46 protein-coding genes and 1 riboswitch (2 of these 47 cut by a window edge) are annotated in these 57,671 nt (G+C 69.8%); of the genes, 12 read left to right on the top strand and 34 right to left on the bottom strand.

What is annotated here, in order from left to right:
* The 3 genes in view from AB0M51_RS05085 to AB0M51_RS05075 are tightly spaced (at most 43 nt apart) and all read left to right on the top strand, a layout consistent with a single transcriptional unit that may run on beyond the window.
* Positions 1-4,444 carry the 3' portion of an ATP-dependent helicase gene (locus AB0M51_RS05085; protein ID WP_363748502.1) on the top strand. The gene continues 179 nt to the left of window position 1, outside the view, so the window shows 4,444 of its 4,623 coding nt (coding positions 180-4,623); its start codon lies beyond the left edge, outside the window; its stop codon occupies positions 4,442-4,444.
* A gap of 4 nt (positions 4,445-4,448) precedes the next feature.
* Positions 4,449-5,234 carry a DNA-formamidopyrimidine glycosylase family protein gene (locus tag AB0M51_RS05080; protein WP_363748093.1) on the top strand — a complete coding sequence of 262 codons (786 nt, stop codon included), beginning with the start codon at positions 4,449-4,451 and terminating at the stop codon, positions 5,232-5,234.
* A 43-nt stretch (positions 5,235-5,277) separates the two neighbouring features.
* Entirely contained in the window at positions 5,278-5,802 is a 525-nt protein-coding gene (locus AB0M51_RS05075) for a DUF4262 domain-containing protein (protein WP_363748091.1), read from the top strand.
* 8 nt (positions 5,803-5,810) lie between these two features.
* Here AB0M51_RS05075 and AB0M51_RS05070 read toward each other — a convergent pair whose 3' ends face one another.
* Entirely contained in the window at positions 5,811-6,101 is a 291-nt protein-coding gene (locus AB0M51_RS05070) for a helix-turn-helix transcriptional regulator (RefSeq protein ID WP_325042108.1), read from the bottom strand.
* A 163-nt stretch (positions 6,102-6,264) separates the two neighbouring features.
* On the bottom strand, positions 6,265-6,756 hold the full coding sequence (locus AB0M51_RS05065) for a CinA family protein (protein ID WP_344200770.1): 492 nt from the start codon (positions 6,754-6,756) through the stop codon (positions 6,265-6,267).
* A gap of 182 nt (positions 6,757-6,938) precedes the next feature.
* Between AB0M51_RS05065 and AB0M51_RS05060 the strand changes: the two genes are divergently transcribed.
* The gene (locus tag AB0M51_RS05060) at positions 6,939-8,105 is read left to right on the top strand and encodes a DUF2332 domain-containing protein (RefSeq protein WP_363748088.1); all 1,167 of its coding nucleotides are present in this window, start codon (positions 6,939-6,941) and stop codon (positions 8,103-8,105) included.
* A gap of 409 nt (positions 8,106-8,514) precedes the next feature.
* Here AB0M51_RS05060 and pgsA read toward each other — a convergent pair whose 3' ends face one another.
* The 8 genes from pgsA to AB0M51_RS05020 all read right to left on the bottom strand — a co-directional run bounded on the left by pgsA (position 8,515) and on the right by AB0M51_RS05020 (position 18,539).
* Entirely contained in the window at positions 8,515-9,138 is a 624-nt protein-coding gene (pgsA, locus tag AB0M51_RS05055) for a CDP-diacylglycerol--glycerol-3-phosphate 3-phosphatidyltransferase (protein WP_344200775.1), read from the bottom strand.
* Complete coding sequence (locus AB0M51_RS05050; RefSeq protein WP_363748086.1) at positions 9,135-10,880, bottom strand: radical SAM protein; 1,746 nt, start codon at positions 10,878-10,880, stop codon at positions 9,135-9,137. Before AB0M51_RS05050 ends, pgsA begins: the two co-directional genes overlap by 4 nt.
* A gap of 64 nt (positions 10,881-10,944) precedes the next feature.
* On the bottom strand, positions 10,945-11,700 hold the full coding sequence (locus tag AB0M51_RS05045) for a RodZ domain-containing protein (protein WP_344200778.1): 756 nt from the start codon (positions 11,698-11,700) through the stop codon (positions 10,945-10,947).
* Between the two features lie 110 nt (positions 11,701-11,810).
* A complete protein-coding gene (locus AB0M51_RS05040; protein ID WP_344200781.1) occupies positions 11,811-12,377 on the bottom strand; it encodes a hypothetical protein in 567 nt (188 codons plus the stop codon).
* A 4-nt stretch (positions 12,378-12,381) separates the two neighbouring features.
* Complete coding sequence (locus AB0M51_RS05035) at positions 12,382-14,997, bottom strand: DNA translocase FtsK 4TM domain-containing protein (RefSeq protein WP_344200784.1); 2,616 nt, start codon at positions 14,995-14,997, stop codon at positions 12,382-12,384.
* A 51-nt stretch (positions 14,998-15,048) separates the two neighbouring features.
* Complete coding sequence (locus AB0M51_RS05030) at positions 15,049-15,837, bottom strand: DUF4184 family protein (protein ID WP_344200787.1); 789 nt, start codon at positions 15,835-15,837, stop codon at positions 15,049-15,051.
* Between the two features lie 18 nt (positions 15,838-15,855).
* Entirely contained in the window at positions 15,856-17,949 is a 2,094-nt protein-coding gene (locus AB0M51_RS05025) for a DUF6351 family protein (protein ID WP_344200789.1), read from the bottom strand.
* Positions 17,950-18,023: 74 nt separating this feature from the next.
* On the bottom strand, positions 18,024-18,539 hold the full coding sequence (locus AB0M51_RS05020) for a DinB family protein (RefSeq protein WP_344200792.1): 516 nt from the start codon (positions 18,537-18,539) through the stop codon (positions 18,024-18,026).
* A 96-nt stretch (positions 18,540-18,635) separates the two neighbouring features.
* Positions 18,636-18,749, top strand: a riboswitch (SAM riboswitch).
* A gap of 16 nt (positions 18,750-18,765) precedes the next feature.
* Between AB0M51_RS05020 and AB0M51_RS05015 the strand changes: the two genes are divergently transcribed.
* Positions 18,766-20,133: an aminotransferase class V-fold PLP-dependent enzyme gene (locus AB0M51_RS05015; RefSeq protein ID WP_344200794.1), complete on the top strand. Its 1,368-nt coding sequence runs from the start codon at positions 18,766-18,768 to the stop codon at positions 20,131-20,133.
* A gap of 10 nt (positions 20,134-20,143) precedes the next feature.
* Here the strand turns inward: AB0M51_RS05015 and AB0M51_RS05010 are convergent, their stop codons facing one another.
* On the bottom strand, positions 20,144-22,192 hold the full coding sequence (locus AB0M51_RS05010; protein WP_344200797.1) for a prolyl oligopeptidase family serine peptidase: 2,049 nt from the start codon (positions 22,190-22,192) through the stop codon (positions 20,144-20,146).
* Positions 22,193-22,206: 14 nt separating this feature from the next.
* Entirely contained in the window at positions 22,207-23,727 is a 1,521-nt protein-coding gene (locus tag AB0M51_RS05005; RefSeq protein ID WP_344200800.1) for an alkaline phosphatase D family protein, read from the bottom strand.
* 109 nt (positions 23,728-23,836) lie between these two features.
* Here AB0M51_RS05005 and AB0M51_RS05000 point away from each other — a divergent pair, with 109 nt between their 5' ends.
* Both AB0M51_RS05000 and AB0M51_RS04995 read left to right on the top strand, forming a co-directional pair.
* The gene (locus AB0M51_RS05000; RefSeq protein ID WP_344200802.1) at positions 23,837-24,901 is read left to right on the top strand and encodes an acyl-CoA desaturase; all 1,065 of its coding nucleotides are present in this window, start codon (positions 23,837-23,839) and stop codon (positions 24,899-24,901) included.
* A gap of 25 nt (positions 24,902-24,926) precedes the next feature.
* Entirely contained in the window at positions 24,927-25,778 is an 852-nt protein-coding gene (locus tag AB0M51_RS04995) for a hypothetical protein (RefSeq protein WP_344200805.1), read from the top strand.
* Here AB0M51_RS04995 and AB0M51_RS04990 read toward each other — a convergent pair.
* From AB0M51_RS04990 to dapA, 3 genes are all read right to left on the bottom strand, one after another.
* On the bottom strand, positions 25,732-26,763 hold the full coding sequence (locus AB0M51_RS04990) for a LacI family DNA-binding transcriptional regulator (protein WP_344200808.1): 1,032 nt from the start codon (positions 26,761-26,763) through the stop codon (positions 25,732-25,734). The two genes, AB0M51_RS04995 and AB0M51_RS04990, sit on opposite strands and share 47 nt — an antisense overlap.
* Positions 26,764-26,964: 201 nt before the next feature.
* The gene (locus tag AB0M51_RS04985) at positions 26,965-28,659 is read right to left on the bottom strand and encodes a ribonuclease J (protein WP_344200810.1); all 1,695 of its coding nucleotides are present in this window, start codon (positions 28,657-28,659) and stop codon (positions 26,965-26,967) included.
* Complete coding sequence (gene dapA, locus AB0M51_RS04980; RefSeq protein WP_344200813.1) at positions 28,656-29,570, bottom strand: 4-hydroxy-tetrahydrodipicolinate synthase; 915 nt, start codon at positions 29,568-29,570, stop codon at positions 28,656-28,658. Before dapA ends, AB0M51_RS04985 begins: the two co-directional genes overlap by 4 nt.
* 229 nt (positions 29,571-29,799) lie before the next feature.
* Here dapA and AB0M51_RS04975 point away from each other — a divergent pair, with 229 nt between their 5' ends.
* On the top strand, positions 29,800-30,306 hold the full coding sequence (locus tag AB0M51_RS04975; protein ID WP_344200815.1) for a hypothetical protein: 507 nt from the start codon (positions 29,800-29,802) through the stop codon (positions 30,304-30,306).
* On the opposite strand, the gene AB0M51_RS04970 is transcribed toward AB0M51_RS04975, so the two are convergent.
* Positions 30,297-31,106 carry a metal-dependent hydrolase gene (locus AB0M51_RS04970; RefSeq protein ID WP_363748500.1) on the bottom strand — a complete coding sequence of 270 codons (810 nt, stop codon included), beginning with the start codon at positions 31,104-31,106 and terminating at the stop codon, positions 30,297-30,299. The genes AB0M51_RS04975 and AB0M51_RS04970 overlap by 10 nt on opposite strands.
* 249 nt (positions 31,107-31,355) lie before the next feature.
* Between AB0M51_RS04970 and argG the strand changes: the two genes are divergently transcribed.
* The gene (gene argG / locus AB0M51_RS04965; RefSeq protein ID WP_344200820.1) at positions 31,356-32,789 is read left to right on the top strand and encodes an argininosuccinate synthase; all 1,434 of its coding nucleotides are present in this window, start codon (positions 31,356-31,358) and stop codon (positions 32,787-32,789) included.
* A gap of 93 nt (positions 32,790-32,882) precedes the next feature.
* Here argG and paaE read toward each other — a convergent pair whose 3' ends face one another.
* The 5 genes from paaE to paaA are packed head-to-tail and all read right to left on the bottom strand — an operon-like array spanning position 32,883 to position 36,404.
* Positions 32,883-33,968 (bottom strand): 1,2-phenylacetyl-CoA epoxidase subunit PaaE, encoded by a 1,086-nt coding sequence (gene paaE, locus AB0M51_RS04960; RefSeq protein ID WP_344200823.1) that lies wholly within the window; start codon positions 33,966-33,968, stop codon positions 32,883-32,885.
* Positions 33,969-33,995: 27 nt separating this feature from the next.
* Positions 33,996-34,481, bottom strand: a complete 486-nt coding sequence (gene paaD, locus AB0M51_RS04955; RefSeq protein WP_344200826.1) for a 1,2-phenylacetyl-CoA epoxidase subunit PaaD — start codon at positions 34,479-34,481, stop codon at positions 33,996-33,998.
* Complete coding sequence (gene paaC, locus AB0M51_RS04950; protein ID WP_344200828.1) at positions 34,475-35,209, bottom strand: 1,2-phenylacetyl-CoA epoxidase subunit PaaC; 735 nt, start codon at positions 35,207-35,209, stop codon at positions 34,475-34,477. Before paaC ends, paaD begins: the two co-directional genes overlap by 7 nt.
* On the bottom strand, positions 35,206-35,487 hold the full coding sequence (gene paaB / locus AB0M51_RS04945; RefSeq protein WP_344200831.1) for a 1,2-phenylacetyl-CoA epoxidase subunit PaaB: 282 nt from the start codon (positions 35,485-35,487) through the stop codon (positions 35,206-35,208). The genes paaC and paaB overlap by 4 nt, the downstream gene beginning before the upstream one ends.
* Positions 35,484-36,404: a 1,2-phenylacetyl-CoA epoxidase subunit PaaA gene (gene paaA, locus AB0M51_RS04940; RefSeq protein WP_344200833.1), complete on the bottom strand. Its 921-nt coding sequence runs from the start codon at positions 36,402-36,404 to the stop codon at positions 35,484-35,486. The genes paaB and paaA overlap by 4 nt, the downstream gene beginning before the upstream one ends.
* A 165-nt stretch (positions 36,405-36,569) precedes the next feature.
* On the opposite strand from paaA, the gene AB0M51_RS04935 reads away from it, so the two are divergent.
* The 3 genes from AB0M51_RS04935 to AB0M51_RS04925 all read left to right on the top strand — a co-directional run bounded on the left by AB0M51_RS04935 (position 36,570) and on the right by AB0M51_RS04925 (position 40,164).
* Positions 36,570-37,769, top strand: coding sequence for a DUF418 domain-containing protein (locus tag AB0M51_RS04935; protein WP_344200836.1), 1,200 nt, complete (start codon positions 36,570-36,572; stop codon positions 37,767-37,769).
* Positions 37,770-37,787: 18 nt separating this feature from the next.
* Positions 37,788-38,390, top strand: coding sequence for a GNAT family N-acetyltransferase (locus tag AB0M51_RS04930; protein ID WP_344200839.1), 603 nt, complete (start codon positions 37,788-37,790; stop codon positions 38,388-38,390).
* Between the two features lie 61 nt (positions 38,391-38,451).
* Entirely contained in the window at positions 38,452-40,164 is a 1,713-nt protein-coding gene (locus AB0M51_RS04925) for an alpha/beta hydrolase (RefSeq protein ID WP_363748075.1), read from the top strand.
* A gap of 412 nt (positions 40,165-40,576) precedes the next feature.
* On the opposite strand, the gene AB0M51_RS04920 is transcribed toward AB0M51_RS04925, so the two are convergent.
* From AB0M51_RS04920 to AB0M51_RS04860, 13 genes are all read right to left on the bottom strand, one after another.
* On the bottom strand, positions 40,577-43,042 hold the full coding sequence (locus tag AB0M51_RS04920; RefSeq protein WP_344200845.1) for a tetratricopeptide repeat protein: 2,466 nt from the start codon (positions 43,040-43,042) through the stop codon (positions 40,577-40,579).
* 95 nt (positions 43,043-43,137) lie between these two features.
* Complete coding sequence (locus AB0M51_RS04915) at positions 43,138-43,593, bottom strand: hypothetical protein (protein WP_344200848.1); 456 nt, start codon at positions 43,591-43,593, stop codon at positions 43,138-43,140.
* Position 43,594: 1 nt separating this feature from the next.
* Positions 43,595-44,341, bottom strand: a complete 747-nt coding sequence (dapB, locus tag AB0M51_RS04910; RefSeq protein ID WP_344200851.1) for a 4-hydroxy-tetrahydrodipicolinate reductase — start codon at positions 44,339-44,341, stop codon at positions 43,595-43,597.
* Positions 44,342-44,380: 39 nt separating this feature from the next.
* A complete protein-coding gene (locus tag AB0M51_RS04905; protein ID WP_344200854.1) occupies positions 44,381-46,177 on the bottom strand; it encodes a hypothetical protein in 1,797 nt (598 codons plus the stop codon).
* Between the two features lie 40 nt (positions 46,178-46,217).
* A complete protein-coding gene (locus AB0M51_RS04900) occupies positions 46,218-47,225 on the bottom strand; it encodes a dipeptide ABC transporter ATP-binding protein (protein ID WP_344200856.1) in 1,008 nt (335 codons plus the stop codon).
* On the bottom strand, positions 47,225-48,226 hold the full coding sequence (locus tag AB0M51_RS04895) for an ABC transporter ATP-binding protein (protein WP_344200858.1): 1,002 nt from the start codon (positions 48,224-48,226) through the stop codon (positions 47,225-47,227). Before AB0M51_RS04895 ends, AB0M51_RS04900 begins: the two co-directional genes overlap by 1 nt.
* On the bottom strand, positions 48,223-49,122 hold the full coding sequence (locus AB0M51_RS04890) for an ABC transporter permease (RefSeq protein ID WP_344200860.1): 900 nt from the start codon (positions 49,120-49,122) through the stop codon (positions 48,223-48,225). Before AB0M51_RS04890 ends, AB0M51_RS04895 begins: the two co-directional genes overlap by 4 nt.
* On the bottom strand, positions 49,115-50,041 hold the full coding sequence (locus AB0M51_RS04885) for an ABC transporter permease (protein WP_344200863.1): 927 nt from the start codon (positions 50,039-50,041) through the stop codon (positions 49,115-49,117). The genes AB0M51_RS04890 and AB0M51_RS04885 overlap by 8 nt, the downstream gene beginning before the upstream one ends.
* The gene (locus AB0M51_RS04880) at positions 50,038-51,618 is read right to left on the bottom strand and encodes an ABC transporter substrate-binding protein (protein WP_344200866.1); all 1,581 of its coding nucleotides are present in this window, start codon (positions 51,616-51,618) and stop codon (positions 50,038-50,040) included. The genes AB0M51_RS04885 and AB0M51_RS04880 overlap by 4 nt, the downstream gene beginning before the upstream one ends.
* Before the next feature lie 283 nt (positions 51,619-51,901).
* Positions 51,902-53,665, bottom strand: coding sequence for an ABC transporter ATP-binding protein (locus tag AB0M51_RS04875; RefSeq protein ID WP_344200870.1), 1,764 nt, complete (start codon positions 53,663-53,665; stop codon positions 51,902-51,904).
* A complete protein-coding gene (locus tag AB0M51_RS04870; RefSeq protein WP_344200873.1) occupies positions 53,662-55,431 on the bottom strand; it encodes an ABC transporter ATP-binding protein in 1,770 nt (589 codons plus the stop codon). The genes AB0M51_RS04875 and AB0M51_RS04870 overlap by 4 nt, the downstream gene beginning before the upstream one ends.
* Before the next feature lie 42 nt (positions 55,432-55,473).
* Complete coding sequence (locus AB0M51_RS04865; protein WP_344200876.1) at positions 55,474-57,162, bottom strand: ABC transporter ATP-binding protein; 1,689 nt, start codon at positions 57,160-57,162, stop codon at positions 55,474-55,476.
* A gap of 150 nt (positions 57,163-57,312) precedes the next feature.
* Positions 57,313-57,671, bottom strand: partial view of a helix-turn-helix domain-containing protein gene (locus AB0M51_RS04860; RefSeq protein ID WP_344200879.1) — the 3' portion only. It continues 259 nt past the right edge of the window; the window shows 359 of its 618 coding nt (coding positions 260-618); its start codon lies off the right edge, out of view — the gene reads right to left on this strand; the stop codon is at positions 57,313-57,315.

Genomic DNA, 57,671 nt, shown 5'->3' with positions numbered 1-57,671 from the left:
CCTGTGGGCGTTGGACCGACTGGCCACGACTCCCCCGCCGGACGATCCGAAGTTGCGCTGCCGGGTGCTCTACGTGTCGCCGCTGAAGGCGCTCGCCGTCGACGTCGAGCGCAACCTGCGCGCACCGCTGATCGGCATCCGTGAGACAGCTCGCCGGCTGGGCGAGGCGCCGGTCGAGGTCGAGGTCGCCGTGCGGTCCGGCGATACGCCGGCGGCCGAGCGGCGCCGCTTCGCGACGCGGCCTTCCGACGTACTGATCACCACTCCCGAGTCCTTGTTCCTCTTGCTGACCTCGCAAGGTCGCGAGTCGTTGCGTGGCGTGGAGACCGTCATCGTCGACGAGGTGCACGCGGTCGCCGGGACGAAACGCGGTGCGCACCTGGCGCTGACACTCGAGCGCCTCGACGAGCTGTTGCCGAAGCCGGCGCAGCGGATCGGACTGTCCGCGACCGTGCGTCCGGTCGAGGAGGTCGCGCGGTTCCTGGGTGGCGAGCGAGCGGTCACGGTCGTGCAGCCGAAGTTCACGAAGCAGTGGGAGCTGAGCGTCGTCGTTCCGGTCGAGGACATGGCCGAGCTGGCCGCGACCGAGGTGGAGACGTCCGGTTCGGCGGCCGGACCGCAGCAGCACGCCTCGATCTGGCCACATGTGGAGGAGCAGGTCTTCGACCTGATCAGTCAGCACAGCTCGACGATCGTCTTTGCGAACTCGCGCCGCCTGGCCGAGCGCCTGACCGCGAGGCTGAACGAGATCGCTGCCGAGCGCGCGGAGCTGGAGCTGCCGGAGCTGGGCTCGCCGGCTCAGCTGATGGCACAGTCCGGCGGATCGCTCGCGGCGCCTCCGCTGATCGCCCGCGCCCATCATGGTTCGGTCAGCAAGGAGCAACGTGCGCTGATCGAGGCAGACCTGAAGTCTGGCCGGCTGCCCTGCGTGGTCGCCACCAGCAGCCTCGAGCTCGGCATCGACATGGGCGCTGTAGATCTGGTGATCCAGGTCGAGGCGCCGCCGTCCGTCGCGAGCGGTCTGCAGCGTGTGGGGCGTGCGGGTCACCAGGTCGGCGCAGTGTCCCGGGGCGTGCTGTTCCCGAAGTTCCGCGGCGATCTGATCGACACAGCGGTCGTCGTGCAGCGGATGCGCGAGGGGCTGATCGAGAGCCTGCACATCCCGGCGAATCCACTGGACGTGCTCGCCCAGCAGATCGTGTCGATCGTGTCCCTCGACGCCGTCGACGTGGACGAGCTCTTCGCCTTGGTGCGTCGCTGCGCCCCGTTCGCCACGCTGCCGAGGTCGGCGTACGACGGGGTCCTCGACATGCTCTCCGGCCGTTATCCGTCGGACGAGTTCGCGGAGCTGCGGCCGCGGATCGTCTTCGACCGGGTGAGCGGCGAGATCTCGGGCCGACCTGGTGCCCAGCGGCTCGCGGTGACGAGCGGCGGGACGATTCCCGACCGCGGCCTGTTCGGGGTGTTCCTGGTCGGCGAGTCGACCAATCACCGAGTGGGCGAGCTGGACGAGGAGATGGTCTACGAGTCGCGGGTCGGCGACGTGTTCACGCTCGGTGCGTCGAGCTGGCGGATCGAGGACATCACCCACGACCGGGTGCTGGTCTCCCCCGCGCCAGGTCAGCCCGGCAGGCTGCCGTTCTGGAAAGGCGACGCGGTCGGGCGTCCGGCCGAGCTGGGTGCGGCGACCGGCGCGTTCGTCCGCAAGATGGCGTCGCTGCCGGGCGGGAAGGCGGTCGAGCGGGCGCGCACCGCGGGACTCGACGAGTACGCCGCCAACAACCTCGTCTCGTACCTGGCAGAGCAGCGCGACGCGACTGGGCGGGTGCCGGACGACGTGACGATCGTGGTGGAGCGGTTCCGCGACGAGCTCGGTGACTGGCGGGTCTGCGTGCATTCGCCGTACGGCGGTCAGGTGCACGGCCCGTGGGCGCTGGCAATCGCGGCGCGGCTCCGCGACCGGTACGGGATGGACGCGCAGTCGGTTTCGGGCGACGACGGGGTCGTGCTGCGGCTGCCGGAGACGGACGAGGCGCCACCGGGTGCGGAGCTCGTGCTGTTCGATCCTGCGGACATCGAGGACCTGGTGACTACCGAGGTCGGCGGGTCGGCGTTGTTCGCGGCCCGGTTCCGGGAGTGCGCGGCGCGGGCTCTGCTGCTGCCGCGGCGCAATCCGGGACGGCGGTCACCGTTGTGGCAGCAACGGCAACGTGCCTCGCAACTGTTGAGTGTGGCAAGTAAGTTCGGGTCGTTCCCGATCGTGCTGGAGACGCTGCGCGAGGTCTTGCAGGACGTGTACGACCTGCCCGCGTTGAAGGACCTGCTGACCGGGATCAGCGAGCGGCGGATCTCGGTCGTCGAGGTCGAGACGCCCGAGGCCTCACCGTTCGCGAAGTCCTTGCTGTTCGGCTATGTGGGCGCGTTCATGTACGAGGGCGACAGCCCACTCGCCGAGAAGCGCGCGGCCGCGCTCGCGCTGGACCAGAGCCTGCTGGCCGAGCTGCTCGGACGCACCGAGCTTCGCGAACTGCTCGACGCCGAAGTGGTGCTCCGCACCGAGGCCGAGCTCCAACGGCTGGCCGAGGATCGCCGGGCGCGGGACGCCGAGGGTCTGTTCGACGTGCTGCGGATCGTCGGGCCGCTGTCCTTGTCGGAGGCGACCCAGCGCTGCGTCGACGGTTCGGACACCGAGACCTGGCTGACGTCGCTCGCGGCGGCACGCCGCGTCGTACGGGTGCGGATCGCGGGCGAGCATCGCTGGGCAGTCGTCGAAGATGTCGCGCGACTGCGTGATGCTCTCGGTGTACCGCTGCCGCCGGGGGTTGCCGAGGCGCATGCCGAGCCGGTCGCGGATCCGCTGGGCGATCTGGTGTCGCGGTACGCGCGGACGCACGGGCCGTTCCGGGCGATCGATCTCGCGACACATCTCGGGATCGGTGTCGCGGTCGTGAGCGAGGCGCTGCGTCGTCTGGGCGCGGCCGGGCGCGTCGTCGAGGGCGAGTTCCTGCCGGGCGGGATCGCTCTCGAATGGTGTGACAGCGAGGTGCTTCGGCTCCTGCGGCGGCGCTCGCTCGCCGCGCTGCGGAAGGAGGTCGAGCCGGTCGATCCGTCCGCGCTGGCACGGTTCCTCCCTGCATGGCAAGGGATCACGAGCAGTCGCGGTCGCGGGTACGACGTACTCCTGGGCGCGATCGAGCAGCTCGCGGGCTGCGCCGTGCCGGCCTCGGCGCTGGAGTCGATCGTGCTGCCTTCGCGGGTGCCGGGGTATCAACCGTCGATGCTCGACGAGCTCACCGCGACCGGCGAGGTGGTGTGGGCCGGCTCGGGTTCGTTGCCTGGCACTGACGGGTGGGTGTCGCTGCATCTGGCGGACAACTGCGATCTGACGTTGCCGGATCCGGATCCCGCCTTCGAGTTGGGCGACACGCACCAGGCGGTGCTGGACACGTTGTCCGGTGGCGGCGCGTTCTTCTTCCGCCAGCTGAGCGACGTGATCGGGTCGAGCTCGGGCGTGGTCGACGACGAGACGCTGGTCAGCGTGCTGTGGGATCTCGTCTGGGCCGGTCATCTCACGAACGACACGCTGACGTCGGTGCGTTCACTCGTCAGCGGTGGCCGCGGCAGTCATCGAGCCCGCCGTACGACGCCCCGCGCCCGGCCGGGTCGTCCGATTCGGCCCGGACGGCCGTCGATGCCTTCACGCGGCGGACCGCCGACCGCGGGTGGCCGGTGGTCGTTGCTTCCGGCCCGTAGTTCGGACACGACCCGGCGGGCGCACGCCGCGGCCGAGACGTTGCTCGACCGGTACGGCATCGTGACGCGCGGATCGGTCATCACCGAGCGGACGCCTGGCGGGTTCGCTGCGGTGTACAAGGTGTTGAGCGCGTTCGAAGAGTCCGGGCGGTGCCGGCGCGGGTACTTCGTGGCGGGGTTGGGGGCGGCGCAGTTCGCACTGCCCGGCGCGGTCGATCGGCTGCGAGCGCTCGCCGAGCTTCCTGCCGCAGAACCCGAACGGACGCTCGGCCCGCCGGGCCCACGCGGGGCAGGTCGAAGGCGCGAGGACGACGGGCCGACCGTACGCGCCGTCGTGCTGGCTGCGTCTGATCCCGCCAACCCGTACGGCGCCGCACTGCCGTGGCCGGAGCGGGAGAATGCCGGTGGGCATCGTCCAGGCCGGAAGGCCGGCGCGCTGGTCGTGATGGTCGACGGCCAGCTGATCGTGTACGTCGAACGTGGCGGGCGGACCGTCCTGAGTTTCACCGAGGACGCTGATCTGCTGCAGCCTGCCGTCGACGCGCTGGCGTTGGCGATCCGGGACGGGCAGCTCGGCAAGCTGAGCGTTGAGACCGCCGACGGCGAACAGGTCCGGCACACGGCGTTCGGGGACGCGCTGGCCAAGGCCGGATTCCACGCGACCCCGCGCGGCCTGCGGCTCCGGGCGTGAAGAGATGCCCGAAGGAGACACCGTCTGGAGAGCCTGCAATCGGCTGAACCAGTCCCTCTCCGGGCAGGAGCTCGTCCGTACCGATTTCCGGGTGCCGTCCTTGGCGACAACCGATCTGACCGGGCGGACGGTGCTGGAGGTCGTTGCGCGTGGCAAGCACATTCTGATGCGGCTGTCCGGCGGGCTGACGCTGCACAGCCATTTCCGGATGGACGGCAGCTGGCATCTGTACCGCCCCGGTGAACGCTGGCGCGGCGGGCCGGCCCACGAGATCCGGGCCGTACTGGAGACAGCGAAGTGGACTGCCGTCGGTTACCGGTTGCCCGTACTCGACCTCGTCGCGACCGACGACGAGGACAGCATCGTCGGACACCTCGGCCCTGATCTGCTGTCTCCGTCGTTCGACCGGGCCGCGGCGATCGCCAACGTCGAGTCCGACCCTGACCGGACGATCAGCGAGGCGCTGCTCGACCAGCGCAACCTCGCCGGCATCGGCAACTTCTACCGGACCGAGGTCTGTTTCCTGCTCGGTCTGAACCCGTGGCGCCCTGTCTCGGACGTCGACGTACCGGCCGCGGTCGACCTCAGCCGGAAACTGCTGAAGGCCAACGTCCGGAACGGCGTCCAGGTGAGCACCGGGGTGGACCGCCCTGGTCAACGCACCTGGGTGTTCGAACGCACCGGTAAGGCCTGCCGTCGGTGCGGTACGACGATTCGCAGCGGGACTCTGGGCGAGCCGACCCGCGAACGCGTCACGTATTGGTGCCCGGCCTGCCAACCCGAGAGCTGATCCGCCGTCACTCCGGAACTGCCCTGTGGACAACTCTCCCGCCGTGGCAGAACACCGATACCTTCTCTGGCGCATCGAACAGACGTTCGATCGAGAGGAGAAGGCGATGTGCAACGAGTGCGGTGACCTGACCGACGAGGGCTACTCGCGGTGGATCGAGGAGAACATCCAGACGTACGGCTGGACGATGAACTACATCCCAGGCGACGGCGGCCGGAACCCGGGATTCGGGTACACAGTGGGGCTCAGCCAGTACCAGCACCCCGAGATCATCGTCTTCGAGAGCGAGCCCTGCTACGCGTACCTCAGCCTCAAGCCACTGGCCTGGGCGGTACTGGAAGGTGCCGAGTTCGACGAGGGCGACGACCTGGCGGCCTTCTTTCCGCCGCCGCACACCGCCGAGCTGCTGCGGTTCCCCGACTCCGAACTGCATTTGCGCCTGGCCAACGCCATGTACCGCCGGCCCGGGCAGCCGCCGCTACCCGCACTCCAGCTCGTCTGGCCGAGCCGCGTCACACTCATCCAGCCGGTCGGCGACGGGCAGGCCACCGACCGGGGTGTCCGATGAGCCGCCGGTCAGGCGGCCGAGGCCACGACCTCCGGCTCGATCGCCGGGTGCGCCAGCACCAGCGCCTCTTCGCGGGCCAGGTCCTCGCTCACCTCGGCGAAGACCATCGACAACGGCACGTCGAGCGCCGTGCAGATCGCCGCCAGCAGTTCGCTGGAGGCCTCCTTCTGACCGCGCTCGACCTCCGACAGGTAGCCGAGACTCACGCGGGCGTCGGCGGAGACCTCGCGCAGAGTGCGCCCCTGGCGCAGCCGCTTACGCCGCAGCACGTCGCCCAGCAGGCCACGAACCAGCACCATGAGGTTTCTCCCTTCCGCCTGTCCGGCCGCATCTACTCGCACGGTAGCGCGGCCGTAGGAACCAACGGTACCTGTTGCTGGGTCACTACCCCTCGCAATGTCCACCTTCGGTGCGCCGCGCAAGTCTGCCTTACCTGTCACCATGCTGGTCCTAACACCCTGTTCAGTCGAGTTCTTCCGCCACAACTGTCGCTCCCAGTTCCAGGACGGCCTGGACGCTCCCCCGCCGGACAGCCGCCCGGTCCCCGGACAACTGGAGCTTCCGCACCTGCACGGAGTGCGGGCCGGCCGCCGCGACGTACACCGTCCCCGCCTCGATACCCGCCTGCGGGTCCGGTCCGGCCACACCCGTCGTGGCGAGGCCGTAGTCCGCCTCCAGACGCTCTCGCACACCGCTGGCCAATGCGGCGGCCGTATCCGGGTGGACCGGCCCCACAGCGGCCAGCAGCTCGTCCGGCACACCAGCAAGCTTGGCCTTGAGATCGGTCGCGTAAACCACCACACCACCCCGATACACGGCCGACACCCCCGGCACATCCGTCAGAACCGCACCGACCATCCCACCGGTCAACGATTCAGCCGTGGCCAGCGTCACGCGACGCTCGAGCAACAGCTCCACCAACCGGCCGACCGCCGCTCCGACCCCGTCCTCCACCACTCGCCACCTCCACGTCGCAACCTGTACTCGTACTCAACACCAGGAGCTGACCACCATGCATCACCGGCGTCGTCGCCGTATCAATCCCGGCGTCCGGGTGGTCCGGCGTGACTAGACTCGTTGAAATGCCGGGGTCGAGTGGTGGGAACGCACGGTCTCGTGGGCGGACGCTCGCTGAGGTGTACAGACGCTTCGGCGAGACCGAGGAGGCGAAGGGCTCGCCGCTGTCCGGTCAGGTCGCAATCGCACTGAGCGAATCCGCCGAAGCTCTGCGCGTGATCGAGGCCGCTCCACCACGTCGACGCCACCCATCGCTGGTTCTTGCGGCGCTGCACGACCTTGCGCTCGCGGGGCAGGCCCCAGCACTTGCCGCCGCGCTCGCCGCCGCGAACGCGTCCACGGCACCCGCCACTCCCACCGATCCCTCGTCCAAGCCCTCGTCCAAGCCCACGTCTGAGCCCACGTCTGAGCACTCGGCCGAGGCCGTCGCCGACGCTCCCCTGCGCGGTGCGGCGAGTGGTGTTCGTGTGAGGTCGGCTGGTGTTGTGGCGGTTGAGGTGATGGTCGGGATGGGGGAGCTGGTTCTGGGGCGGATTGCAGGGCGGAAGGTTCGGGGGGATGAGGGTGGGCGGCATGCGGTGTTGTATCCGGCGGTTACTGAGGTTGCGCGGCGGGTTGGCGCGGATGCGATCGGGTTGATTGATGTTGGGCGGGCCGCAGCGCTGAACCTGACGGTGGATCGGGTCGGGATTTCGTACGGCAACGGACAGTTCCTGGGGCCTGCGGAGTCTGCGGTGCAGGTTTTGGCTTCGGTGGTTGGGGACGGACTGCTCCCGTCGACGGTCATGCCGGAGGTCGTGGCTCGGGTTGCGGTCGGTGATGAACTCGTGGACGTGACCGGCGCGGATGAGACGGGGTGGTTGCGGGCGTGTGTGCCGCCGAACCAGGTAGAGCGGTTGGCGCGGCTCGAGGCGGAGTTGGCGTTGGCGGCGGCGGATCCGCCGGAGCAGGTGCCGGGTGCGGTTCTCCACGTGCTGCCGGAGGCGATCGCGCGGGTACCGGACGGCGTACTGCCGGTGGTGATGACGACTTGGGTGTTGTCAGGCTTCGGGCTTGAGGAGCGGCTGCGGTTCCTGCAGCGGCTTGACGAGGCGGCGACCCGACGGCCGGTGGCGTGGGTGTCGGTCGAGGGGGTCGGGGTGGCGCCCGGGGTGCCGACGTACGGCGATCGACGGGCTTCGGGGCACAGCATCCTCGGGGTGAGCGTGTTCGAGCATTCGTCGCTCCACGCGAGCGGGGTCGGGCGGTGCTGGCTACGGGGCGAGATGCTCGCATGGCTCGCCTAGTCCCCCGCTGACCGGCACCCGCTGGACTCGCACGGCTCGCCACTGTCTAGTCCCCCCGCTGACCAGGCCCCGCTGGACCCGCACAACCCGCCACTACCCAGTCCCCCGTTGACCGGCACCCGCTGGACTCGCACGGCTCGCCACTGTCTAGTCCCCCGCTGATCGGGCCCCGCTGGACCCGCACGACCCGCCACTACCCAGTGCCCTGCTGGCTGGGACCCGCCGGACTCGCATGGCTCGGCGCTATCTAGTCCCCCGCTGATCGGGCCCCGCTGGACCCGCACGACCCGCCACTACCTAGTGCCCTGCTGACTGGGACCCGCTGGACTCGTGCGGCTCGCTGCTGTCTGGTGCCTCGCTGATGGGTCTCCGCTGACCGCTGGACCTCCTGGGCCCTGGGGTGGGTGGGTTATGGGAGGGGGCGTTTGGCTGCGGCGCGGAGGTGGAGGGCTCGGGAGAGGTAGTCGATGCCGGTGGCGACTGTGACCAGGACGGCGGCGGCCATGATGGCGACGGCCGGCCAGTGGAGGATCGCGAGGTGTTGCCATGGGAGGAGGTAGAGGCCGAGGGCGATCGCCTGGAGGACGGTTTTGAGCTTGCCGCCGCGGCTGGCCGGCATGACGCCGTGCCGGATGACCCAGAAGCGGAGCGCGGTGACGCCCCATTCGCGGACCATGACCAGGATGGTCACCCACCACGGGAGTTCGCCCAGGTACGAGAGGCCGAGGAAGGCTGCGCCGGTGAGGGCCTTGTCGGCGATCGGATCGGCGATCTTGCCGAAGTTCGTGACCAGGTTCCAGCGGCGGGCGATGTCACCGTCGAAGCGGTCGGTGACGATCGCGACCACGAACGCCGCCGTGGCGAGCAGCCGGTCGCCGGTCGCGTGGCCGCCGTCGCGGAGCAGGAGCCAGACGAAGAGCGGTACCAGGACCAGCCGCAGAACGGTCAGCGCGTTCGGCAGGTTCCAGGCGCTGGGCGCGTGGAGTGGTCCGCCGGCTGCGCGCGGCGCCGAGTTCGGTGGCGGGTTGGTCACGCGGTCAGGTTAACTGCCGGGCGGGCGTCTGGGGTGCTCACGAGTGCCGCGAACTCGGCGATCAGGTCGACGCCGTCGCTCGCTACCACCTTCGCGGACACCAGATCTCCCACCCGAATCCCCTCCGGGAGGCCCGTCACCGTGGTCACCCCGTCCACCTCAGGTCCCTGATGCGCGGCCCGCCCCTCGGCGGTCGCCGGGGCTGGCGGGAGGGGTTCCGCTGAGGTTTCGGCGGTGGGGGGTGTGGGGTCGAGGGATTCGACGATTACTTCGAGGAGTTCGCCGATGCGGGATTCGGCGCGGGCCGAGGTGAGGTCTTCGGCGAGGCGGGTGACGCGGTCCAGGCGGGCGGCGATGGTGTCCTCGTCGAGTTTGCCGTCGTACGTCTCGGCCTCGGTGCCGTCCTCGTCGGAGTACCCGAAGACGCCGATCGCGTCCAGGCCGGCGCGGGAGAGGAAGTCGCAGAGGATGTCCACGTCTTCCTCGGTCTCGCCGGGGAAGCCGACGATGACGTTGCTGCGGATACCGGCGGTCGGGGCGGCGGCGCGGACCTGGGCGATCAGCTCGAGGAAGCGCTCGGAGTCGCCGAAGCGGCGCATCCGGCGCAGGAGCGGGCCGGAGGCGTGCTGGAACGACAGGTCGAAGTACGGGACGACGCCGGGGGTGGCGGTCATCGCGCTGATCAGGGTGGGGCGCATCTCGGCGGGCTGGAGATACGAGACGCGGACGCGGGTGATGCCGGGGACGTTCGCGATCTCGGCGACCAGGGTTTCGAGGAGGCGGAGGTCGCCGAGGTCCTTGCCGTAGGAGGTCGAGTTCTCGGAGACGAGGAAGAGTTCGCGGACGCCGTTGTCGGCCAGCCACTCGGCTTCGCGCAGTACTTCGGCGGGGCGGCGGGACATGAAGGCGCCGCGGAACATCGGGATGGCGCAGAACGCGCAGCGGCGGTCGCAGCCGGAGGCGAGCTTCAGCGGCGCCATCGGTCCGCCGTCGAGACGGCGGCGCATGACGCGCGGACCGCTGGCGGGCGCGGTGGCGAGGTCGGGGGCGTCGATCTTCAGGTCTTCGGGGGCACCGGTGACGAAGCGTCCCTTGAGCTCGGAAGGCGCGGGCGAGCCGGCGGGGCGGAGAGCGTCGGGGATGTGGTCCCCCAGCCCGGCGGTACCGGGCGAACCCGTGATGCCGGCGCCGGCGGTAGGACCGGCGGCGTTCGCGGCGGCGGAGCCGGTCGCGGAGCCGGTCGCAGAGCCGGTGGGGGCGGTCGTTGGGTCGCCGTGGCCGGGGAGGGAGATGGTGGGGGCGGAGTGGCGGTCGGCGGGGGCCAGGGGGAGGAGTTTGCGGCGGTCGTGGGGGACGTGGGCCTGGTGTTTGGTGCCGGCGAGGATGGAGCGGAGCCGGGCCGAGATGTCCGTGTAGTCGTCGAAGCTGAGGACCGCGTCGGTTTCGGGGAGGGCTTCGGCGAGTTGTTCGCCGTACCGCTCGGCGAGGCAACCGACCGCGACCACTGCCTGGGTGCGGCCGGACTCCTTGTAGTCGGCGGCGGCCAGCAGCGTGTCGACGGAGTCCTTCTTCGCGGCCTCGACGAAGCCGCAGGTGTTCACCACCACCGTGTCCGCCTCGGCGGCGTCGTCGACGAGGCGGAAACCGCCGGCTTCGAGCCGGCCGGCCAGTTCCTCGGAGTCGACATCGTTGCGGGCACAGCCCAGCGTGACCAGGGCGACGGTGGTGGGTGGCGTAGTCATCCCCACGAGTATGACGCGCCGTGTCCGTCCGCACCTAACCCGGCAGCTACCTCGCCCCCGTGGGTCAGCTGGTTTTGGTGAGGGTGCCGTTGGGGTGGGCGGTGAACTTGGTGAGCTTGGTCGGGACGCGTTTGCCGTTGAGTACGACGATCAGGTTGTTCGGGTTGCCGACCTGGACGCGGATGTCGCCGGCGCTGGTGACGGACTGGGCGATGCCGGGGCTGAGTTTGCCCTGGAAGATCTTGCGATCGGTCCGGTCGCGGACCGTCAGGTAGGTGCCGTCGCCCTTCGCCGTCATGGTCAGCTCGGTCTTCAGTACGGGCGGTTTCGGGGTGTGCGGCTTCTTCGTCGGCCGGACGGTCGGCTGGGGGGTCGGCTTCGGGGTCGGCGTGGTGACGGTCGCGGAGGTGGTCGCGGTCTTGGAGGCGTTCGCCTCGATGTCGCTGGGCAGCGTGAACAGCCGCACCATCCCCCAGCCCATCAGGATCACCAGGATCGCGCCGACCACGAGGGCCCAGCGCGGTCGCGCGGGGCGCAGCGTCGGGCTCTTCACCACGGCCCGCTCCTCGCGGCGCGACTTCTCGTCCTCCGCCGCGTGTTCGGCGTCGAAGGTGGCGAGCAGCGGAGCAGGGTCGGCCTTCACCACGCGGGCGATCGCCCGGATGTGCCCGCGGGCGTAGAAGTTCCCGCCGCACCGGGAGAAGTCGTCGGCCTCCATGGCGATCAGCAACCCGGTTCTGATCCGGGTCGCGGCGCTCAGCTGCTCGATCGTCATGTCGGCCCGTTCGCGGGCCGCCGTGAGCTCGCTGCCGATGCTCACGTCCCCACCGTCCTCTCCTTCGTCCGCGCTTCAGGTCATCGGCAAACGGACCGCCGGCACCCCTGTGAACAACATGTCAACGGCCTTGGTACGACGGGGTCACGGACGAGTCAGAGTTGTTCCCTCACCGGACACCTGGCATCGGCCAGCATGTGCAGCGCCTGCACCACTTCCCCGTTCGACGGACGAGCCGTCAACCCGAACGGTATCGCGAGTGACGACCCGGTCAGCCGGCGGTTCGCATCGGTTGTCTTGCGGGTCGAACTCGGCAGTGCACCGAGGATCGGCCCGGGATCCTGCAGATGGACGGCGATCCGCCCGTCATCGAGCGGATGCCGGCGCTGCAGCACCGTCACCTCTTCGATGTCCTCCCACCGGGTACCCACCCACTCGCTCCCGATGCGCAGCCGGATGCCGACGTGGTCGGCGACCAGCATGTCCCCGACCGTGAGCGCCCGGGCGCAGACCACGGCGAGGACGGCGAACGCGGCCGCCACGATCCAGCGCAGGATGCCGGTCGGGCTGGTCGAACCGGACGCCGCGAAGCCCAGCGCCACCAGTGCGGCGCCGACGGCGAGACCGCCGTGCACCTTCTGGGAGGCGCGCACGGTGAACGGCGTCGGTCCGGGTTCCCCGTCGAATCGTTGCTGCCTGGGCAGTGCGCTCGCGGCGGTCACGGTCTCACTCTCCTCGGAGGGTGCTGATGAAGTCCTCTAGATCGTCGGGTTTGACCAGGACGTCCCTGGCCTTCGAACCTTCGCTGGGACCGACGACGCCGCGGCTCTCCAGGATGTCCATCAGCCGGCCGGCCTTGGCGAAACCGACGCGGAGCTTACGCTGCAGCATCGACGTGGAGCCGAACTGGGTGGAAACGATCAGCTCCGCCGCCTGCACGACCAGGTCGAGGTCGTCGCCGATCTCGTCGTCCAGGTCCTTGCTCGGGCCCGGTGCCGCGGTGACGTCCTCGCGGTACGTCGGCTGCAGCTGTTCCTTGCAGTGCTCGACGACGCCGTGGATCTCGCTCTCGGTGACCCAGGCGCCCTGGATACGCATCGGCTTGCTCGCGCCCATCGGCAGGAACAGCCCGTCACCCTGACCGACCAGCTTCTCGGCGCCGGGCTGGTCCAGGATGACCCGGCTGTCGGCCAGCGACGAGGTCGCGAACGCCAGCCGGGACGGCACGTTCGCCTTGATCAGACCGGTGACGACGTCCACCGACGGCCGCTGGGTGGCGAGCACCAGGTGGATGCCGGCGGCCCGGGCCAGCTGGGTGATCCGGACGATCGAGTCCTCGACGTCGCGCGGCGCCACCATCATCAGGTCGGCCAGCTCGTCGACGATCACCAGCAGGTACGGGTACGGCGTGAGGACGCGCTCGGATCCGGGCGGGGGCTTCACCTTGCCGCCGCGGACCGCCTTGTTGAAGTCGTCGACGTGCCGGAACCCGAACGCGGCGAGGTCGTCGTACCGCATGTCCATCTCGCGGACGACCCACTGCAGCGCCTCGGCGGCCTTCTTGGCGTTGGTGATGATCGGCGTGATCAGGTGCGGGATGCCCTCGTAGTTGTTCAGCTCGACCCGCTTCGGATCGACCAGGATCATCCGCACCTCGTCGGGCGTGGCGCGCATCAGGACCGAGGTGATCAGCGAGTTGACGAACGACGACTTACCCGAGCCGGTCGCGCCGGCCACCAGCAGGTGCGGCATCTTCGCCATGTTCGCGACCACGAAGCCGCCCTCGACGTCCTTGCCCAGGCCGGCCACCATCGGGTGGTGGTCGTTGCGGGCGGTCGCCGAGCGGATCACGTCGCCGAGGCTGACGGTCTCCTTGTCGGTGTTCGGGATCTCGATGCCGATCGCGGACTTGCCCGGGATCGGGGACAGGATCCGGACGTCGGCCGAGGCCACCGCGTAGGCGATGTTCTTCGACAGCGCGGTGACCTTCTCGACCTTGACCGCGGAGCCGAGCTCGACCTCGTACCGGGTCACCGTCGGGCCGCGGGTGTAGCCGGTGACCTGGGCGTCGATGCCGAACTGCTCGAACACCTCGGTGAGCCGGTCGACGACCTGGTCGGACGCCTTGGTGCGGGCCTTGTGCACCGAGCCGGGCTTGAGCATCTGCCCGTCCGGAAGCGTGTACGTGATGTCGCCGGACAGGCTGAGCTGCTCGACGCGCTGCGGCAGCGGGGTGTGCGGCGGCGGCTCGGGCGGCGGCGCGGGCTGCTTGCTCACCGCGGCCGGCTCGAACGCGGGCTCAACGGCACCGGAGGCCGCCTCGTCGACGTCGTACGCCTCTTCCTCGTCCTCCGGCGCCTTGGCCTTCGTCTTGCGGCCGCGCTTCGGCTCGTCCTTCAGCACCGGCGAGTCGTACGGCTTGACCGTCGGGTCGCTGTCGTCCTCGAGTTCGGCCTTCGCGCGGCGCTGCTTGCGGGTCAGCCGGACGGTGTCGTCGGTCGGCGCGCCCTGCACGGACGGCGCGTCCGCGGGCAGCTCGGTCCGGCCCATCAGTACGTCGAACGCCGCGCGGAACCGCAGCGGGATCGCGTACACCGGCGTACCGGTGACGACCAGCGCGCCGAAGATCGACAGCAGCACCAGCAGCGGCGCGGCGACGTACTGCGTGAGCAGGTCGGACAGGAACGACGAGATGAAGTAGCCGATCGCGCCGCCGGCGTCGCGCAGCGGGCCGTCGGCCGGGTTGTTCGGCCGGGGCAGGCCGTTGGCGATGTGGACCAGGCCGAGGACGCCGAGGCAGATCGCCGTCCAGCCGATCACCTGGCGGCCGGCCGGGCCGTTGCGGTCCGGGTGCCGCAGGGTGCGGACCGCGATCACCACCAGCATCAGCGGCAGGGCCCAGCCGAGCATGCCGATGCTGCCGCCGACGACCGTCCGGACGGCGTTGCCGACGGATCCGGGCAGGTCCCACCAGATCGCCGCGGCGACGACCATCGCGAGGCCGATCAGGAACAGGCCGGCACCGTCACGGCGGTGCTCCGGCTCGAGGTCGCGGGCGCTGTGACCGATCCCCCTCACCATGCTGCCGAGCAGGTGCGCGATGCCGATCCAGACCTTGATCACTCCACGACCGAGAGCGAGCATGGCGGCCGCGAAGGGCCCCGGTCCGCTGTTCTTGGGCGTGCTGGTCCGCGCGGCGGATGATCCACCACGTTTCGAGCTCTGCCCACGCTTCTGGGCGCCTGACGGACGGGGGCGTCCACCAGCCGCCGAACGGGCCGTACTCGGCCGCTTGGCTGCTGACTTCTGCGCCCGCGCCGGGGAAGACGTGCGGGTCGCCATACTGATCAGGCTACCCCGACCACCCCACGAGTCCCACGTGTCACACGCCGATCACACGGTCCCATCCGTAGCATCACGGCGCACTACACGGCGTAGTCGCGCCAGGTGCCACACAATCAGGTACCACCCGAGCGCGGCCAGCCCGCCGGACACCGGGCCGGAGAGGATCACCCGTACGGCGGTCTCCCCCGCCAGGTCGCCCTCCACCCGGTTGAGCTCGACGATCGCACCGACTGCTGCGAACACCAGGAGAGCGCCCAGTACGCCGTACCGGATCCACGCGGGCAGCTTGTCACCCACGGTGACCGTTGCAGGTGTACGCCGGTACCACCGGTACAGCCAGATCGCCAGGATCAGGCAGCCGCCGACTGTGCTGACGTACTGGAGGATCCGGTTGACGTCACCGACGGAGTCCGGGAACCGGCGGACGAAGTACCCGTCGCCGTGCGTGAACGAGTCCCACACGACGTGGGTCAACGCGCCGACGACAGCAGACACCACGGTCCACAGCAGGACCTTGACGCCGGGGACATGGAGTCGACCAGCAGGCAGCCGTGCAGCCAAGGCAGGTGGCGCCAGAGCGATCAGCGGGCGCTTCACGACCAGGTTGAACACCAGAAGCAGCAGCAACGCCAGCAGCGGGTCCAGCCAGAACGCCGAGGTGAACTTGTGCGTGAGCGTCAGCGTGAAGTTCCCGTTGATGTACTGCGTGGCGATCCGGTAGACCGCGCCGACGTACAGCAGGTCGGGTGCCACCGCACCGGCCACCAGCGCCGACGCCACGAACGGCCGCCGGACCAGCGGGAGGACAGCTGCGGGGTGGGCCAGGGTGAAGGGCACACCCCGCAGCCTATTGGGTCAGAACGTCGGCCAACTGCCCGCCAGAGGCTGCTGCCCGACCCCAGGTGCCGACCAGTCGCAGACACCGTTCGGGAACGTCTGCCGCAACGCCTTCCACTGCACGGACGTCAGCTTGACCTTGTAGTCGGCCTTGTTCAGCGGTTGCAGACGGCACTTGATGATGTCGTTGGCAACGGACGCACCGGCCACCTGTCGCGGCGCCGGCCATACCGGATAGAAGGTGTTGCACCGTGTCGTGCCGATGCCGTCGACCTGCGTCTCGACGATCTTCTCGTTCGTCGGACTCCAGCACGCGTCGGTCAGCGCGCCGGGCTTGTTGCGCATCAGTTTTGCGTGCGGGGAACCCGGGCCGTGGTCCGCGTCCACCGCATCCATCCACCGGTCGAGGGAGGCGAGCGCGTCGGTCAGCACCGGGTTCTTCGTGCTGAAGCCGCCCGGCGCGTCGCCCGCCTGGACCAGCATGATCTGGTTGCCGGCGTCACCGTTCGCCTTGCGCAACCGTTCGCGGAGCGAGAACGAGTGGAAGATCAGGTGGATGTCGCCGTTCGGCTGCTCGTCCCAGTACTGCCGGTAGTCGATGATCGGCGTACCGGCCAGTCCCCCGCCGCCGTTGATCAGCTGCCCGGTCCGGTACGCCGTACTGATCGCCTGCGGGTCCGCGACGGTCCGGGCCGGGACGAAGTTGGCGTCGGTGTCGAAGCCGCCGACCGTCTTGTTCAGGTCGAGGAACTGCGCGACCGAGATCTTGCCCGCGTTCAGGGCGTCCAGGCCGTACTGGATCCCGACGTTGTCCAGCGGCCGCCGGGCAGCGCCGGTGCGCGGGTCCTTGCCCCAGATGTTGACCTGGTGGTCGTAGACGTCACAGCGCGCGCCGTCCGGATTCGTCACCGGGTCGTAGCGGTCCTCGACAGGTAGTTGCGCGGGGCAATAGACCCGCGGGTCGATCCGGCGGCCGGCACCGGCGAGGTTGGCGATCGTGCCGACCTTGCCGAAGCCCGCGGCAGCCCGTTTCTGCTCGTCGGTCCAGCCGGTCGCGGACTTGAAGTAGTGGTCGAGCAGCAAGGCGTCGGTGATCGTGTGCAACGTCGCGAACCCGACCTCCGGGAACACGCAGGACGCGACGATCCCGTCCAGCAGCCCCGGGTAGTCGTCGGCGATCTGGAAGACCTGGTACGAACCGCCGGAGCAGCCCCAGCCGATGGTCTGACGCGGAACGCCGATGGTCTCCAGGATGTGTTCCCGCGTCATCGACATGGTCTCGGCGGCGAGCACGCCGTTGCAGTTGATACCGAAGACGTTCAGGCTCGACGACGCCACGGCGTACCCCTGCCCGAGCAGTACGTCGTCGTTGACACCGCCGGTCCCGCTCCCTTGCTGGTACCACCCGCCGGGGCAGCCGCCGCCGAACGTGTAGACCAGCCGGCCGTTCCACCCGCTCGGCGGCTTCACGACGCTCGGCTCACCGCCGGCGGGATCGTTGAGTACGGCGTACTCGTAGATCGACCGGTTGATGACGCCGGTCTCGACCCGGACGATGTACGGCACCGTGCGACCGTCAGACGTGGTGGTGGTCGCCAGGTCGGCCGGAGTGGAAGCCGGCAGTACCTTGAGCGAGCGGTCGACCGTGGAGCGGTACAGGTAGTCGACGCGGGTCGGCACCGTGCAGTTCGCGTCGGAGGGCGGGCCGAGCTTGACCTTGGCGAGCGTGACGAAGTCCGCCGTACCGCAGACGTACGGCGTCTCGTGGGGGCCGGCCAGCAGCGGTCCGCTGCGCGGATGGTTGGTGATCACGAGCCGCGACGAGGCGGCGGTGACCGTGTTGGATCCGTCGGTGAGGCCTTGGACGACGCCGATCAGGCGGTCCTGCTGACGGGTGAACGCGCTACTGACGTCCTGCCCGTTCAGCCGGATCTTCAGGTCGTCCAGGTGCTGCCCGGTGATCCCGAGCAGCACGTTGCCGTCGCTCACCATGTCGGCGCGCGGCGTGGACAAGACCTCGATCCGTACGTCGGAAGCCGCGCCGGCAGGTGTCACCAGGACGGCGGCGAACATCGCGGTCAGAAGTGCAACGAGGGCGGCTGGTCGCTTCATGTGATGAGTCGATCACAGCAGGTCCGAGGTCGGAAGAGTTCGTGGTAATCGGTTTCCAGCCGGAGTGGACCACTTCAGGCGCCGGTCGTGCCGTCCAGTTGCTCCCGCACGAGGTCGGCGTGCCCGCAGTGCCGCGCATACTCGCCGATCAGGTGGATGTAGATCATCCGCAGCGTCGACTCGGTCCCACCGAAGGTGAACCGGTCGTCGAGCGAACGCCCGGCAGCGGCCTCGTCGGACAGCTTCCACTCCGCGATCAGCCCGTCGTACGCCGCCTGCGCCTCGGCCGGGTCGATCCGCTCGAAGTCCGCGTCCTTGCCGAGCTCGGGCGCGAACAGCGGCTCGGCCGGCTCGTCGGCGAAGTGGATCCGGAACCAGATCCGCTCGACCTTGGTCAGGTGCCGGATCAGGCCGAGCAGCGAGAGGTTCGACGGCGGCGACGGCCGCTCGGCCAGCTGCTCCGCGGTCAGCCCGGCGCACTTGAGCAGCAGCGTGCTGCGGTAGAAATCCAGATAGCCTCGCAGCAGTTCGCGTTCCGGTGCCGTCAGCGAGCCGTCCGGCCGCTCGACCGCAGGGGCAGTCCAGGTCATCGTCATCCTCACGTCGTCCCACGATGCGTTCGGCCATCTCATCACATGAGATACGCACTGGCGGTGCCCGTATCCCGTTCGTTACCGTTCTCGGCAGGTCATGAGTGCCAGCGACAAGCCCCGGCTCGCTGGCCGGCAACCCTCCTCCGCGGTGGGGTGCCCCGGGTGAAGACCAGGCCGTGCGGATACCCCGTTCGGCAAGCGCGGACTTCCTGGGAGCAGATCCATGTCGATCCTGTCCATTCTCGAGCCGGCCAGCAGCACCGCCCCGCGGCCGGCCGGCCGGCGCCAGCTCGCCGCCGGCAACATCCCCGCGACCGTCGGCTCGGACCTGCTGGTCCCACTGGCCGACGGCCGGGTCACCGACTACGCGAACTTCGACCACGGCGCGAGCGCACCGTGCCTGGAGTCGGTACGGGCCAGCGTCGAGGCGGCGCTGCCGTCGTACGCGTCGGTGCATCGCGGCAACGGGTACGCCTCCCGGATCACGACGCAGTGGTACGAGCGGGCCCGCGCGGAGGTGCACGCCTTCGTCGGCGCACGCCCCACGGACCAGGTGATCTTCACCCGGCAGACCACGGACGCGCTCAATCTGCTCGCGAACGCCGTACCGCAGGACGCGACCGTGATCGTGTTCGAGTCCGAGCACCACGCCGCGCTGCTGCCCTGGCCGGCCGAGCGGACCGTCCGGCTCAAGGCGCCCGCCAGCCGGACCGAGGCCGTGACGAACGTCGCCGACGCGCTCCGTGAGGCCCCCGAGGGCCCGCGGCTGGTCGTGATCACCGGCGCCTCCAACGTGACCGGTGAGATCTTCCCGATCGCCGAGATCGCGAAGGTGGCGAAGGCCCACGGCGCCCGGGTCTGCCTGGACGCCGCGCAGCTCGCCCCGCACCGTCCGGTCGACATCGCCACCCTGGACGTCGACTGGGTCGCTGTGTCCGGCCACAAGCTCTACGCCCCGTACGGCGCCGGCGCACTGATCGGCCGCTCCGACTGGCTCGACGCCGCGGACCCGTACCTGTACGGCGGCGGCGCGACCCACGCCGTCACCGGCGACACCGTCGTCTGGTCGACCGGCCCCGCGCGGCACGAGGGCGGCTCCCCGAACGTCATCGGCGCCATCGCGCTGGCCAGCGCCTGCGCCGCGATCACCAAGCACCGCGACGCGATCGAGCAGCACGAACGCAGCCTGCTGGCCCGGCTGCGCACCGGGCTCGCCCAGCTCGAGGGCGTCACGACATACTCGATCTTCGGCGAGGACGCGGACCGGGTCGGCACCGTGTGCTTCACGATCGACAGCCTGACCTCGACGCTGGTGTCCGCGGCGTTGAGTGCGGAGTACGGCATCGGCGTCCGGGACGGGAAGTTCTGCGCCCACCCGCTGGTCGGTCACCTGCTCGCGAACTCCCCCGAGCACGGTACGGCGGTCCGCGCCAGCCTCGGCCTCGGGACCACCCGCGAGCACGTGGACCGGCTCGTCGACGCCGTACGCACGCTGGCCACCACCGGTCCACGCACGGAGTACACGGAGAGCGCGCACGGCTGTCAGCCGGCCGACGATCCCCGCGACCTCCACGCACCGCGGATCTGGTGAGGCATTCCTCCTACTGCTCAGGAGGTACGAGACCTACATGGTGAGCAGCGAACGCCAGTAGGTCCGCCCACTCCGACGCGACCATCGCGGCAGGTTTACCGAAGCCATGGCCGGTGTTGACCTCCACCCGGGTCAAGACCGGCTGCGGACCGGACTGGGCATGCTGCAGCGCAGCGATGAACTTGTGACTGTGCAGCGGCACCACACGGTCGTCGTGATCGCCCGTCACCACAAGGGTCGCCGGGTACGCCGTTCCGTCGCTGACTCGATGCAACGGCGAGTAGGCCAGCAGGTCCTCGAACTGCTCCGGGTCACTCGGCAGACCGTAGTCGGAAGCCCACGCGGCTCCCACGGTGAACAGGTGGAACCGCAGCATGTCCAGCACGCCCACACCGGGCAGTGCGACCGCGAACAGGTCCGGCCGCTGGGTCATGACCGCTCCGACCAGCAGACCGCCGTTGCTGCGACCGTGTATCGCCAACTGCGCTGGTGTGGTCACACCGGTGTCCCGCAGGTCCTCTGCGACCGCGATGAAGTCGTCGAAGACGTTCTGCTTGTTCTTGAGCCGTCCGGCGTCGTGCCACTCGCTCCCGTACTCGCCGCCACCGCGCAGGTTCGCGATGACCAGCACTCCGCCGGCAGCCAGCCACGCCGGCCAGCCCGGGCGGTAGTCGGCCTGGATCGGGATGCGGAACCCGCCGTACCCCCACATGAGGGTCGGGCGCGGCTTCTCGAACCCCAGGTCGGAGCGGGTGATCAAGAAGTACGGCACGGGCCCGTTGCGACGGGTCACGGTGACCTGAGGAGGCGTGAAGCCGTCAGTCCCACGCACCAGCTCAGGCAGCGCGCGTACGTCGCCTGAACCGGTGGACACGACGTACGACAACGTCGGGTCGGTCGTCGTGGACAGGCCGATGAAGAGCTCGTCGTACTTCGGTCCGGCGTTGAAGCCGACCACTCCCCCACCAGGTACGTCGACGACGCGCGCGCCGGAGCCGTCCACCGCGTAGAGCGTCAGCACCGACTGGGCGTCGACCAGCGTCAACGTGGCGAGGCCGTCCGCGGTGGCGCGCACTGCCTGCAGCGTGGAGTCGCTCTCCGGGATGAGGTCGGTGAACGTGCCGGCCAGGTCGGACAGCACCACGCGACCGCGGGGCGCGTCACGGTCGGTCCGCAGCACCAGCTGGTCGCCCGACATCCGCACGAAGGCGATCTCGTCGGCGAACTCGTCCACGACCTTCACCGGCTCGCCCAGCCCGTCGCCGGTGATCGGGTACACCCACAGCCGCGTGCTGGGGTCCGTACCCTCGGTGATGTGGACGACGAGGTACCGGTCGTCGTCGGACACCTCGGGCATCAGGAAGTACCGGTCGTTGCCCGGGAAGCTCAGCACCAGCTCGTCGTCCGACTGCGCCGTACCGACACGGTGCAGCATCAGCCGCCCACCGGACAACGAGGTGGTCTCCGTACCCTCGCTCCGCCCACTGGTCGGGTAGTGCAGGTACAGGTACGCCGAACTGTCCGGGAGCCAGGTGGCCTCGCTGAACTTGGCCTCCGAGACCAGGTCGTCCACCTGCGCGCCGGTGGCGATGTCGAGCAGCCGGAACGTCGTCCAGTCGCTGCCGCTCTCGTTGATGCCGTAGGCGAAGTACTTGCCGTCAGGGCTGACGGTGAACGTCCCGAGCGAGTCTGTGCCGTCCGCGGACAACGTGTTCGGGTCGATGAGCACGCGTCCGCCGGACAGCAGCTCGTCGAGCGACTCGGCCACGTAGATCACGTCTTGGGCCTGCGTGCCGTCGTTGCGGCCCACGAAGTACCAGCCGGACTTCTTCGCCGGTACGCCGGCCCGCGGGCGGGCGAGGATCGCGGCCATCGTGCGTTGGAACCACGCCCGCTCGGGATAGCTCGACAGCTCGGCCTGCGTGTACTCGTTCTGCCGGGTGACCCAGTCCTGGGTCTCAGGTGCGTCGGGGTCTTCCAGCCAACGGTAAGGGTCGGCGATCTCGTGCCCGTGCAACGCTTCGACCACGTCGTCGCGGCGGCTCTCCGGGTAGCTCATCCTCACAACCTACGTCAGGCCGGAGTGATGTCCTTGCTCCAGAGCACCTTGCCGAACAGGTTCCGCAGCGACACCGAGAAGACGCCGGTGCGCGGGTCGATCCGGGTGTGTCCGAAGAACTGGTTCCCGCTGGCCGGCGACTGGCCCGGGAAGTCGGCCGCCTTGACGAAGACCGCCTCCGGGCCGAACGTCGGGTCCAGCTGGTTGGGACCGAACGCGCCCGCGTTGATCGGACCGGCCACGATCTCCCAGAACGGGTCGAAGTCGGTGAACGCCGCCCGCGCCGGGTCGTAGTGGTGCGCGGCCGCGTAGTGCACGTCCACGGTCAGCCAGATCGCGTTCCGCACCTTGCGCTTCTTGAACTGGCTGAGCACCCACGCGATCTCGTGCTCGCGGCCGCCCGGCGCACCCGGCAGACCGTTCGCGACCGCCTCGATCAGGTCGCCGTCCGGCACCAGCAGTCCGAGCGGCATGTCGCTGGCGATCACCTTCCAGGTCGCCCGCGACGCCGCCACCTCGCGGACCAGCCAGGCAGCCTGCTCGGCGCCGAGCATCGCCACCGGCCCGGCCGTCGACGGCACCGGGTTCGCGCCCCGGTAGGTGCGCATGTCCAGGCAGAACACGTCGAGCAGCGGGCCGTAGCTCACCTTCCGGTAGATCCGGTCCCGGCCCGCGACGTGTTCCATCGGCAGGTATTCCAGGAACGCCTTCTTCGCGCGCGCCGCCAGGACGTCGACGCGCCGTTCGACGTACCGCGCGTCGTCGAGGATCTCATCGGGGTACCAGTTGTTCAGCGTCTCGTGGTCGTCCCACTGCGCGACCAGCGGTACGTCGGCGTACAAGTCGCGCACGTTGCCGTCGAGCAGGTTGTACTTGTACCGGCCGCGGTATTCGGCCAGCGTCTCGGCGACCTTCGAGACCTCCTCGGTCACCACGTTCTTCCACACGGTGCCGTCGGCAACCTTCAGCTCGGCCTGGATCGGGCCGTCCGCGTAGATGTTGTCGCCGGAATGCAGGAAGAAGTCCGGCCGGGTGTCGTGCATCGCCTTGTACGCCGCCATCCCGCCGAGCTCGGGGTTGATGCCGTAGCCCTGACCCGCGGTGTCGCCGGTGAACACGAACGACACCTCACGGTTGCGGCCCGGAGTGTGGAACGAGCCGTCGAGCGTCTCGCCGATCCGGCCGTACGCGTCCTCGAACCCGATCCGGTAGTCGTAACGCTGCCCCGGCCGCAGGCCGCGCAACGGCAGCCGTGCCGTGAAGTCGTCGTTGGCGTCGGTCTTCGGCCCGCGCAGGCTGATCGCCCGGTCGAAGCGGCCGTGGCTGGTCAGCTGGACGACGAGCCGGCCGGGACGGTCGGTCCGCGACCAGACGACCGCCGAGTTCGGCGTGACGTCGGCGCTCGCGATCCCGGAGGGCAGCGCAGCGCGGTCACGGCGGACAACATTGGGGGCGGCAGACGCCACCCCCGGGACGGCGAGGGACGCACCGGCGGCGGTGGTGGCGGCGAGGAGTTGGCGGCGGCTCAGTTTCATGACCCGAAGGTGCGCTTCAGGAGTGACCGCCAGGTGACAGCCTGGCTAACTCGACGGCAAATCGCCCAGGAGGACGGTCCCGCTTGGAGCACGATGCCATGATGAGCGCGTGCCTGCTCAGCAGTACGTCAGCCTCTACACCGACCTCCTCCAGACCGTTCGCGACCTCGGTCTGCTGCGGCGGCGGCAGGGCTACTACGTCACCAAGCTGAGCATTGTGCTCGGCACGTTGCTCGTCATCGTCGCGGGCATGGTGCTGCTCGGGAACTCCTGGCATCAGCTCTGGCTCGCCGGCGCGCTCGCACTCGTGCTGGTGCAGGTCGCGTTCCTCAGCCACGACAGCGCCCACCGGCAGATCTTCCACTCCAACGCCTGGAACGACTGGGCGGCGCGGATCCTGGCCGGCGGTGTCCTCGGCATGAGCGTCAGCTGGTGGCGCACCAAGCACAACAAGCATCACGCCGCACCCAACCAGGCCGACCGCGATCCCGACGTCCAGCTCAAGGCGGTCGCGTTCACGCCGCAGGCCGTGGTCGACCGCGGCCCGATCGGCCGCTGGTTCGCCGCCCGGCAGGGCTGGCTGTTCTTCCCGCTCCTCACGCTCGAGGGCGTCGGCCTGCACGCGTCCAGCCTGCGGCATCTGCTCCGCCGGGACGCGTCCCGCACCGACCGCGTCGACGCCGCGATCGTCCTGGCCAGGATCACGACGTACGTCGTCGCGCTCTACCTGCTGCTCCCGATCGGGAAGGCGAGCGCGTTCCTCGGCCTGCAACTGGCGGTCTTCGGCGTGTGCCTCGGGGCCGCGTTCGCCCCGAACCACAAAGGCATGCCGATCGTCCCGGCCGGAACCAAGCTGGACTTCCTCCGCCGCCAGGTGCTGATGTCACGCAACATCCGCGGCGGCATCTTCACCGACCTCGCGATGGGCGGCCTCAACTACCAGATCGAGCACCACCTGTTCCCGAGCATGCCGCGGCCGTCGCTGCGGCACGTCCAGCCGATCGTCCGGGAGTACTGCGAGCTGCACGGCATCGCGTACACCGAGGTCGGCCTGTTCACGTCGTACGGGATCGTCGTCAGCTACCTGAACGACGTCGGCCTGCACGCCCGCGACCCGTTCGACTGCCCGCTGGCGGCCGAGCTGCGATCGGCCCGTGGGCCGAATCTCGCCTGAACCGCGCTGATCTACGCTAACCGTCATGTGGTGGGGTCTGGCGGGTGCGTTGGCGGCGGCGGTTGCGTACGGTCTGGCGTCGATCCTGCAGGCCTCGGCCGCCGGCAGTTCGCGAGACGCCAGCGCGGCCAACGTGGTCGCCAAGCCGCGGTTCGTCCTCGGGATGAGCCTCGACGCCGTCGGCTTCGGCGTACAGGTCGCGGCGCTGCAGGTGCTGCCGCTGTTCGTCGTTCAGTCGGCGCTGGCCGCCAGCCTGGCGGTCACCGCCGTGGCGGCACGAGTCCTCGGCGTACGGCTCGGCCGGCGTGAGTGGCTCGCGGTCGGCGGCGTCTGCGCCGGACTCGCGCTGCTGGGTGTGTCGGCCGGCAGCGAGGGTACGCCGGACGTCGGGCCCGGCTTCCGGATCGCCCTGGGCATCGCCGTCGTAGTGCTCGCGCTGGCCTGGGTGCTGATCCGGTTGGCGCCCCGCCGGCTGCACGGTCCCGCTCTCGGTCTGGTCGCCGGTCTTGGCTTCGGCGTCGTCGCAATCTCGGCCCGGATCATCCCCAGCCTGGCGCCGGCACACCTGATCACCGAGCCTGCCGCTTACACGGCGGTCGCAGGCGGTGCACTCGCGATGCTCTGCTACGCGTCGGCGTTGCAGCGCGGCGGCGTCACGACGGCGACCGCGATGCTGGTCGTCGGCGAGACCGTCTTTCCTGCCCTCGTCGGGCTCCTGCTGCTGGGCGATCGCGCCCGCCACGGTTACGCCGTCGTGGCCGCTTGCGGGTTCGTTCTCGCCGTCGCCGCGGCGCTGATGCTGGCCCGGTTCGGTGAGCCCGGACACGCGGTCAGCGCGCCGGCGGGATCTCCCCGGAGCCGCGAATCGTCAGCTTGACCGGCACCCGGACCGTCCGCCCGGGGCGGTGCGGCTCGGGCAGCCGCTCGGTCATCAGCTGGATCGCGGTCCGGGCCATCACATCAGCCGACTGCGCGACCGCGGTCAGCCCGGGGCTGAGCAGGTCGCCGAGCTGCAGGTCGTCGAACGACACCAGCGCGACCCGGTCCCGCCGGCCCGCGAGACTCCGCAGTACCTCGGTGGTCGTCATGTTGTTCGCCGACAGCAACGCCGTCGCGGGGTCGGCCCGGTCCAGGACCGCGGACAGCGTGATGCCGATACCCTCGGTGGTCGGCTCGGACAGGTGCACCAGGTCCTCGTCGACGTCGATCCGGTGCCGGGCCATCGCCGCCCGGTACGCGACCACCCGCTCGCGGGCGGTGAAGATCCGCTCGTCGTCGCCGAGGTACGCGATCCGCCGGTGCCCCTGGCGGACCAGGTGGTCGATCGCCTGATCGATCCCGCCCGCGTTGTCGGCGAGTACGGCGTCCGCCTCGATCCCGTGCGCGGGACGGTCGATCGTGACGACCGCCATCCCGGCGTCCACGTGCGGGGCCAGGTACTCCTGGGTCTCGCCGATCGGCGCCATGATCAGCGCGTCGGGGCGGCGGGCAACGAACTCCAGGCAGACGTCCCGCTCGCGCTCCGGGTCCTCGTCGGTCAGCCCGATCATCACCACCGAGCCGGACGTGCGCGCCCACAGCTCGACCGCGCGGCCGAGCGAGGCGAAGAACGGGTCGCCGATGTCCCGGATCACCACCGCGATCGTGCCGGTCTTGCCGCGGCGCAGCATCCGGGCCGACTCGTTCGGGGTGTAGTTGAGCTCCTTGATCGCGGCCTGGACCTTGGCGGTCAGCTCCGGGCTGACGTTGGGCTCCTCGTTCACCACCCGGGACACGGTCTTCAACGCGACCCCGGCCCGGGCGGCGACCTCCTTCATCGTGGGCCGGCGCTGGCCCGTCCCGTTCACCCCGTTGCCACTCATCGCCGGCCCACCCTTCGTCTCGTCGCGCCGAGGGTACTAGAGCGTGTCGCCCGATGCCACGCCGTCGCGAGCAGGTGCTCGGCGGAGTGCCTCGCCGAGCGGGAGCGGAGGGGTCGATGTGGTTTCATCGTTCCCTTCGCTCCCGCTCGGCGAGGTGCCCGCCGAGTGCCGCGCAGTAGGCGTGGGATCGGGAGACATGCTCTAGCTTTCGACCACGACCGGAATGATCATCGGGCGGCGGCGGTGGGTGTCGCTGACCCACTTGCCGACCACCCGGCGGATCACCTGCTGCAGCTGGTACATGTCGTCGAGGCCGCTGCCGATGGCCTTCTCGATCTCGGCCTCGATCCGCGGCTTCAGGTCGTCGAACACGGTGTCGTCCTCGGCGAACCCGCGGGCCTGGATCTCCGGCCCGGCGGTCAGCTTGCCGGTCACCGAGTCCATCACCGCGATCACCGAGATGAAGCCCTCGTCACCGAGGATCCGGCGGTCCTTCAGCGAGGTCTCGGTGATGTCGCCGACGGTCGAGCCGTCCACGAACACGTACCCGCACTCGACCTTGCCGGCCACCACGGCCTTCTTGTCGACCAGGTCCACCACCACGCCGTCCTCGACCACGACCACGTTCTCCCGCGGTACGCCGGTCTGGATCGCGAGGTCCGCGTTCGCGTGCAGGTGCCGGACCTCGCCGTGCACCGGCATCACGTTGCGCGGCTTGACGATGTTGTAGCAGTACAGCAACTCGCCCGCGCTCGCGTGCCCGGACACGTGCACCAGCGCGTTGCCCTTGTGGATCACGTTCGCTCCGTGCCGGATCAGCCCGTTGATCACCCGGTACACCGAGTTCTCGTTGCCGGGGATCAGCGAGGACGCCAGTACGACGGTGTCGCCCGGCTGCAGGTGGACGACGTTGTGGTCGTTCGCGGCGATCCGGGACAGCGCCGACATCGGCTCGCCCTGCGAACCGGTCGAGACCAGCACCACCTGCTCCGGCGGGTAGTCGTCCAGCTCGCGCATGTCGATCAGTGTGTCGCCGGGCACGTTCAGGAAGCCGAGGTCGCGGGCGACGCCCATGTTCCGGACCATCGAGCGGCCGACGTACGCGACCTTGCGCTTGTGCTTCACCGCGGCGTCCATCACCTGCTGCACGCGGTGCACATGCGAGGCGAAGCAGGCGACGATGATGCGCTGGTTCTTCGCCTTGGTGAAGACCCGGTCCAGCACCGGCGCGATGTCGCGCTCGTGGGTGGTGAAGCCGGGCACCTCGGAGTTCGTGGAGTCGACCATGAACAGGTCGACGCCCTCCTCGCCGAGCCGCGCGAACGCGCGCAGGTCGGTGATCCGGTTGTCCAGCGGCAACTGGTCCATCTTGAAGTCGCCGGTGTGCAGCACGACGCCGGCCGGGGTCTTGATCGCGACCGCGAGCGCGTCCGGGATCGAGTGGTTCACCGCGACGAACTCGCAGACGAACGGCCCGATCTGGAGCTTCTCGCCCTCGACCACGGTCTGCTGCGGCACGTTGCGGTGCCGGTGCTCCTTCAGCTTGCCCTCGAGCAGCGCGAGCGTGAGCTGCGACCCGACGACCGGGATGTCGCCCCGCTCACGCAGCAGGTAGGGCAACCCGCCGATGTGGTCCTCGTGGCCGTGGGTGAGGATCACCGCGACCACGTCGTCGAGCCGGTCCCGGATCGGCTCGAAGTCCGGCAGGATCAGGTCCACGCCGGGCTGGTTCTCGTCCGGGAACAGTACGCCGCAGTCCACGATCAGGAGCTTGCCGTCGTACTCGAACACGGTCATATTCCGGCCGACCTCGCCGAGGCCGCCGAGCGGGGTGACCCGCAAAGCGCCCGGAGCGAGAGGTCCGGGCGCGTCGAGATCTGGATGGGGATGGCTCATGCAATCAGTCCTGCCGTCTTGAGGTCAGTGGTGAGCCCGTCCGTCTGCTCGGCCGTCGCCTCGACCAGCGGCGCGCGCAGCGTCGCGTGCTCGATGACACCGGCCAGCCGGAGCGCGGCCTTCACCATGATGGCGCCCTGGGTTCTGGTCATGATCGCCTCGACGGCGGGCACCAGCCGTCGGTCGATCCGTTGTGCAGTGGCGAGGTCGCCGGCCACCACGGCGTCGATCAACTGCCGGTACTCCCGGCTCGCGACATGGGCTACCACGCTCGCGATCCCGACCGCGCCGATCGCCAGCGAGGCGAGATTCAGCTCGTCGGCACCGCAGTAGTAGAACAGATCGGTGTTCGCCAGCACCTTGGTGGTCCCGGCCAGGTCGCCCTTGGCGTCCTTCACCGCGACGATCCGCGGGTGCGCGGCGAGCTCGATCAGCGTCTCGGTCTTGATCTCCACCCCGGAGCGGGCCGGGATGTCGTACAGCATGTTCGGCAGGCCGGTGGCGTCGGCGACCGCGGTGAAGTGCGCGTGCAGCCCGGCCTGCGGAGGCTTGTTGTAGTACGGCGTGACCACCAGCAGACCGTCGGCGCCCGCGGCTTCGGCCTGCTTGGCGCACTCGACGGTGTGGGCGGTGTCGTTGGTGCCGACGCCTGCGACGATCTTCGCCCGGTCCCCCACGGCCTCGCGGACCGCGCGGATGATCTGGACCTTCTCCTGGTCCGAGGTGGTCGGCGCCTCGCCGGTGGTCCCATTCAGCACCAGGGCGTCGTTGCCACCGTCGACGAGGTACGTCGCGACCTTCTGGGCGGCGGCCAGGTCGAGGGAGCCGTCGGGCCGGAACGGGGTGATCATCGCGGTCGTCAGGCGGCCGAACGGCAGCGCCTGCGAGGGCGTGGTTACTGGCGAGGACATGAGCCTCAGATTACCGCTCCCGACCCCTGAAGAAATGGGTAGGCCTGGTGGCTGTCCGCTCGGGGGTCCGGGCAGCCACCAGGCTCACTCGTCCTATCGGGGCCACCCCGGTAGGCGTTACAGCTTCTGGTGAAAAAGTCCGGAAAAACTTCTGCAAATACTCTATGTGAGCAACCGAACGCATTGCGTCGATATTCTGGTGGCATTCCGGACCGCTACGCTCTTCGGCGTGTCGACACCTGCTGCCGCTCCTGCCGCCCGGCAGAGCCTCACGATGGTCTGCGCCACGATGGCCGCCGCCATCCCGCTGATCACGATCGTCCTCTGGTTCGTCCTCGCCACGGACGGGATCGGCGACTTCCCCGCCACCTGGGCGCCGATCGCCGTACTCGCCGTCGCGGGCGCGTCGTACGCGCTCTGCGAGCTCGTGGGGTTCCGGACGCCGCCGCTGGAGTACTCCGACCGCTCCGCGGCCGACGTCGCGCGCGAGTCGTGGGGGCGCTTCACGGCCTCGACGTTCACCCGGTTCGCGCTGTGCGAGGCGGCGTTCCTGGTGGCGGTCGCGCTGGCGTTCGTCGTCCAGAGCTTCTGGGTGGTGCTGATCGGCGCGGTGGTCGCGCTGCCACTGTTCTTCCTGGAGGCGTGGCCCGGCGAGCGGAACCAGCGCCGGTTCGCGACGGCGCTGGAGTCGCGGGGTATCCCGTCGTACCTGGTCGGTAGCCGGCTTCAGGACTGACCGGCGATCCAGACCGACGTCGCGTCGAAGAGGTGCTGCACGACCTGGATGCCGCCGGGGAGAAGCAGTACGCCGCCGACGGTGAGGGCCGGGACGATCACGGCATGCTCGAACCAGTGGCCGGTACTGAAGCGGAGCGGCTTCGGCAGGCGGATCTCGTACCAGGTCTCGCCGCGGATCGGGAGCGGCCACAGCCACGGGCAGCCGGAGCGGGTCAGGCTGTCGCCGAGGCAGTGCACGAACATGCCGATCGCCACCGCGGCGCCGATCCAGCCGCCGATCTGGGTCAGACCCGCTTGGAGCGCCTCCGCTGCAGCGGTGCCTGGTAGTGCCGTGCCGGGACCGGTCGTGCTGACGACCGACCAGCCGGCGGCGCCCAGCACAGCGAGGACGATCCAGTCGCCCAGCGCGTCGGCCGCGAGCACCAGTCCGGTGACCGCCACCGCCAGTACAGCCCACTTGCCCCGGTCGCCGAGGCTCGCGGCGAGGAAGCCGAGCAGTACGGCGGCGACCAACGTGTGCGTGGCGTGCCGGTGCTTCCCGGTGCTCTCCTCGTCACGCGGGCCCTTGGTGAGGTTGTACAGAACGCCCGAGAACGCTCGTACGGCGCCGGACACCAGCCGCGTGACAGGCCCCAGAAGCCGGGACGCACTCGCGCCCGGGTGATCCAGGTCGGGCAGCAACGCATAGCCAGCCGTGGCCGCCGCGAACGGCACGACCTCCGCCACCGAGGTCAGCCCGACCAGTGGCGCTACCGCCAACCCGGCACACCACCCCGACAAGGCATGCGACCGCCCCATCATCCCGCGCCTCACTCCCCTCACAGTCCCACCCATCCTCCCCCACCAGCCCCACCATCCCCACCAGCCACGCGGACATACCCCGCCTCGCTCCGCTCGGCGGGGGTGAGGGAGAGCACACCCCACCCGACCAACCCCCTCTCTCCCTCGCCCCAACCCACCTGCGCACCTCCCCTCACCACCCGGCCGCCGCACCCCTCAACACATCAGCTCTTTGCATAATCATTCAGGGTGATGCATACTCTTCCTGTGTCCAAGGTACTTACTTCTTTGCCGGTCGGTGAGCGGGTCGGGATTGCCTTCTCGGGTGGTCTCGACACCTCGGTTGCGGTTGCGTGGATGCGGGACAAGGGAGCCGTCCCGTGCACGTACACGGCGGATATCGGGCAGTACGACGAGCCCGACATCGCCTCGGTGCCCGAGCGAGCGACGGCGTACGGCGCGGAGATCACCCGGCTGGTGGACTGCCGCGCGGCGCTCGTCGAGGAAGGGCTCGCGGCGCTCGCGTGCGGCGCGTTCCACATCCGCTCCGGCGGCCGGACGTACTTCAACACCACCCCGATCGGCCGGGCGGTGACCGGCACCCTGCTGGTCAAGGCGATGCTCGGCGACGACGTACAGATCTGGGGCGACGGGTCGACGTTCAAGGGCAACGACATCGAGCGGTTCTACCGCTACGGCCTGCTCGCGAACCCGCAACTGCGGATCTACAAGCCGTGGCTGGACGCGCAGTTCGTGCACGAGCTCGGCGGCCGGAAGGAGATGTCCGAGTGGCTGGTCGCGCACGGCCTGCCGTACCGGGACTCCACCGAGAAGGCGTACTCCACCGACGCGAACATCTGGGGCGCCACCCACGAGGCGAAGACCCTCGAGCACCTCGACACCGGGGTGGAGACCGTCGACCCGATCATGGGCGTGGCGCACTGGGATCCCTCGGTGGTGATCGACACCGAGGACGTCACGATCGGCTTCGAGCAGGGCCGGCCGGTGACGATCAACGGCAAGGAGTTCGGTACCGCGGTCGACCTCGTCCTGGAGGCCAACGCGATCGGCGGCCGGCACGGGCTCGGCATGTCCGACCAGATCGAGAACCGGGTCATCGAGGCGAAGTCGCGGGGTATCTACGAGGCGCCGGGCATGGCGCTGCTGCACGCCGCGTACGAGCGGCTGGTGAACGCGATCCACAACGAGGACACGCTCGCGAGCTACCACACCGAGGGCCGCAAGCTCGGCCGGCTGATGTACGAAGGTCGTTGGCTCGACCCACAGTCGCTGATGCTCCGGGAGTCGCTGCAGCGGTGGGTCGGTACGGCGGTCACCGGCACCGTCACGCTCCGGCTGCGGCGCGGTGAGGACTACTCGATCCTCGACACGACGGGTCCGGCGCTCAGCTACCACCCGGACAAGCTGTCGATGGAGCGGATCGAGGACTCGGCGTTCGGCCCGGTCGACCGGATCGGCCAGCTGACGATGCGGAACCTGGACATCGCGGACTCCCGCTCGAAGCTCGAGCAGTACGCCGGTCTCGGCATGTTCGGCTCGTCCAACGCGGCGCTCGCGTCGTCCACCGACCTGATCGGCGAGCTCCCGAAGGGCGGCGCCGAGGCCATCGCCTCCCGCGGCGAGGCCACCGAGGAGGACGAACTCCTCGACCGCGCCGCGATGGAGTCCGGCACCGACTGACCTCGCCGCCGAGTCGTGGCGTTCGGCTCGGGCCCCCTTCGTCGAGTCGTGGGACGTGGTCGCGTTTTGCGAACGCATTCCACGACTCGGCGGTCAGGCGTCGTAGTCGAGGGTGACGGCGGGGGTTGTGGGGTGGGATTGGCAGGTCAGGACGTAGCCTGCGCGGATTTCGTCGGGTTCGAGGGCCCAGTTGGTGTCCATGCGGACTTCGCCCTCCAGGACCTTGGCTCGGCAGGTGCCGCAGACGCCGCCCTTGCAGGCGAAGGGGGCGTCGGAGCGGACGGCGAGGGTTGCGTCGAGGACTGCCTTGGAATGTTGTCCGAGTGGGAAGGTCGAGCGGCGGCCGTCGAGGATGACGGTGACCTGGGCCGCGTCCTCGTCGGTGACCGTCTCTTCGACGGGCGCCTGGGGCGCTTCGTCGCCGACGTGGAAGAGTTCGGCGTGGACGTGTTCGCGGGCGACGCCCTCGGACAGCAACAGTTCCTGCGCGCCGACCACCATCGCGTACGGCCCGCACAGGAACCACTCGTCGACCGAGTCCAGCGGAAGGATCGTCGCAAACATCCGCTGCAGCCGGTCGGTGTCGATCCGTCCGCTGAACAGCTCCACCTCGGTCGTCTCGCGGGACAGCACGTGCACGAGGTGGAAACGCTCGGCGTACCGGTCCTTCAGGTCGGCCAGTTCGTCGGCGAACATCACCGAGCCGGCCGTGCGGTTGCCGTACAGCAGGGTGACTCGACTGGACGGTTCGACCGCGAGGATCGTCGCGACGAGCGAGAGTACGGGCGTGATGCCGCTGCCGGCCGCCACGAAGGCATAGTGCTTGGCGTTGGCGGCGCCCAGCTCCGTGCCGAACCGGCCGAGCGGCGTCATCACCTCGAGCTCGTCGCCGACCTTCAGGTCGCGAGCGGCGTACGCCGAGAACTCGCCGCCGGGGATCCGTTTGACGCCGATCTTCAGCACGCCCGAACCGGCGGGCGAGCAGATCGAGTAGCTGCGACGGACCTCTTCGCCGGTACGGCGGATCGTGAGGTGCTGGCCGGCGGTGAAGTCGTACTCGTCGGCCAGGTCCGGTGGTACGGCGAAGGTGATCGCGACCGCGTCGTCGGTGATCGGGTCGATCGCGGCGACCTTCAGGCTGTGGAAGGTGGCGCGGCGCCTCGGGGCGATGGTCGTCATGTCAGATCGCCTTGCTGTGTTTGTTGTTCAAAGGGATTTGAAGTGATCGAAGGGTTCTTTGCAGTCGTTACAGCGCCACAAGCTCTTGCAGGAGGTGGAGCCGAAGCGGCTCAGCTCTGTCGTGTTCGGGGAACCGCAGAGCGGGCAGCGAATGGTCAGCTGCAGGAGGATGGGGGTGTTGGCCCGGGACTGGTGGGAGGTTGGGGGTGGGGCGATGCCGTAGCTGGTGAGTTTGGCTTTGCCTGTGTCCGTCATCCAGTCCGTTGTCCAGGCGGGCGAGAGGACGGTTTCTACTCGGCCGGGGACGTTCAGGGACTGAAGGGTCAGTTCTACCTCGTGGCGGATCAGGTCCATGGCGGGGCAGCCTGAGTAGGTGGGGGTGATGGTCACCACGACCTCGTCGCCGTCGTGGCGTACGCCGCGAAGGACGCCGAGGTCGGCGATCGTGAGGACCGGGATCTCGGGGTCGGTGACCTCGCCGACTGCCTCCAGGATCGCGGCGTCGGTCACCATGTCGCACCCGGATGGGATCGGGCGATGTGCTGCATCTCCGCCAGCAGGTAGCCCATGTGTTCGGTATGGCGCCCGTCGCGGCCGCCGGTGTGCTGGTACGTCGACGAAGGCCGCTCACAGGTGGACTCGTCGATGATCCCGAGCACCCGATCGGTCCAGGAATCCCGCAAGCCGGCCGGGTCCACCGCGACCGGAAGCCGTCGGACGAGTGGATCCGACTCGAACAGTTCACCGGTGTACGGCCAGAGCGTATCCAGGGCAGCCTGCATCCGGCGGTGGCTCTCGGGAGTGCCGTCGCCCAGGCGGAGCACCCACTGGGTCGCGTGGTCCACGTGGTACGCGACCTCCTTCACTGCCTTCCCGGCCACACCCGCCAGCGTCTCGTCGGCGCACGTGCGCAGTTCGTCGTACAGCAACTGCTGGTACGACGCGAAGTACAGCAACCGTGCCATCGCGAACGCGAAGTCCCCGTTCGGCAGCTCGCACAGCAGCAGGTTCCGGAACTCGCGCTCGTCCCGGAAGTACGCCAACTCGTCCTCGGTCCGGCCGGCCAGCGACCCGGCGTACTGCAGCAGCGAGCGGGCCTGCCCCAGCTGGTCCAGCCCGATATTGCCGAGGGCAACGTCCTCCTCGAGCTGCGGCGCGGACGCGATCCACTCGCCGGTGCGCTGCGCCGCGATCAGCGCGTCGTCGCCGAGCCGGAGGGCGTACTCGTACAGGTCGTTCACAGGTGCTCGACACCTTCCGGGACCTGGTAGAACGTCGGGTGCCGGTACACCTTGTCGGCGGCCGGGTCGAAGAACTCGTCCTTCTCGTCGGGGCTGGACGCGGTGATGTCGGACGCGCGGACGACCCAGATCGACACGCCTTCCTGGCGCCGGGTGTACACGTCCCGCGCGTTCCGCAGCGCCATCGTCGCGTCGGCCGCGTGCAGGCTGCCGACATGCGTGTGCGACAGCCCGCGCCGCGAGCGCACGAACACCTCCCACAACGGCTCGACGCTCATGCCACTGCCTCCTCACGAGCAGCCCGCTTGGCTGCATAGGCAGCAGCCGCCTCACGCACCCAGGCACCGTCCTCGTGCGCCTTGACCCGCTTCGCCAGCCGCTGCTGGTTGCACGGACCGTTGCCCTTGACAACTTCGTACAGCTCCGCGTAGTCGGGCTCGGTGAACCGGTAGTGCCCGTCCTCGAACACCAGCCCGTCGTCAGGGACGCGGAGACCGAGGACGTCGGCCTGCGGCACGGTCATGTCCACGAACCGCTGCCGCAGCTCGTCGTTGCTGTGCCGCTTGATCCCCCACGCCATCGACTGCTCCGAGTGCGTGGACGCCGAGTCCGGCGGACCGAACATCATCAGTGACGGCCACCACCAGCGGTCCAGCGCGTCCTGCGCCATCGCCTTCTGCCCGGGCGTCCCGTTGCACAGCGTGTGCAGGATCTCGAACCCCTGCCGCTGGTGGAACGACTCCTCCTTGCAGACCCGCACCATCGCCCGCGCGTACGGCCCGTACGAGCAGCGGCAGAGCGGCACCTGGTTGACGATCGCGGCGCCGTCCACCAGCCAGCCGATCGCGCCGATGTCGGCCCAGGTCAGCGTCGGGTAGTTGAAGATGCTGGAGTACTTCTGCTTCCCGCTGTGCAGCAGGTCGAGGAGGTCCGCGCGGTCCACGCCGAGCGTTTCCGCCGCGGCGTACAGGTAGAGCCCGTGGCCGGCCTCGTCCTGCACCTTGGCCATCAGGATCGCCTTGCGGCGCAGCGACGGCGCGCGGCTGATCCAGTTGCCCTCCGGCTGCATGCCGATGATCTCGGAGTGCGCGTGCTGCGCGATCTGCCGGACCAGGGTCTTGCGGTACCCGTCGGGCATCGCGTCCCGCGGCTCGATCCGGCCGTCGGCGTCGATCGTCGCCTGGAAGCTGTCCATACCCCCAGCATATGTGACACTTTTTCCCAGAATCAACAACAAGTGTCACAAAGGTGGTGCTGAACCCACCGCGGAGAGTGGGCTTTCCGCACTGGGGAGCCCGGTCGCCCGGACCCAGGATGGAGGTATCCGTTCAAGGGCTTCACAGTTTCCCGGAGGACCCCCGTGACCACCACACTCAGCACCCCCGTCGACCATCCGTCGACCGACCACAGAGGCCCGGTCACCGGCCGCGAGCGGGCGCTCGCGCCGGACCTGATCCGCGGCGCGATGCTGCTGCTGATCGGCCTCGCGAACAGCGCGAACTTCGCGTTCGCCGGCCAGCCCGGCGTGGAGAGCACGCCGCACGGCTTCGAACGCATCCTGAACTTCCTCAAGCTGACCTTCGTCGACGCCCGGGCGTACCCGGTGTTCGCGGTGATGTTCGGCTACGGCCTGGTCCAGCTGGCCCGCCGGCAGCAGACGTCCGGCGCCACCCCGTCCGCCGTACGGCGGATCCTGGTCAAGCGGAACGCCTGGCTGATCGCCTTCGGCGTCGCGCACGCGACTTTGCTGTATTTCGGCGACTTCCTCGGCGCGTACGGCGTCGTCGGGATCGTCTGCGCACTGGTCCTGCTCAACCGCGGCGACAAGTTCCACCGGATCGTCCTCGCCCTCTGGGCCTTCATGGCCCTCGAGACCCTGTTCATCGCCGCCAAGGCCGTCGCGTCGATCGTCAGCAGCTCCGGGCCCGCCCACTCGCTGACCAACTCCCCCAACCCGTCACTGGCGGCCACGTCGTACTTCGGCAGCCTGGTCGACCGCCTGCACGAGTACCCGTTGCACATGGCCAGCGTGCTCCCCTTCATCATCATCGTCTGGCTCGGCATCTGGGCCGCCCGCAAGCAGCTCCTGGAGAACCCCGGCGCCCACAAGACCCTGCTGACCCGCGTGGCCGCCGTCTGTCTCGGCATCACGTTCGTCGGCGGTCTGCCGCTCGCGCTGATCGGGGCCGGCTGGATGCACGTCGACCAGGCCGCGGTGGACTCGGCAAGCCTGCTGTCGCACGTGTCCGGCATGTTCGGCGGGCCGGGGTACGTCGCCCTGTTCGGTCTGATCGTCGCGCGGATCCGCAAGCAGTCGCTGCCGGTACGGGCGATCTCCGCGCTCGGTCAGCGGTCGCTGTCGGGCTACCTGTTCCAGTCGGTGTCGTGGATGATCCTGCTGGCCCCGTTCACGCTGGACCTGCGGTTCGGGAGTACGGCGTACACCGCGGCGCTGGTCGCGATCGGCGTCTGGCTCGGCTCGGTCATCGGGGCGTACGCGATGAGCCGCCGGTCGTACCGCGGCCCGGCCGAGACCCTGCTGCGCCGGCTCGTGTACTGACTTGCGAGGATTGCGGTCATGAGTGACTTCGGCGTTCCGGAACCCGCCAACCTCTCGGACCTGTCCGGGGCTACGCCGATCGCCGAGACCAGTGTCCGGCTCGCGCTGCCCGCGGAGGCAGGAGAGATCGGCGAGATCCAGGTGGCGGCCTGGCGAGCGTCGTACGCCGGGCTCCTGCCGGCCGACGTCCTCGCCGATCTCAACCCCGCGCAGTTCGCGGCCCAGTGGCGAGCCGCGCTGCTCGCCCCGGGCGAGGCGCGGAACCGGGTCCTGGTCGCGCTGGCCGACCGGACCCTGGTCGGCTTCGCGGCCGTCACCCCGTCCGACGACCCGGACGCCGACCAGCAGCGCGACGCCCTGGTCGCCGAACTGGCGGTCAGCCCGGAGGCGACCCGCGCCGGCCACGGGTCCCGGCTGCTGAACGCGGTCGTCGACACCGCCCGCGCCGACGGCTTCAGCCGGGTGACCGCCTGGGTGAACTCGACCGACGACGTGCTCCGCGCCTTCTACACCGAGGCCGGCTGGGCACCGGACGGGGCGCACCGCGAGCTCGACCTGTACGGCGACGAGTCCGTGCGGATCAAGCAGATCCGGCTGCACACCGACCCCGGCACGGAGTAGCCCCGGCAGGCATGACAGATTGTCACGGACCGATTACGCGTGGCCATCTGTTGGAGTCTGCATGAAGCACCTCACCCTGGCCGTCGGCCTGGGCCTCTCCACTGTTGTTCTGTCCGCTGTTGCCGTTCTCGTCGTCCCGGGATCGGGGGCGACGGCGTCGATGCAAGCGGCAACCGTCGTCGACCGGCCGCATCCGGTGGCGTCGAAGTACCTGAAGCAGAGACCCGCGTGGACGAGATGCGGTGACGAGGAGTTCCGGACGTACTGCGCGAAGATCACGGTCCCGCGCGACTGGGCCAACCAGTACGCCGGTAGCGACCTGCAGATCGCCGTCAGCAAGGTCGCCCCGGCCAAGGGCCGGCCGAGCCGCGTGGTGTTCGGCAACCCGGGCGGGCCGGGCGGTGCCGGGCTCGGCATGGCGCCGTACCTCGCGAGCCGGCCGGCGCTTGCCAAGGACCACCTCGCGGTCGGGTTCGACCCGCGCGGCACCGGCGGCAGTTCGAACGTCAGCTGCGAGGGCGCTCCCGACTACACGATGGACGCGCGGGACCGCGATCCCGGGACCCGCAGGCTGATCACCGAGGCGTCCGAACTCGCGCAGCCGTACTGCGACAGCCAGTCCCGGGGCCTGATGCCCTACATCACCACCGCGCAGACCGTGCAGGACATGGACCTGATCCGGCAACTGCTCGGCTTCGACACGATGGACTACGTCGGGTACTCCGGCGGCACCTGGCTCGGTGCGTACTACCAGACGTACTTCCCCCAGCACGTCGGCCGCTTCGTCCTCGACTCGAACACCGACTTCACCGGGACCTGGCTGGACACGTTCAGCGGGCAGCCGCAGGCGTTCGAGCGCCGGTTCCGCGAGGACTTCGCGCCCTGGGCGGCGAAGTACGACGCCGACCTGCACCTCGGCTCGTCACCCGGAGCGGTGATCCGGTTGTACGAACGGTTACGACGCGCGCTGAAGGCGGCGCCCGCGACCGAGGAGTTCCTGGACGGCGCGGTCAAGATCACGTACGACGAGAACACCCTCGACCAGCTGGTCACCGGGGATTTGTACTCGAAGCTGGACTTCCATTCCCTGGCCACCGATCTGCGTTTTCTGACCGACCTTTCCGGGGCCCAGGCAAAAGGCGGTCCGCGGGCCGCGCAACGGCAGGTCGACGCGCTTCCGGCGGCCCGTCAGCAGCAACTCGTGCAGCGCGCGCACCGAGAACCGATCGGCCTCCGGATGCTCGGCGAGGTCGATTCCGAGGACGCCACCTTCGCCGCGATCACCTGCAACGACACGCCCTGGCCGCAAGGGCCGGAGTACGGCGAACAGCTGGCCGCCCGCCTCGGCCCGCACTACCCGCTGGTCGGCTGGACGATGACCGAGAACCCGTGCTTCTACTGGAAGCGCCCGCACCTGACGATGCCGACACCGACCGGCAAAGGCTTGCCCACAACGCTGATGGTGCAGTCGACACACGACCCGGCGACGAACTACGGGCTCGCCGTCGCGGCGCACGAGCGGTACGCCGGATCGCGTCTGCTGACCGTCACCGGCGAGGGCGACCACGGCGTGTACGGCGGCGTGAACAGGTGCGCGGACCGGATCGTCGACACGTTCCTCACCACCGGCGTCGCGCCCTCCTCAGACGTCAACTGCCGGGGCGAGGGGATCCCGGCGCCCGGACCCGAGGTACCCGGTGCGGATGCCGCCGACGGTGCTCCTTTACAAAAGATCGCCGGATTCACGAAAGCCGTTTCCGGATATCTTCGGTAGCGCGCGTTCGACATTCTGCGGAATGCGCGACCGGTCGATCACGGTCGGCGAATTCCGCGGACTGATTTCGTTGTCAGGACATAGTTGTCAGGGTGATGTCAGGGTTCCGTCCCTGTGCGACGGAGCGTGATCGCGGCAACCTGGAGTCAGCGCGGAGGATCGGGCGTCGACTGGGAGGGCTCGACGACGGCCTACGCCGGACGTGGCTTCGGCCGGCTGTGCGGGTGGGGGGACTGCCGAGGACCCGGAAGGGCCCGGACAGAACACAGCCGGCCGGGTCACGCATCTCCAGATCCCTCGCGGGGCACCGTCGATCCCCCAGGTCGTGGTGCCTCGCGAGGCTCCACCACGCCCGCTCGAGGCGGGCGGTTCGCGCGAGCCTGCGCGGCAGGTAGCCGACGCTGCGCGCCGATCAGAGCGGGTCGCGGGTTCGGTCGCGGCCGGCCGCACCCGGCGGGTAGCCGTCGGCGACGGCGGCCAGCGGAGCGGCTCGGCCGGCCGACCAGGCCAGCCGGAGGGTTCGGCGGTCCAGGGACGATTCCACCGCTGAGCGGGTGGCCTCGTAGTCGGCCTGCTCGATCCGTGGCACGGGCGCCCGGATCACCTCCCTGACCTCGGCCGCGGCCCCGAGCAGGAACGCGGCGTACTCGCTCCGCCCGCGATGCTGGGCGACCGCGGCCAGTTCCTCCAGCACACTGGCCGACCGCCACCGATCGCCCAGATCCCGATGCTCGGCGAGGCTTTCGTCGAGCAGATGCACGGCCCGCTCGGTCAGTCCGCGCCGCCGCTCCACGATCCCGAGCTGGTTCAGCGACCACGCCACGCCTTCGCGATACCCGAGCCGCTGCGACAACGCCAGGCTCTCCTGCAGCAGTTCCTCCGCCTCGACGAGCTCCCCGCCGTACTGCGCGATCGTGCCGAGGCTGATCAACGACCAGGCCAGCCCCTCGCCGTCCCCGACGACCCGGAAGCTGTCCCGGGCCCGCCGGCACCGCCGGGCCCCGATCTCGAGATCGCCGCGCAACCACGCCACGAACCCGAGGTGGTTGTGCGCCCACGCCATCCCGGCCCGATCGCCCAGGCTCTCGTACAGGTCGTAGCTCTCGCAGTACAGGTCCTCCGCCGCCTCGTAGTCCGCGCGCTCACGCGCCACTCCCCCAAGCCGCTGCAGCACCATCGCCGTACCGGCCTTGTCGCCGAGCTCCTTGTACTGCGTCAGCGCCGTCTGCAGCCGCTCCGTCGCCGCGTCGTACTCGCACTGCAGGAACGCCAGCGTCCCCGCGCCGAGGTTCGCCTTCGCCCGCTCGGCCTCGAGCCCCGGTGCGTCGCCGAGATCCAACGCCCGCTCCAGCCACTGGCTCCCCTCCGCGTAGTGCCCGCGGAGGCAGCAGAACAGCCACAGCCCACCGGCCAGCCGCAACGCCTCGGCGACGGACAGGGTCCGCATCGACCAGGCCATCGCGGCCCGCAGGTTCGACAGCTCGGCCTCCAGCCGATCCAGCCACTCCCCCTGCTCCGGCCCGCGCAGCTGTCCCTCGGCCTCTTCGACCAGGCTCAGGTAGTGCCGCGCGTGCCGCTCGGCCGCCGCCTCCGCACCGCCCGCCGCCTGCAGTCGATCGGCCGCGAACTCGCGGATCACCATCAGCATGTAGTACCGCGCGACGCCGCCGCGCCGGGTCACCTTGATCAGCGACTTGTCCGCCAGCCGGCCGATCAGGTCGAGCGCTTCGACCCGCGTCCGCACCCCGGACAGCACAGCGGCGGCCGCACCGAGCGTCCAGCCGCCCTTGAACACCGACAGCTGCGCGAACATCTCCCGCTCGGCCGGGTCGAGCAGCGCGTAGCTCCATTCGATCGCGCCGTACATCGACTGCTGCCGGGGCGACAGCGTCCGCGACCCGCCGGCCAAGATGCCGAACGACGTCTCCAGCTCGGTCGCCAGCTCCTCGATCGTCATCACGGACGTCCGGGCCGCCGCCAGCTCGATCGCGAGCGGCATGCCTTCCAGGCGGCGGACGACGCGCGCCACCTGGTCGAGCTGCCCGGTCGGGTCGTACCCGCGGGCGGTCGCGCGATCGACGAACAGCCGGACCGCCTCGGACGACTCCAGGTGGTCCTCGTCGTACGGCAGTCCGAGCGACGGTACGACGTACACGCTCTCGCCGGTCAGCCGGAGCAGCTCACGGCTCGAGACGAGGATCGACAGATGGGGGCAGCGCTCGAGCAGCATGACGCACAGGCGCTCGACCGGCGCGAGCATGTGCGAACAGTTGTCGAGGGCCAGGAGCATCGCGCTGCGGCCGATCTGGTCCGCCACGTCGTCGGCGAGCCGGCTCTGCAGACCGATCGCCTCGGCAACCGCCGGTACGACGGCCTCGGGATCGGTGAGCGGTGCGAGTTGGACCCAGCAGACGCCGTCCTGGAAGGCGTCCCCCACCTCGCCTGTGACCGCCAGCATGAGCCTGCTCTTGCCGACCCCACCGGGTCCGGTCAGCGTCACCAGGCGGCTGATGCGCTTGGTCAGCAGGCGGGTCGTCGCGGTCAGCTCGGTGTTGCGGCCGATCAGCTCGCTGGTCGGCACCGGCGGCGGGCGCAGCGGCATCCGGGCCGTGTCCGCGTCCTGGTGGGCAGCCGCGGCGAACAGCAACCTGTCCTGGTCCCCCAGCCGCAAGGCGTCGACGAGCAGCCGCAGCGTCTGCGCCCGCGGCGCACGGCGGCGTCCTCGCTCCAGTGCCGCGATCGCGTCGACGCTCAGACCGGCAAGCTCCGCCAGCCCCTCCTGCGACAGCCCGGCCTCCCGCCGGTGCCGGCGCAGCAGGCCACCGAACCCAGCCCCCTGCACGTCGTCCGTGCCGCGGCGAGACCCTTCTGACGGCACAGGACGGCCCCACCCAGTCTCCGACCCTTACGTGGCGGCTGCCACGTACCCTCCTGAAAATAGCCCGAACAACACCGAGTTGTCAGGCACTCGGCTCAGCTCCCGGTGAGCTTGTCCGTGTCGTACTGCCCGATCGCCTTCCGCATCGCTTCGCGCGCCCGCCGCCGGTCACCGGCCGCGTCGTACGCCGTGGACAACCGGAACCACACCCGCCAGTCCTCCGGCGTCGCTTCTGCCGCCGCCCTGTAGTGCCCGAACGCCGCATCCGCGGCGGCCCGGTCGATCCGCCCGGACGGCCGCCGCGGCAGGTCGTCCACCGGCAGCCCGCCGGCCGCCTCCAGTTCGCGCGCCAGTACTTCGGTACGCCGCCCGAACTGGATCTCCCGCCACACCAGGTACGCGCCGAGCAACGGGATCACCAGCACCGCGATCCCGAGCACCACCGCGACCGGCTCGCCGGTCCGGATCAGCAGAACGCCCCGCCAGCCGATCAGCGCGGCGTACACCACGAACACGGCCGCCAGCAGGAACGCGGTCTGCTTGGCTCTCATTTCAGGAGAGGTCCATGAAGTGCTCGAGGCCGACGGTGAGACCCGGTGCGTCGCCGATCCGCCGGACGCCGAGCAGTACGCCGGCCATGAACGACACCCGCGCCATCGAGTCGTGCCGGATGGTCAGCGTCTCGCCCTCGTCGCCGAACAGCACCTCCTGGTGCGCGATCAGGCCGCGCAGCCGGACGCCGTGCACCCGGATCCCCTCCACGTCCGCGCCGCGGGCACCGTCCAGCGCCGTCGTGGTCGCGTCCGGGATCGGCCCGGAGCCGGCCTCCCGGCGCGCGTCCGCGATCAGCTCCGCGGTCCGCCGCGCCGTACCGGACGGGGCGTCGACCTTGTCCGGGTGGTGCAGCTCGATGATCTCGACGGACTCGTAGTACCGCGCGGCCTGGGCGGCGAACCGCATCATCAGCACCGCGCCGATCGAGAAGTTCGGCGCGATCAGCACGCCGGTGGCCGGCGACTTCGCCAACTGGTCGCGCAGCGTCGCGAGCCGGGTGTCGTCGAAGCCGGTGGTGCCGACGACCGCGTGGATGCCGTGCTCGATGCACCAGGCCAGGTTGTCCATCACGACCTCGGGACGGGTGAAGTCGACCACGACCTCGGCGCCCGCCGCGGTCAGCCCGTCGAGTGAGTCACCCTGGTCGAGCTGCGCGACCAGCTCGCAGTCGGCCGCCTCCTCCACCGCGAGGCACGTCTGAGCGCCCATCCTGCCCTTGGCCCCCAGCACACCGACCTTGATCATCCGCACCAGTCCTCCAGTCCTGTCGAGGGCTACAGGATCTCATCCGGCCTTCGGCACCCAGACCTGCAGGTCCATCGTCTGCCACGGCGGCGCCAGCTGCCGGTAGTCGGCGCGGAAGTCCAGGCCGCAGGACCGCAGCGCGGCGATGTCCTGATCGCTGATCGCGCGGTTCAGCAGGATCAGCGGCGCCTGGGCCGGGCGCTTCTTCCGGCAGGCCTCCTCGATGCCGGCCACGGTCCGCGCGCGTTCGGCCGGTGCGATCCAGGCCTCACCGAGCGGGCGGCCGCCGAGCATCAGGACCAGCCCGGCCATCTTGTCGAACGCGAGCATCGGGCGGCCGGTCTTCAGGTACGGGCGAAGGTCCTCGGTGAGCCTGCTGTACGCATGCTCGTTCTCGGGCGTGAGGCGCAGGCCCTTCAGCGCCGGCTGGGTCGCGGGCGCGGTCAGCTCCGACATCGGCGGCGAGCGGTACGGATACCTCGTCAACCCGCTGAACGCGATGGTCGTGGTCGCGACGAGTGAGCCCGCGAGGACGACGCCGACGATCGCCCGGGCCGTGACCGGGGTGGCCCAGATCCCCGTGAGTACGGCGATCATCAGCGCGGCCCAGGCGGCGAACGCGTTGAAGCCGATCACGTAGAGCGGGGTGTTCGTGCCGAAGGCCTGTACAAGCGGAAGCAGCAGGAGAAGGGCGAGAATCGTCCACGTCCTGGCGTTCTCCCGGCACAGCCTGGAGCACTCGGTCACGCCGGTCCGCCACCCGATCACCGCGCCGGCCGCTGCCACCACGGTGACCAGGACCGCGGCGAGCAGCGTCGACGGGTACGTCCCTACGTGGATGGTGCCGCCGACCGCGCCGCCGTACCCGATGACACGCCAGGCCGAGACGGCGAGCCCGAGTACGGCGAGAACGGCGGCGACCAGGCAGACGGCGCGCGGCCGGGCGACGACCGCGACGGCGGTGGCTACCAGTAGCAGGCCGTGATACCAGAGTGTGCGCCCGAGGAGCGTCAGGCCGGTCGTCCAGTAGTGGTGCAGGAGCTCGACCGGCGAGTACGACGTACCCGCGATGAACCGGTTGACGGTCAGGATCCCCGGCACCGCGTCGTTCAGCGGGATCACGAACAGCTGCACGAACAACCCGGCGACAGCCAGGCCGGCGAACGCGAAAAGGGTGCTCCGGGCAACGGCCCGCCACCCCTGGCCGGCAAGTACGACGATCGCGGCGAGCACGATCAGCCCGACCAGCGCGACCGAGGTCCACTTGGCCAGCGCCATCGCGCCGATCACCAGACCGGCCACGACCGGGATCCAGAACGGCACCGGCGTACCGCGGTCGACCGCCGTCGCCATCCACAGCACGCAGGCGATCAGCAGCAGCGCGCCGAGCAGGACGACATCGTTGTACCCGGGCGACAACGGCAGCCAGGCATAACACATCCCGCCCGCTGCGAGGATCACCGCCGTACCGGCTGCCTCGAACCACCGGGTCGGGGGGATCGCCGGACGCCGGCCGCGGAGCCAGCGCATGAAGCTGTAGCCGAACAGGAGGTGGACGACGACCACCGTGCACAGCCGGAACACCCGGAGCCCGGGGATGCTGTACCCGAACAGCTGGAAGACCGGGCCGTACAGGTACTGCACACCGGTCAGCGCCAGCGTGTTGTTGTGCCACCACCGGTACGAGAGCAGGTAGTAGCCCTCGTCGGTGATGTCGAAACCCTTGCCGGCGGCCACGGCCGCGGCCACGATCCACCAGAGCGCGAGCCCGGCGGCGACCGCGGTCACCCCGGCGAGCAGCACGAACCGTCTGCCTGCCGGGGAAACCATCTTCACGGCCGCAACCCTAGGCCATCACTCCTGAGCTATCCCGGAGCTATCCCGCGGCGACGCCCGCGGAGTACTCCGCCTGGGCCTCCTCGGCGAAGTGGCAGGAGACCGTTTGGCCGGAGCCGAGCTCGCGAAGCTCCGGGATGTCGGTGCTGCACTTGTCCGCGGCCCGCAGGCAGCGGGTGTGGAAGCGGCAGCCGGACGGCGGGGACACCGGTGACGGCGGGTCACCGGCCAGGACGATCCGTTGCCGGCCCTGCCGGGCGAGGCCGGGCTCGGCGGACAGCAGCGCCTGCGTGTACGGGTGCGCGGGAGCGTCGTACACCTGCTGGTGCTGTCCCAGCTCGGCGACCTTGCCGAGGTACATCACCGCGACCCGGTCCGAGACATGCCGGACGACCGACAGGTCATGGGCGACGAAGATGATGCTCAGGCCGAGCTCGCGCTGCAGCCGCATCAACAGGTTCACCACCTGTGCCTGCACCGACAGGTCGAGCGCCGACACCGGCTCGTCGCACAGCAGTACGTCGGGATTGAGCGCGATCGCCCGGGCGATCCCGATCCGCTGCCGCTGACCGCCGGAGAACTGGTGCGGGAACTTCGTCTCGTCCTCGGGCCGCAGCCCGACCAGCTCGAGCAGCTCCCGGACCCTGGCCCGGACATCGACACCCTTCGAGACGTCCGGGTGCACCTGCAGCGGCTCGGCGACGATCTCGCCGACCCGCATCCGCGGGTTCAGGCTGGAGTACGGGTCCTGGAACACGACCTGGACGTTCCGCCGCCACCGGCGCAGTTCGCGGCCGCGGAGCTTGCTGACGTCGACTCCGCCGTACTCGATCCGGCCCTCGGTCGGCTTCTCCAGCGCCGCGAGCAGCCGGACCAGCGTCGACTTGCCGCAGCCGGACTCACCGACGATGCCGAGCGACTCGCCCTTGCGCAGCGTCAGGTCGACGCCGTCCACGGCCCGCACGACGGTCTTGGTCCCGAAGCTCAGCGCCGGGCTGATGTCGTAGTGCTTCACGACACCAGTTGCCTTCAGCAACTCTTCTGGCATCAGACCGCCTCCTTCTCGGCGAGCGTGGTACGCCGGATGCAGGCCGCGTCCCGCCCCGGCGCCACGGTGAGCAGCGGCGGTACGTCGAGGGCGCAGTCGTCGATCGCGATCGGGCACCGGGTCCGGAACGCACAGCCGGACGGGATCGCCCGCAGCGACGGCGGCGTACCGGGAATGGTCGGTAGCTCGCGGCCCTTCAGGTCGGCCGACGGCATCGACCCGAGCAGGCCCTCGGTGTACGGGTGCACGGGATTGTCCAGCGCGGCCGAGGTCGCGGCCCGCTCGACCACGTGCCCGGCGTACATCACCACGACGTTGTCGGCGACGTCCGAGACCACGCCGAGGTCGTGGGTGATCAGCACCACGCCCATGTCCCGCTCGGCCTGCAGCTCCGCGATCAGCTCCAGGATCTGCGCCTGCACGGTGACGTCGAGCGCGGTGGTCGGCTCGTCGGCGATCAGTACGTCGGGGTCGAGGGCGAGCGCCATCGCCAGCATCACGCGCTGCCGCATCCCGCCGGAGAACTCGTGCGGGTAGTCCCGGACCCGTTTCGACGCGGCCGGGATCCGGACCTGGTCGAGCATCTCGGCGGCCTTCGTCATCGCGTCGCGCTTCGACATCCCGCGGTGCACGCGGTAGCACTCGGCGATCTGGGTGCCGACCGACTGAACCGGGTTCAGCGCGGACAGCGAGTCCTGGAACACCATCGTGATCCGGTTCCCGACGATCTTGCGGCGTTCCTTCACGCTCATCGCGATCAGGTCCTCGCCGCGGTACTCCGCGGTCCCGGAGACGATCCGGCCCGGCGGCATCTCGAGGATCCCGGTCAGCGCCTGGGTCGAGACGCTCTTACCCGATCCCGACTCCCCCAGGATCGCCAGCGTCTCCCCGGCCCGCACCTGCCAGGACACCCCGTCGACGGCCCGAACCGGCCCCCGCGGCGTCTCGAACTCGACCGACAGGTTGTCGACCTTCAGCAGTACTTCACCGGTAGCAGTCATCGTAGAAGTTTCGGGTCGAGGGCGTCCCGGATCGAGTCGCCGATGATCATGAACGAGATCGTCATCGTCGAGATGAAGATCGCCGGCCAGATGAACAGGTGCGGGGTGTCCCGGTACGACGCCGCGACGCCGAACTGCGAGCCCCACGAGATCGACGGCGGTTGCAGGCCGACGCCGAGGAAGGTGAGCGCCGCCTCCAGCCCGACCATGCCGCCGATGCCGAGCGTGGTCATCGCCAGCAGCGGGGCCATCGAGTTCGGGAACACGTGCTTGCGCAGGATCCGCAGCGGCGGCACCCCGATCGACCGGGCCGCCAGCACGTACTCCCGGTTCCGAACCGAGAACACCGTGGCCCGCATCAACCGCATCCCGCCAGGCCAGCCGATCAGGAAGATGACGCCGACGATGATCCAGATGCTCCGGTCCTGGACCGAGTTCAGGACCACGATCAGCACCACGATGCCGGGGATCGAGAACAGTACGTCGGCCGTCCGCGAGATCAGGGCGTCGACGAAGCCCGGGAAGTACCCGGCCAGCAGCCCGAGAGAACCGGCCAGGACGAACACACCGAAGCTGGCGCAGATGCTCACCAGGACCGACGGGCGGGCACCGTAGACCACGTTGGCGAAGTAGTCGCAGCCCTGGATGTCGAAGCCGAACGGGTGCCCGGGGCTCCGGCCCATCCGGCTCTTGGCGAGGTCGCAGAACCGCGGGTCGGTGGAGGTGAAGAGCTTCGGCACGGCCGCCGCCGTGAAGAACGCCAGCAGCAGCAGGCTGCACAGCACGAACTGCGGCTTGCGCAGCAGCGCCCGCAGCAGTTCGCGGTTGGACAGTGTGCGGCCGTCGCCGATTTCCTGTGCCTCGGCACCGACCGCGGCGGAGAGCTGTTCAGACATTGCGCACCCTCGGGTCCAGGACGCCGTACAGGACGTCGACCAGCAGGTTGATCAGGATGAACGAGATGAAGGCCAGCGTCGACAGCAGCACCACGACTCCGCCCTCCTTCAGCTTGATCGCCTGGAACATGAACTGGCCGAGCCCGGGCAGGTTGAAGATGCTCTCGGTGATGATCGCGCCGCCGAACAGCCCGGCCAGGTCGAGACCGATGAACGTCACCACGGGAAGCAGCGCGTTCGGCAGGATGTGCCGCCAGAGCACCCGCTGCTCACCGAGGCCCTTGGCCCGGGCCGTCTTCACGAAGTCCGCGTTCACGGTCTCCACGATCGAGGTCCGCATCAACCGGCCGAGCCCGGCGAAGCCGAGCACGCCGATCACCAGCGCGGGCAGCAGGTACGACCGCGGATAGCCTTCCAGTACGCCGGACACCGGGAACCACTTCAGCTCCACGGCGAACAGGTACTGGGCGGCGAAGTACGCCACCAGGCCCGGGATCGCGAGCAGCACGAGTGTTGCCAGCAGCAACGACCGGTCCACCCAGCCGTTCCGCTTGAAGCCCGCGTAGATCCCGAAGAACAGCCCGAGGACCCACTGGAACGCCAGGCTCAGCGTGGCCAGCTTCAGGGTCACCGGGATCCGCAGCCGCAACTGGTCGGCGATGTCGGCGCCCGCGAACGTGCTCCCGAAGTGGCCGGTGAGGATGTCCTTCATGCTCAGCAGGTACTGCACGATGAACGGATCGTCCAGGTGGAACTGGGCCCGCTTGGCGGCCAGCACCGCCGCCGGGATCGGCTTGTCACCGGCCAGCTCCCGCAGGGGGTCTCCGGGCATCGCGAACACGAGCGCGTAGACCCCCAGCGTGACGATCAGGCCGATCGGGATCGCCGCGAGGACGCGGCGGAGGACGAAACGGATCACTTGAACGTCGACCAGATCGCCGAGACGCCGGTGTACTTCGAGACCCGCGGCTGGATCTTGGCCGAGTGCAGGTACGCGTTCGACTTGGTGTACAGCGGGATCAGCGGCATGTCCTCGAGCGCGATGTCCTCGGCCTGCTGGTAGAGCTTGATGGCCTTCTCCGGGTCCGGCTGGGCGTCGCCCTTGGCCAGTACCGCGTCCAGCGCCGGGTTCGAATAACCGGCGAAGTTCGCGTCACCGTTGGACTTGAACATCGGCGTCAGGTAGTCCTCGATCGACGGGTAGTCGTGGCCCCAGCCGCTGAACCGCAGACCGTCCAGCTTGCGCGAGTCGGCCAGTTCGCCGATCTCCGAACTCTGCTTGCCGGTGTACTTCACCTGCAGGCCGAGGTTCTGCCGGAGCATGTTGCCGATCGCCTCGGCGAAGATCTGGCCGGTCGCCGACGAGGTGTTGTAGTTGATGTTCAGCACCCCGGAGAAGCCGCCGGCCGCGGCCAGGTCCGCCTTCGCCTTCGCGGGGTCGAAGTCGCAGTACTTGCAGGCGTTGTCGCGGTAGCCGGCCATGTCCGGCGCGACCAGGCCCTTGGCCGGCTCGGACAGCCCGACCAGGTCCGCGAACGCCTTCCGGTCGATCGCCTCCGAGAACGCGTGCCGCAGCTTCGGGTTCTTGAACCGGGCGTCCCACGCCGGGATCACCAGGTAGTTCGCGCCCGACGGGATGCTGGTCACCCACTGGTCCGGGGCGTCGGTCTTGAAGCTCTTCACCTTGGTCGGCGGTACGTCGACGAAGTCCAGGTTGCCGGCCAGGAACTCGTTGTACGCGGTGTCGCCGTTCGGGATGAACTTGTAGGTGATGTTGTCCGCCTGCGGGATCTGCGGACCCTTGTAGCCGTCCCACTTGGTGAGCTTGATGTCGTCGCCGGCGTTCCAGGCGCCCGCCATCTTGTACGGGCCGTTGCCGATCGGCTTGCGCTTGTAGGCGTCCGGGTTCTTCCGGACCTCCTCGGGCAGCGGCGCGATGCCGAGGTACTGCAGCGTCAGGCCGAACTGCGAGAACGGGACCTTGAGCTTGACCGAGAAGGTCAGGTCGTCGATCTGCTTCAGGCCGCTCAGCGTCTTCACCGCGGTCGGCTTCGGGGTGGCACCGTCCGGCGTCGGCGGGTTCAGCGCATCGTACCCCTCGACCTTGGAGAAGAATCCGTTGTTCTTCCAGCCGTTCGAGCCCTCGGCGGCCATGTTCCAGCTGTCCACGTAGTCCTTCGCGGTCAGCGGCTGGCCGTTCTGGAAGGTGTTGCCGGCCTTCAGCTTGATCGTCCAGGTCTGGCTGGTCTTGTCCGGCGTGACCGAATCGGCCATCACGTTCTGCAGCTTGCCCGTCTCCGGATCGGTCTGCACCAGCGGGGCGAAGATCGCCATCGCGATCCCGATCCCCGGGCTGCCGTTGTCGTTCAGCGGGTTGATGTACTCCAGCGGGTCGGCGACCATCGCGATGGTCTCGCTCTTGGCGCCGGAGCCGCCTCCACTGCTGCTCTTGCCGTCTCCACAGGAGGCGAGCACCAGCGCAAGGCCGAGTGCCACCCCCACAACCCCAGTCAGACGTCGCACGGTCAAACCAACTTCCTCGGCGGGAGGGCCGCTAGGCGGGCGGAACAAGCGTCATGGTGGCTGGTCGAAACTGCGCATGTCAACGTTGTCAGGCACAAAGCGGCGGCGCGTAACGTGAGCGTTACTTTGCCAAGACCTCAGATGACCAGCCCTTGGTTGCGAAGCAAACCCTCACTTAATCAGATCAGTGCGCCTGAGTCATCAGATGACAGCCCAGTTTGTGGCAAACCTCGCCTTTGCGCACAGCTGCGCATTATCAGCGGTAACCGGCCGCTTGCAGACTGTAGAGCTCGGCGTACGTCGCACCGGCCGCCATCAGCTCGGCATGCGTGCCGCGTTCGGTCACCCGGCCGTTCTCGAGCACGACGATGAGGTCCGCGGACCGGACGGTCGAGAACCGGTGCGAGATCAGCAGCGTGATCCGGCCGTCGGCGCGGCCGGCCCGGGCCTCCGCGGCCAGCCGGTCGAACAGCGCGGCCTCGGTCTGCGGGTCCAGCGACGCGCTCGGCTCGTCGAGGATCATCAGCAGCGGCGCGGGCCGGACCAGCGCCCGGGCGATCGCGAGCTTCTGCCACTGCCCGCCGGAGAGCTCGACGCCGTCCGCCCACGACGTACCCAGCTGGGTTCCGGCGCCGCGCGGCAGCTCGTCGACGAAGTCCGCGCCGGCCTTGCCGAGCGCGACCGGGACGCGGTCCGGCGGCTCCTCCAGGCCGCCGACGCCGACGGCCTCACCCACCGTCAGCTGGTACCTGACGAAGTCCTGGAAGCCGGCGCTGACCTTCTGCCGGTACTGCGTGAGGTCCAGCGCGCCGAGGTCGACGCCGTCGACGAGGACCGCGCCGGAGCGCGGGCGGTACATCCCGGTGAGGATCTTGACCAGGGTCGACTTGCCCGCGCCGTTCTCGCCGACGATCGCGATCGTCTGCCCGGCCGGCAGGAACAGGTCCGTCCCCGGCAGCGCGAGCCGGTCGTCGCGACCGTAGCCGAAGGTCACGTCCCTCAGCTCGATGCCGTGCGTCAGCCGGTCCGGCATCGGCGTCCGGCCCGGCCGGTACTGCGCTTGGTCCGCGAGCCAGAAGTAGTGCTCGGCGGCGGTCCGGATGCGCAGTACGGATCCGGCCAGGTCGAGGATCCGGTTCGCGGCGCTCACCACGGCACCGGCGAGCGCGATCGCCAGTGCCACGTCACCGGCGGTCACCCGTCCGGCCGCGGCCTCGCGGAGGACGACCAGCAGCGCGCCGACGTACGCGATCGGGAACAGCGCCCAGCCGGCAGCCCCGATCAGCACCGACCGGAAGAGGGCGGCGTGGGCGATCCGGTTCGCGTCGTCGGTCGCGCGGCGGTGTTCGCGGAGCAGTTCGTCGCCGAGCGACGCGACATGGATCTCCTGCGCCGACGACGGGGCGACCGAGACCATGAAGAGTTGCTGGGCGAGGCGACGGCGCGGGGCGGCGTCCAGCTCGGACCGGCGGCGGAGTTGCTCGGCGCGGCGGCTCAGCCAGAGCGCCGGGAGCCCGACGACCGGGAGCAGCGCGAGCACGGGTTCGAGGTTCGCGAGCAGGACCGTGCTGATCACCAGTTGCGCGACGACCAGCGGGGCGATGAACGGCAGGGTCACGCTGTCGCCCAGTTCGGGCGCCTCGCGGCGTAGCGACTGCAGGCGGTCGAGGAAGTCGGGCCGTTCGAAGTGCTCGATCCGGGGCGCGCCCGCGGCCAGGCGCAGGACCCGCCGCTCGGAGACGAAGCCGGCCCGCTCGCGCATCCGGATCGTCGCCCACCGGTACCCGATCGGAGCGACCAGGACCAGGGTCAGCGCGATCGCGACTCCGATGCCGCCGGCAACGATCTCCCGGTGCTCGCCGGAGACCACGCCGTCGACCAGCGGCCGGACCGCGAGGGCGAACAGCAGGGGGCTGACGAAGCTCGACATCGTGACGACGGTGTAGAGCAGGAACAGGCCCGGGCCGATCTCCCAGCCGAGCCCGATCAGCAGCCGGGCGGTGTTGATCCAGGACTTCATGCCGGCTCCCCGAAACGTGCGGCCTGCAGGCGGAACATCCGGGCATAGCTGCCGTCGAGTTCCAGCAGTTCCTCGTGCGAGCCCTGCTCGATCACCCGTCCCTCGTCGAGGACCACGATCGACGAGGCCTGCCGCACCGTCGAGAACCGATGTGAGATGAGGATTGTCGACAATCCTGATGTCAACTCGAGGAACCGCCGGTACAGCTCGGCTTCCGAGCGGGCGTCGAGGTGCGCGGCGGGTTCGTCCAGGATCAGTACGGACGCGCCTTGCTGCACGGCGTACAGCGCTCGGGCGAGGCCCAGCCGCTGCCACTCGCCGCCGGAGAGTTCGACGCCGCCGTCGAACTCGGTGGAGAGGATCGTGTCCCAGCCGTTCGGCAGGGCGTCGATCACATCCGTCGCGCCGGCCCGCTCGACGGCGGCGTCCGGTACGCCGTCCGCGCGGCCGAAGCGGACGTTGTCGTACGCCGACATCGGGAGCCGGAGTGGCTGCTGGAAGACGACGGCGAGCCGGCGCCGCCAATCCTCGAGGTCCAGGTCGGCGAGGTCGGCGTCGTCGACCGTGATCGTGCCGCGGGTCGGTTCGTACAGGCCGCAGACGAGCTTCACCAGGCTGGTCTTGCCGGCGCCGTTCGCTCCGACGATCGCGAGCGACTCCCCGGCGGGGATCACGAGATCGAGGTTGCGCAGTACCTCGTGATCGCTCGCGGGGTAGGCGAAAGACACGTTGTGGAAGGCGATCGCGCGGGCCGGCAGAGCGGTCGCCGGGCCGGTCCCCCGGCCGGCCGGGGCGGTGGCGACCGCCTTGAGGGCTTCGTCGTACCGGCGGAGGGTGGCGAGGGCGAGCTCGGTCTGGAGGCCGGTCCAGGACGACTGCTGGATGCCGGCGAGCGCGATCAGGAAGGTCTGCACGTACGTCGCGGTCGCGCCGGCGGACAGCCGTCCGGCGGAGGCCTCGCGGACCACGAGCACGATGCCGGCCAGGACGACGACGCCGAGCGCAGCGGTGGCCACCAGCGGACGGCGGCCCGGGCGGCTCAGGACGCGTTCCATCGTCTGCGTCCAGGTCTCGCCGTGCCGGGCGGCGACGTACTCCGGGAGACCGAACAGGCGGATCTCCTTCGCGGCCGGCGGGGTGGTGCCGAGGTCGTTGAAGTACCGCATGCGGCGGGCGGATTCCGTGGCGCCGTAGTGGTGGCCGGCCTCGGTACGGGACGCGACCTTGTCCTCGTACGCCGCCCACACGCCGGCAACCAGCAGGCCCGCGCCGAGCCACCAGCGGAAGCCGCCGAGAATGATGCCGGACGCAACCAGCACCACCCGCCCGGTCGCCAGCCCGCCGATGGTGCTCGCCAACCGCCCCGGCCGCGCCCAGTCCGCGCGCAACGTGTCCCGTCCGACCTCCACCAGTTGCGCCGTCGCCGGATCCTCGAGATGCCGCACCCCGCTCGGCGCCGACACCGCGCGCATCAGGTCATGCTGCAGAACCGCGTCGACCCGCTCCCCCAACGCCGTAGCTGCCGCCCGCTGCAAAGCCGCCGCCAGCCACTGCACCAACAAACACCCAGCCGCGACCACCGCCCACACCACGGCCCGCGCCGACTCACCGCGCACAACCCCCGCGACAACCTGCCCGATCCCCACGACCGCTCCGACCGGCGCGGCGGCGGACAGCACGATCGTCGTAGCGCTCACCACGAACAGCCCACGCCCGGCCCGCCAGGCAACCCCGGCAAACCGCAGGATCCCAGAGTCGGACGGCATCTTCCCCACCCTTCCGCACAGACTGGCCAACCTACCAACGAATTACTGGTTCTGAGCGGCGAAGAGTCGTGCGAATCGGCCCTCGGATTGGGTCATCAGCTGCTGGTAGGTGCCTTGCTGGACCACGTGGCCGTCGTCGACGACGTAGATCCGGTCCATCGCGCGCAGCGTCCACGCCCGATGCGACACGACGATCGTGATCCGGGCGGCGCTGGTACGACGGAGCTCGTCGAAGATCTCCTGCTCCGCCTCCGCGTCGATCGCGGACGTCGGCTCGTCGAGGATCCAGATGCCGGCGTCGCGCAGCCGGATCCGCGCGAGCGCCAGCCGCTGCCACTGCCCGCCGGAGATCCCGGTACCACCCCACTGCTGCCCCAGCTGCGTGTCCAGCGGCAACTCCGCGGCGAACGTCCCGCCCAGCGCCGCACGCACCTCCCCGTCCACAACCTCCTCGGGCGCACCGAGCGCGACCGCGTCCCGCAGTGTGAACTCGAAGCGCCCGAACTCCTGCACCAGCAGCCCGAAATGCGCGAGCCGCTCCTCCTCGACCATCGCCGCCGCGTCCACGCCGTCGATCAGCACCCGCCCGTCGTCCGGCCGCAGACTCCCGACCAGCAGGTTGATCGCGGTCGACTTGCCTGCCCCGTTGACGCCGACCAGCGCCACCATTTCGCCGCGCCGCGCCTCGACACACATCCCGCGCAACGTCGGCTGCACGGCACCCGGATAGCGGTACGTAACGTTGTCCAAGGCAACCGAGTCCACCCGCCGCACCACCGTACGCCGTCCCGCCGCCGGCATGCTGCGCACGAACCGCCGGTAGATCGCCGCCTGCGGAGCCGCCGTCACGATGCTGCCGAACGCGTACCCGCACTGCCGGATCGCGTTCAGCCCGGAGATCGTCCCCGCGACCGCCGCCACCGCGCCCGCGCTCGATCCGCCGAGTGCCAGCAGCGCCATCAGGGCCCCGCCGAACAGGACAACGGTCACGAACGCGGCGCCGAGCTCGTACCACATCGCCGTACGCACCATCCGGTCGAGCACCCCGGTCGCAGCGGCCCGGCTGTCCGCGACCAGGCCCGCCACCTTCCACCCCGATCCGAGCACCGCGAGCTCGGTCCCCGGCCGCTGCTGGATCAACTGCTCGGTCGCGTACGCCGCCTTCCGCTCGTGCTCCGCGACCCGCGGCCAGCCCGTGGCCTCCATCCGCGAGATCAACGTGAACGCGAGCACCGTCGGCACCAGCGCGGCGAGGACCAACAGACCCGACAACAGGTTGATCGACGCGATCGCCACGCACAGCACGACCGCGGTCGCGGCCGCACTGAGCACCTGCACCGGCTTCCCGGCCACATCGCTCATCGGATGCGTCGCCGCCTGACTCGCCTCCAGGTCCCGCACCACCTCCGGCGCCGCCAGCCGGCTGGGACTCAGCCGGGCAGCAACCTCGGCAAGCTCGACCCGGAGCGCGAGCCGAAGGCGGAGCATCATCCGCTGGCCGACGGCGTTCGCGACCTGGGTCAGCGGATACATCGCCCCGACCACCACGGTCAGCCCGAGCAGCGGACCCCAGCGATCACCGCCCTCGACCAGCGCGCGGATCAGCACCACCTGCGCGCCGGGCAGGAGCGCGAGCAGTAGTTGGAGCGCGGAGTACGTCGCGAACCGCCCCGGGGTGATGCGGACGGCGTCGACCAATGAGTCACGGACAGCACGAAACGCGTCGAGCACGATGAGGATCCCTTGCACGCAGGCCGGAGCCGACCCGGGAACCCGGGCGGCTCACGTCGGCCGCAAATTGCGTGTCATCCCAGCAAGCGGGCCCTGCCCGTGCGTCCAGGGATCCAGTGGCAGATCACGATGACGTGTGTTGGATCCAACCTACCGTGGCGGGAGCAGCTGCGTCACCAGTGCGTCCGCGGTCCATCGCTCCCAGCGATCGGCGCTCCAGCCGCGGCGGGCGGTCAGCAGGTGGTACAGCTCGGGGCTCAGCAAGGCGAGCGTGATGTCGGTGGCCATCGTCGTGTCGAGGCCGTCGCGGAGCGAGGTCTTGGCGGCGAGAGCGGCCGCCATCCGCTCCATCACGACCGCACGCTGGGCGTTGTTGGCCACCCACAGCTCGTGGATCTCCGGATCGGCGGTCGCGGCATGCGCGATCACCTGGAGCACCGGCGCGACGCGCTCGTAGACCTCGCGGGCGAGCCGGGCCTGTTCGTGCAGCTGCGCGACCGGATCGGGGT

The organism is Kribbella sp. NPDC051137, from assembly GCF_040682535.1.
Classification (GTDB): Bacteria; Actinomycetota; Actinomycetes; order Propionibacteriales; family Kribbellaceae; genus Kribbella; species Kribbella karoonensis.
Note: the sequence above shows the minus strand (reverse complement) of the source record. Positions and strands in the feature narration are given on the sequence as shown.

Excerpts from the sequence above, each read along its gene's own strand:
- AB0M51_RS04890 (WP_344200860.1), bottom strand. The coding sequence starts at position 49,122 with ATGTCTGAACAGCTCTCCGCCGCGGTCGGTGCCGAGGCACAGGAAATC.
- AB0M51_RS04900 (WP_344200856.1), bottom strand. The coding sequence starts at position 47,225 with ATGCCAGAAGAGTTGCTGAAGGCAACTGGTGTCGTGAAGCACTACGAC.
- AB0M51_RS04995 (WP_344200805.1), top strand. The coding sequence starts at position 24,927 with ATGTGGTGGGGTCTGGCGGGTGCGTTGGCGGCGGCGGTTGCGTACGGT.
- AB0M51_RS04930 (WP_344200839.1), top strand. The coding sequence starts at position 37,788 with ATGAGTGACTTCGGCGTTCCGGAACCCGCCAACCTCTCGGACCTGTCC.
- dapB (WP_344200851.1), bottom strand. The coding sequence starts at position 44,341 with ATGATCAAGGTCGGTGTGCTGGGGGCCAAGGGCAGGATGGGCGCTCAG.
- AB0M51_RS05015 (WP_344200794.1), top strand. The coding sequence starts at position 18,766 with ATGTCGATCCTGTCCATTCTCGAGCCGGCCAGCAGCACCGCCCCGCGG.
- paaA (WP_344200833.1), bottom strand. The coding sequence starts at position 36,404 with ATGGACAGCTTCCAGGCGACGATCGACGCCGACGGCCGGATCGAGCCG.
- AB0M51_RS05010 (WP_344200797.1), bottom strand. The coding sequence starts at position 22,192 with ATGAGCTACCCGGAGAGCCGCCGCGACGACGTGGTCGAAGCGTTGCAC.
- AB0M51_RS04925 (WP_363748075.1), top strand. The coding sequence starts at position 38,452 with ATGAAGCACCTCACCCTGGCCGTCGGCCTGGGCCTCTCCACTGTTGTT.
- AB0M51_RS04915 (WP_344200848.1), bottom strand. The coding sequence starts at position 43,593 with ATGAGAGCCAAGCAGACCGCGTTCCTGCTGGCGGCCGTGTTCGTGGTG.
- AB0M51_RS05025 (WP_344200789.1), bottom strand. The coding sequence starts at position 17,949 with ATGAAGCGACCAGCCGCCCTCGTTGCACTTCTGACCGCGATGTTCGCC.
- AB0M51_RS05020 (WP_344200792.1), bottom strand. The coding sequence starts at position 18,539 with ATGACCTGGACTGCCCCTGCGGTCGAGCGGCCGGACGGCTCGCTGACG.
- paaB (WP_344200831.1), bottom strand. The coding sequence starts at position 35,487 with ATGAGCGTCGAGCCGTTGTGGGAGGTGTTCGTGCGCTCGCGGCGCGGG.
- AB0M51_RS04870 (WP_344200873.1), bottom strand. The coding sequence starts at position 55,431 with ATGCCGTCCGACTCTGGGATCCTGCGGTTTGCCGGGGTTGCCTGGCGG.
- AB0M51_RS04895 (WP_344200858.1), bottom strand. The coding sequence starts at position 48,226 with ATGACTGCTACCGGTGAAGTACTGCTGAAGGTCGACAACCTGTCGGTC.
- AB0M51_RS04875 (WP_344200870.1), bottom strand. The coding sequence starts at position 53,665 with ATGAAGTCCTGGATCAACACCGCCCGGCTGCTGATCGGGCTCGGCTGG.
- AB0M51_RS05005 (WP_344200800.1), bottom strand. The coding sequence starts at position 23,727 with ATGAAACTGAGCCGCCGCCAACTCCTCGCCGCCACCACCGCCGCCGGT.
- dapA (WP_344200813.1), bottom strand. The coding sequence starts at position 29,570 with ATGTCCTCGCCAGTAACCACGCCCTCGCAGGCGCTGCCGTTCGGCCGC.
- AB0M51_RS05080 (WP_363748093.1), top strand. The coding sequence starts at position 4,449 with ATGCCCGAAGGAGACACCGTCTGGAGAGCCTGCAATCGGCTGAACCAG.
- AB0M51_RS05070 (WP_325042108.1), bottom strand. The coding sequence starts at position 6,101 with ATGGTGCTGGTTCGTGGCCTGCTGGGCGACGTGCTGCGGCGTAAGCGG.
- paaD (WP_344200826.1), bottom strand. The coding sequence starts at position 34,481 with ATGGTGACCGACGCCGCGATCCTGGAGGCAGTCGGCGAGGTCACCGAC.
- AB0M51_RS05035 (WP_344200784.1), bottom strand. The coding sequence starts at position 14,997 with ATGGCGACCCGCACGTCTTCCCCGGCGCGGGCGCAGAAGTCAGCAGCC.
- AB0M51_RS05050 (WP_363748086.1), bottom strand. The coding sequence starts at position 10,880 with ATGACTACGCCACCCACCACCGTCGCCCTGGTCACGCTGGGCTGTGCC.
- paaE (WP_344200823.1), bottom strand. The coding sequence starts at position 33,968 with ATGACGACCATCGCCCCGAGGCGCCGCGCCACCTTCCACAGCCTGAAG.
- AB0M51_RS04970 (WP_363748500.1), bottom strand. The coding sequence starts at position 31,106 with ATGGGGCGGTCGCATGCCTTGTCGGGGTGGTGTGCCGGGTTGGCGGTA.
- AB0M51_RS04990 (WP_344200808.1), bottom strand. The coding sequence starts at position 26,763 with ATGAGTGGCAACGGGGTGAACGGGACGGGCCAGCGCCGGCCCACGATG.
- AB0M51_RS04985 (WP_344200810.1), bottom strand. The coding sequence starts at position 28,659 with ATGAGCCATCCCCATCCAGATCTCGACGCGCCCGGACCTCTCGCTCCG.